The following is a 57,671-nucleotide window of genomic DNA, read 5'->3' as shown; positions in this document are numbered from 1 at the left end:
GTCACCCATGAGATGGGCTTTGCTCGCGAGGTTGCCGACCGGGTGATTTTTATCCATAAAGGCGAAATTACTGAGCAGGGCCACCCGGAAAAACTGTTCGATTCACCTCAACACGAACGCACGCAATCCTTCCTGGCGCGGGTACTCAAACATTAAATTGCCCCCCTTCCAAGCTATAAAAGACCCACCTATTCGCGCTGAATGACGCTTGTTTACTGGCCTGTCGACACGACAGGCCATTTTTTTGCCTGTGGATAACCTTTTTTTACATTGATCAGCTTTCGCTCTGTAACGCCTACCATAGGAGTCTCTTAGCGTTAGCTCCCCATCAAACGGTGGTTGTTCACAGCTGCGGTAACAACCCAGGTACTGGCCGGTGGATAAGCCGTGCTCAATGCCATCTGTGGATAAGGCACTATTCCATCCACAGGCTTATCACCCTTTCTGCCCAGGCACTCCCGCTTTCAAACATGTAGAAGTCAACAATATAAGCTACTGAAATAATTAAAAATAAATCACTTATGCACAGAAATTGTCCACACTAGTAATTACAACATCTACAGAACTTCTCTTATTTTATATTTATGTTGTTATTAATAGAGGCTGTTTGGTGAATTGAGGTGTGGAAAAACCTGACGGTTACCCACAGGGGGTTTATACTTGCCGCCTCATTGATCTAAGGTGGCTGGGTCTAAACCGACTGCACTGGCCACATCATCCGTGCCGAAGGGCACAAGACGAGGTGTCTCTTGAATTACCCCGACCGCTTTGACGTGATTGTCATCGGCGGTGGCCATGCGGGAACCGAAGCCGCACTGGCCTCTGCTCGCATGGGCTGTCAGACCCTGCTGCTCACCCACAACATCGAAACCCTGGGCCAAATGTCGTGTAACCCTGCGATTGGCGGGATTGGCAAAAGCCATTTGGTCAAGGAAATTGATGCCCTGGGCGGCGCCATGGGGCTTGCCACGGACTTGGGTGGCATCCAGTTTCGCGTGCTCAACGCCCGTAAAGGGCCTGCCGTTCGGGCCACCCGTGCCCAGGCTGACCGCATTCGTTACAAAGCGGCGATCCGCGGCCTGCTGGAAAACCAGCCCAACTTGACGATCTTCCAGCAGGCCGCTGGCGACCTGATTGTGGATAACGACACCGTACGAGGGGTCGTCACGGAAACCGGTATTCGCTTTCATGCCGACAGCGTCGTGCTGTGTACCGGCACGTTTTTGGGTGGCGTGATTCACATTGGTCTGGATCAAAGCAAGGGGGGGCGCGCCGGTGATCCGCCTTCCAATGCGCTGGCCGAACGGCTGCGCGCTCTGCCATTTCGCGTTGATCGTCTGAAAACCGGCACACCACCGCGGATTGATGCCAAAACAGTGGATTTTTCTCAGCTGGAAGAGCAGCCTGGTGATAGCCCTACGCCGGTGATGTCCTACCTGGGAACGCGGGAAATGCACCCTCAGCAGGTGAGTTGCCATATTGCTCACACCAATCAGCAGACTCATGATCTGATTCTGGCCAACCTTGACCGCTCGCCGATGTATTCCGGCGTCATCGAAGGAATCGGACCACGCTACTGCCCGTCGATTGAAGACAAGGTTCATCGCTTTGCCGATAAATCCAGCCACCAGGTGTTTATCGAACCCGAAGGCTTGGATACCCATGAGCTCTACCCCAACGGCATATCGACTTCGCTACCCTTTGACGTACAGATTCAGGTGGTGCGTTCCATTAAAGGCCTGGAAAACGCCCATATCACCCGGCCTGGCTACGCCATTGAGTACGACTTTTTTGATCCACGGGACTTAAAACACTCGCTGGAAACTAAATTTATCCACAACCTGTTTTTTGCTGGCCAGATCAACGGCACCACCGGCTACGAAGAAGCTGGTGCCCAAGGTTTGCTGGCAGGCCTGAACGCTGCACGTCGCTCTATGGAGCTCGATGCCTGGTATCCCCGCCGCGATGAAGCCTATCTCGGTGTGCTGGTCGATGACCTGATCACCATGGGCACCAAAGAGCCCTACCGGATGTTTACTTCTCGTGCGGAGTACCGCTTGCTGCTACGGGAAGACAATGCCGATCTGCGCTTGACCGAAACAGGTCGTGAGTTGGGCCTGGTTAACGACACTCGCTGGGCTGCGTTTAGCCAAAAACGTGAAGCCATTGAGCAAGAAACCGCGCGGCTGAGCACCCTGTGGATACAACCGGGAAGCCCAGCGGCGCAACAAGTGGCGGAAAAAACCGGTGCACCCCTTACCCGCGAGTATCGGTTGAGCGATCTGCTAAAACGTCCTGAACTGAATTACAGTGATCTGGCCAATCTACCCGGTATCGAGGGCACCCTGGTTAGCGATCCGGCCGTTGCCGAGCAAGTGCAGATTCAGGCTAAATATCAAGGCTATATCGATCGTCAGCAGGATGAGATCGATAAACTCAAACGCCACGAAGCTACGCCACTGCCTGCGGAGCTGGATTATTTAAAAGTGGAAGGTCTGTCTAACGAAATTCGCCAAAAGCTGGCTGAAGCACGGCCGGAAACCCTTGCTCATGCGGCGCGGATTTCAGGCGTTACCCCGGCAGCCGTCTCTATTTTGCTGGTGCATCTGAAAAAGCGCCGGTTGGTAGCAGCAGCTGAGGTAGTTAACGGATGAGTTCGTTGAACCCGCTGTTGAAGACGCTACCTGCAAGCGTTGCTCCTCGGCTCGATCAAGGGCTTAGCCAATTAGGTATTCCCGTTGACGACCATCAACGCCAACAGCTGCTAGGATTATTGGCACTGTTGCACAAGTGGAACCGGGCTTATAACCTCACAGCGGTACGCGACGTTGAAGACATGGTCTCGCGCCATGTGCTGGATAGCGCCGCTGTGTTGCCCTATGTGCAGGGGCCCCGGCTACTGGATGTAGGGGCGGGCCCTGGACTTCCTGGCATCGTGTTAGCGATATTAGCCCCCCAGCTTGATGTGACGCTGCTGGACAGTAATGGCAAAAAGGTGCGCTTTCAGCGCCAGGCGGTGATGGAACTGGGGCTTGAAAACGTTACCCCCGTCCAGGCACGGGTGGAACAGTTTGAGGCCGCCGCTTTCGATCAGGTAATTTCCCGGGCCTTTGCCAGTTTGGTCGACTTTGTCACCCTGACCCGCCAGTTACCCAGCGCCAACGGCCAGTGGTTAGCCATGAAAGGCCCGGGAGCGGATGATGAACTGCGCGACCTGCCTGCGGGAATTTGTTTACACCAGCGTCACCTATTGGAAGTACCCTTGAAGCGGCCCAGCGGCAGTTGCTGATCTTGGATGTTAAAAGCTAAATGCGAAAGCTGAACGTTGATTCTGACCCCAGAAGGAGTTGAGTAAGTGAGCCAGATCATTGCCCTGACCAACCAAAAAGGCGGCGTGGGCAAGACCACCTCAGCCGTTAACCTGGCGGCCAGTCTCGCTGCGCTCGACCGTCGCGTACTGCTGGTGGATCTTGATCCCCAAGGCCATGCCAGCATGGGCAGCGGCATCGATAAATACGAGCTCGATAAAAGCGTGCTTGATGTGCTACTGGGCGAAGCAACGGCCACTGATACCATTGTCAAAAAGCTGGCGGTCAAGTACGACGTGCTACCGGGAAACGGCGATCTCACCGCCGCTGAAGTCGAACTTTTAGACCGCGAAAAAAGTGAAAGCTGCTTAACCACTGCGCTTGCTTCGGTCTCAGATGCGTATGATGTCGTTCTGATCGATTGCCCGCCCTCTTTGAACATGCTGACCGTCAATGCGTTAACGGCGTCGGATAGCGTGCTGATCCCTCTACAGTGTGAGTTCTATGCACTGGAAGGGCTATCGGCACTGCTCGATACCGTTGAGCAGATTAAGCAAAATGTGAATCCTGATCTGGCGATTGCAGGCATTTTGCGCACCATGTACGACAAGCGCACCAGCCTAACCCGGGAAGTGGATAAGCAACTGCGTGACTATTTTGGCGATATGCTGTTAAAAACGACCATCCCGCGTAACGTGAAAGTTGCTGAAGCACCAAGCCATGGGCTGCCCGTGACGCAATATGCCCGGTTCTCCCGGGGTAGCCAGGCCTATCGTGTGTTGGCGAAAGAGATGATTCGTCGCCTAGCGTTATAAAATGAGGAAAAGCGAATGACGCGTAAACCCGCGCTGGGACGTGGCCTGGATGCCCTGATTGGTGCCGGTGCCCGTCGCCGTGACAGCTTAGAACTTGCCGGTAGCGGCACCCCGTTGGAGCTTACTGACGCCGCGCGTAGCGCCGCGACCGACGACGTTAGCGAAGATCGCCTTGAACGCCTGCCGCTAGGGCAATTAACCCGTGGTAAATACCAGCCGCGTCGGGATATTCAGCCCGAAGCGCTAGAAGAACTGGCGGACTCCATTCGCGCCCAGGGCGTTATGCAGCCCATAGTGGTGCGCCCCATCGGCGTCGATCGCTACGAAATTATTGCCGGTGAGCGCCGCTGGCGGGCAGCTCAACTCGCCGAGCTCGACGTTATCCCCGCGGTGATCCGCGAAGTCAGTGATGAAGTTGCTTTGGCGCTGGCGCTGATCGAAAACATTCAGCGTGAAAACCTCAATGCCATTGAAGAAGCCATGGCCCTAAAACGGCTGGGTGAAGAGTTTGAGCTTACCCAGCAGCAGATTGCGGATGCGGTGGGTAAGTCGCGCACCCAGGTGGCTAACCTTCTAAGGTTGCTGGCGCTGGATCCCGAAGTGCAAACCCTGCTTGAACGCGGTGACCTGGATATGGGCCACGCACGGGCGTTACTGACGCTGAACAGCACTCAACAGCGGCAAGTGGCTCACGAGGTGGTCAATAACGACATGACCGTGCGGGCCACCGAAGCGCTGGTGAAAAAAGTCCAAACCAGCCAAGCGCCGACTAAAACGCCTAGCCGGCAAATCAAACAGCCCGATGTGGCAAAGCTTGAAACCCACCTTGGCGAGCTGCTCGGGGCGCCTGTATCCATTGATCATGGGCAAAAAGGAAAAGGTAAATTAACGATACGTTATACAAGCCTTGAAGAATTGGATGGCATTTTAAATCATATTAAATAGCAAGCTATTCAATATCGCGTAAGAAGTTGGCATGTTTTCCCTCTTTGGTCGCAATTAGACCCTTTAACGGGCAAAAACGGTGCGAGTTCGGTTGAAGGTGTGATAGCGCTTCCCTATAATCGCGCAAGATTTGTGCAGCTTGCCTTGGTTTGTCGAGGTATTCGCTTGTCGAGCAGTGGGTTTTCATTAGTGAGGTTGGGGATTTTTCCCAAGAGCTATGCAGCGATACGAAACCCAGCGACGAAAAGCCTATATCATTCGACTCGCGATTGCGCAGCTGATCATTACCTTCGTAGGCATGCTGGCAGCCTACTTAGTCGCAGACGTTAAAGGCATGTCATCGGTATTCAAAGGCGCTTTGGTAGCCTTATTGCCCCACGCCTTTTTTATTCAGCGAATGGGGGTTTTTCACGCTAGACGCCGAACACGAGGAGCTATGCACCTGTTTCGTGCTGAAGCAGGCAAGTTTGGTTTGACGGTGGCACTGTTTGTTGCAGTATTTGTTGCAGCGCCTCCCTCAAACCCTGCTTTATTTTTTTACGCTTACGTCGCGGTTGTTCTAACGCATTGGCTCACGCCCTGGCTGATGCCTAGAGATCGCACAACTAATTGAGGTGACATGTCCATGGCCGCAGGAAACGAAGTCTCTTCGACTTACTATATCCAGCACCACTTGCAGAACCTGACCTTTGGTAACCACCCCGTCAATGGCTGGTCACTGGCTAACACTGCAGAAGAAGCACGCGAAATGGGCTTCTGGGCCATTCACTTGGATACCATGGGCTGGTCAATCGCCATGGGGTTGCTGTTTATTTGGGTATTCCGCAAGGCGGGAAAAATGGCGACCACGGGCGTACCCGGTGGGCTACAAAATGCGGTTGAGATGGTGGTCGAGTTTATCGAAAACTTGGTAAAGGCTACTTTCCATGGGCGTAACCCAAACATTGCTCCGCTGGCGCTAACGCTGTTTGTTTGGATTTTGCTGATGAACACGCTGAAGATTATTCCAGTGGATTATTTTCCGGTGTTGTTCGCCAAGCTTGGCGTCGACTATATGAAAATTGTCCCAACGACAGATCCTAATGCCACACTAGGCATGGCGTTAGGCGTGTTTGGCCTGATTATTTATTACAGTCTTAAGGTGAAAGGGGTAGGTGGTTTCGCCAAAGAGCTGTCACTAACCCCTTTCAATCACTGGGCGCTGATCCCTTTCAACCTAGTACTCGAAATTATTGGCTTGCTGGTGAAGCCGCTAGGTCTTGGTCTACGTCTTTTCGGTAACATGTTTGCCGGTGAAGTGATCTTTATTCTGATCGCCCTGCTGCCGTTCTGGGCTATCTGGCTATTGGATGTGCCGTGGGCCATCTTCCATATCTTGGTGGTCACTCTGCAGGCCTTCATTTTTACAACGCTATCGGTTGTCTATCTGAGCGCTGCTCACGAACACCATTAACCTAGCAATAACGTTTTCATTAACCCTCAACCCTTAACCAAAACTTAAACTCAGGAGCTTCATCATGGAAATGGTTTATCTATCAGCTGCCATCATCATCGGTCTGGGCGCACTGGCTACCGGCATTGGCTTCGCTCTATTGGGCGGCAAACTGCTTGAGTCAACTGCACGTCAGCCTGAACTGGGTGACCAACTGCAAACCAAAACCTTCATCATGGCCGGTCTGCTTGACGCCGTTCCGATGATCGGTGTTGGTATTGCGATGTACCTGATTTTCGTTGTTGCCGGTTAATGACAGCTTAGCCGAGCGGCTTCCCGCTCGGTTTTGTTTCACTCCGGTCGCCACGAACTTGTCAGAGGTACATTCCTGTGAATATCAACATGACGCTAATCGGGCAGACGATCGCCTTCGCGATCTTTGTCTGGTTTTGCATAAAGTATGTGTGGCCTCCGATCAGCAACGCGCTTCATGAGCGTCAGAAAAAAATTGCTGATGGCTTGGACGCAGCCAGCCGTGCTAACCGTGACCTTGAGCTTGCTCAAGAGCGCGCTGAGCAGACGCTGCGTGAAAGCAAGGAGCAAGCTTCTCAGATTCTTGAGCAGGCCAACAAACGCTCTGCCCAGATGATTGAAGAAGCCCGCGAGCAAGCCCGTGCCGAAGGCGAACGCCTAGTAGCCAGCGCACGTTCAGAGATCGAGCAAGAAGTGAATCGTGCAAAAGACGAACTTCGTGCCCAGGTCTCTTATCTCGCTGTTATGGGTGCCGAGCGTGTTCTTGAAGCTTCGGTCGACGAACAAGCCCATCGCAAGTTACTCGATGAGCTGGCTGCTGAACTGTAGGGAGGTGAATTATGGCGGAATTACTGACCGTCGCTCGTCCTTACGCTAAAGCAGCGTTTGAATACGCGCGTGATCATGAGGCGCTTGATCGCTGGTCACAGGCGCTGGGCTTTTTAAGCTTAGCCGTCGCTGACAGCGATGTTCGTCGTTTGCTGGGCAGTCCAAAACTCGAGAACGCACAAAAAGTATCGTTGTTGGCCGATATGACACCAGGCGAACAAGATGACGCTTTACAGCGTTTTTTAGATGTTTTGGCAGACCAAGGTCGGTTGATGTCACTTTCATCAATCGCTGCAGAGTTTGAGCACCTTCGTGCCGAACACGAGCAGCGTGTAGAAGTGAACGTCACCTCCGCTTACAAATTAGACAGTAAGCAGAAGACCAAGCTAGCGAACGCGCTCAAGAAACGTCTGAATCGCGAAATCTCCATTACTACTCAGGTGGACAAGTCGCTTATCGGCGGTGTCATCCTACGTGCTGGCGACACCGTTATTGACGGGTCGGTACGTGGTCGATTGAACCGCCTTTCCGAAGCGCTAACCGCTTGAGTCTGAGGGACATGGCATGCAGCAACTGAATCCTTCCGAGATCAGCGACATCATCAAGCAGCGAATTGAGAAGCTTGACGTCGCATCCGAAGCCCGTAATCAGGGCACCATCGTCACTGTTTCCGACGGTATCGTGAAAATTCACGGCCTCGAAGATGCGATGTTTGGTGAAATGATTGAATTCCCCAACAGTATTTTCGGCATGGTACTGAACCTGGAGCGCGACTCCGTAGGTGCCGTGGTACTAGGTGACTACCTGCAGCTTGAAGAGGGCATGACCGCCAAGTGTACCGGTCGTATTCTCGAAGTGCCGGTAGGACCTGAACTGATTGGTCGCGTTGTCGATGCGCTGGGTAACCCCATCGATGGTAAAGGCGAGATTAACGCTAAAATGACCGACGCCGTTGAGAAAGTGGCGCCGGGCGTTATTACCCGTCAATCCGTTGATGAGCCGATTCAAACCGGTCTTAAGTCTATCGACGCCATGGTGCCGATTGGCCGCGGTCAGCGTGAGCTGATCATTGGTGACCGCCAGATCGGTAAATCCGCCATTGCCATTGATGCCATCATCAACCAGAAAGGCAAAGGCGTTACCTGTGTCTACGTCGCCATTGGTCAGAAGCAGTCGACCATTGCCAACGTGGTGCGTAAGCTCGAAGAGCATGGCGCCATGGAGCACACCATCGTGGTTGCCGCTGGCGCTGCGGATCCGGCGCCGATGCAGTTCCTGGCTGCCTATTCTGGCTGCACCATGGGCGAGTACTTCCGCGACCGCGGCGAGAACTCTCTCATCGTGTATGATGATCTTTCCAAGCAGGCCGTTGCCTACCGTCAGGTATCGCTGCTGCTGCGTCGTCCGCCGGGCCGTGAAGCTTACCCCGGTGACGTCTTCTATCTCCACTCGCGTCTGCTGGAGCGTGCAGCACGGGTTAACGCCGACTACGTCGAGAAGTTCACCAACGGTGAAGTGAAAGGCAAAACAGGTTCCTTGACCGCGCTGCCGATCATCGAAACCCAGGGTGGAGACGTTTCTGCATTCGTTCCGACCAACGTCATCTCTATCACCGACGGTCAGATCTTCCTGGAAACCAACCTGTTTAACTCCGGTATTCGTCCGGCAATTAACGCAGGTCTGTCGGTTTCTCGTGTGGGTGGTTCGGCGCAGACCAAGATCATCAAGAAGCTCGGCGGTAGCGTACGTCTAGCCTTGGCTCAGTACCGTGAACTGGCAGCGTTCTCGCAGTTTGCCTCTGATCTTGATGAAGCCACGCGTAAGCAGCTGGAGCACGGTCAGCGTGTCACCGAGCTGATGAAGCAGAACCAGTACTCGCCGATGTCAATAGCCGAAATGGCGCTGTCGCTGTATGCCGCCAACGAAGGCTTCCTGGACGACGTTGAAGTGGACAAGGTGTTGGACTTCGAGCGTGCGCTGCACGACTACATGAAGTCTGAACACGCTGATCTGCTCGACAAGATCAACCAGACCGGCGACTACAACGGTGAGATTCAAGACAGCTTGAAGTCGGGTCTCGAGCAGTTCAAGGCGACTCAGAGCTGGTAATGTCTGGCCCGCCTGCGGGCGGGTTTGCATGCTTTCTGAGAGCCACGAACGAAGGGTAGATCGCTATGGCAGCTGCAAAAGAGATACGCACCCAGATCGGGAGCATTAAAAATACGCAGAAGATCACCAGCGCCATGGAAATGGTAGCTGCATCGAAAATGCGTAAAGCGCAAGATCTGATGAGAGCTAGTCAGCCTTACGCTAAGCAGATCCGTAATGTGGTCGGCCACATTGCCGACGCTAACCCCGAGTACAAGCACGACTATATGGTCGAGCGTAGCGAGGTTAAGCGCGTTGGTTATATCGTGGTTTCCACAGACCGTGGTCTGTGCGGTGGTTTAAACCACAACCTGTTCAAAGCCTTACTCAAACAGGCCAGCGAGTGGAAAAAACAGGGCGCTGAGCAGGATTTTTGCGCCTTGGGCGCTAAGGCCAGCACCTTTTTCCGCAACTACGGTGGCAATTTGGTGGCGGCGAAGAGTGGTTTAGGCGAAGCCCCGTCCGTTGAGGGGTTGATTGGCAGTATTAAGGTCATGCTCGAAGCGTACGATGAAGGACGTCTCGACCGGCTTTACGTGGTGCACAACGAGTTTGTTAACACCATGACGCAAAAGCCTGTGGTTCGTCAGCTTCTTCCACTGTCGCCTGACATGGGCGCAGACGCAGAGCAGGACGACGAAAACGCCCGTCCCGGAAGCTGGGACTACCTGTATGAACCGGATGCCAAGGCGTTGCTCGATAGCCTGCTGGTTCGTTTCATCGAATCGCAGGTGTATCAGGCGGTAGTGGAAAACGGCGCTTGTGAACAAGCTGCTCGAATGATCGCTATGAAAAGTGCCACTGACAACGCAGGCGGCCTGATCGACGATCTGGAGATGGTTTATAACAAGGCCCGTCAGGCCGCCATCACCCAGGAAATTTCTGAGATCGTCGGCGGCGCTGCTGCCGTATAACGCCTAGGGAGCCGACGCTATTAGCGGCTCCCGGCAGACAGGTTTCATTTGCAGGTTTTAGAGAGGAACCAAGATGAGCGGACGTATCGTACAAATCATCGGCGCGGTGATTGACGTAGAGTTTCCGCGGGACTCTGTGCCCAAGGTCTACGACGCGCTGAAGGTCTCCGATGTTGAGACCATCCTCGAAGTCCAGCAGCAGCTGGGCGACGGCGTGGTGCGCACCATCGCCATGGGCTCCACTGAGGGCTTGAAGCGTGGCATGGACGTGGCCAGCACGGGTGCCGCGATTTCCGTACCGGTAGGTAAGGAAACGCTGGGCCGTATTATGAACGTACTCGGCGAGCCGATTGACGAAGCGGGGCCGATCGGCGAGCAAGAACGTATGCCGATCCACCGCAAAGCGCCTGGCTATGCCGACCAAGCGGCCTCTAACGAGCTGCTGGAAACCGGTATCAAGGTGATCGACTTAGTCTGCCCGTTCGCTAAGGGTGGTAAGGTTGGTCTGTTCGGCGGTGCCGGTGTCGGTAAAACCGTTAACATGATGGAGCTTATCCGCAACATCGCCACCGAGCACAGCGGCTACTCTGTATTCGCTGGTGTCGGTGAGCGTACGCGTGAGGGTAACGACTTCTATCACGAAATGACTGAATCCAACGTTATCGATAAGGTATCGCTGGTTTATGGTCAGATGAACGAACCTCCGGGTAACCGTCTGCGCGTAGCACTAACTGGCCTGACCATTGCGGAGAAATTCCGTGATGAAGGCCGCGACGTTCTACTTTTCGTCGATAATATCTACCGTTACACCCTGGCCGGTACCGAAGTATCGGCACTGCTGGGTCGTATGCCGTCAGCGGTAGGTTATCAGCCGACACTGGCTGAAGAGATGGGCGTTCTGCAGGAGCGTATTACCTCGACGAAAACCGGTTCAATCACTTCCGTACAGGCCGTTTACGTACCCGCGGATGACTTGACTGACCCGTCGCCGGCAACCACCTTCTCACACCTTGACGCCACAGTGGTATTGGCGCGTTCTATCGCCGAACTGGGTATCTACCCGGCGATCGACCCGCTCGACTCCACTTCGCGTCAGTTGGATCCGTTGGTCGTTGGTGAAGAGCACTATGCTACCGCGCGCGGTGTGCAGAACGTTCTTCAGCGCTACAAAGAGCTTAAGGATATTATTGCCATTCTGGGTATGGACGAGCTGTCTGATGAAGACAAGCTGGCCGTATCACGGGCACGTAAAATCCAGCGCTTCTTGTCGCAGCCATTCTTCGTGGCAGAGGTATTCACCGGTTCACCCGGTAAGTATGTCTCACTGAAAGACACAATTAGTGGCTTCCAGGGCATTCTTGCTGGTGAATACGACGATATGCCGGAACAGGCCTTCTACATGGTCGGCTCCATCGACGAAGCCGTCGAGAAAGCCAACCAGATGAAGAAGTAATCCCGTCCATTAGGGGGATTCGCTATGGCGAATAGCTTTACTTGCAATATCGTCAGCGCTGAAGCATCCATTTTCTCAGGTACCGTTGAGCAGGTGATTGCTTCCGGGATGATGGGTGACCTGGGTATTCTACCCGGTCACGCTCCGCTGCTGACCGAGCTTCAGCCGGGGCCGGTTCGCGTGATTCACGATGATGGCAAGGAAGAGAACTTCTTTGTCTCAGGCGGATTCATGGAAGTCCAGCCGGATGTGGTGACGATACTAGCCGACGCCGCATCGCGTGCCAGTGACCTTAATGAAGCCGCTGCAGAAGAAGCGCGTCAGCAGGCGCTGAAAGCCTTTAACGAGAAGTCATCGGAGCTCGATTACACTCGGGCTGCCGCTGAACTTGCCGAAGCCGTTGCTCAGTTGCGAACGATTCAGCAACTGCGCAAAAAGGCGGGGAAAGGCTAACACCCACGCTCTTGGCGTGTGTCCAACGCTTAAACCCGCTATTAGGGTTTAAGGGGCGTTTTTTTATCTGGCAGTATGATAAGTAAGTATATGAAATTAGTAATCAAGTAGAATTAAGCTGGCAGCACGGCATCAGTCTGCGTGAATGGGGAGAGCTATGGCACTGAATGATGAAAGCCTACAGGAGTTAAAAGCCGAACTGCTCGACGAGTTGGTCAAGGAGGTACCGAGTAAAACGTTGCTCTCCTTGCGTTTGGCCGAAACCCGGTCAGCGGATATTGGCGAAATCCTCGAAGAGATGATTGAGGACGACGAAGAGCTGCCTGCGGCGCTCTCACTGCTGGATATCCTCTCTGCTGAGCGTGCCGCCAACGTATTGGGCTATCTCCCTGGTGAAACCCAGCTTGAGGTGGTTGGAAAACTGGATGATAGCCAGGTGCTCAAGCTGCTGGAAGAGATGGGCTCTGACGAACGTGCCGACCTGTTTAACCTGCTTAGTGAAGACCGCCGCGAAGCACTGCTTCGACGCATGGCCCATCGCGAGCGTGAAGACCTAAAGCGGCTTGCCAGCTACGAAGAGGGCACCGCAGGCGCCATCATGACCTCTGACTATGTCTCCATAGCCAGTGGCATGACGGTGTCACAAGCGATGATGCGGGTACGCCAAACCGCCCCGGACGCGGAAACGGTCTACCAGCTGTATATTCTGGATAGCGATGGCCAACTGATCGGTACCATGTCGCTGCGCCAACTGATGGTGGCGCGCCCTGGCGCCATTGTCGATGACATTATGATCAAAGATGTTATCAGCACCCGGGTCGATGATGCCCAGGAGGATGTGGCGCGTATTGTGGCGAAGTACGACCTGTTAGCCCTGCCAGTGATTGATGGCGATGACCGTATGGTTGGCATCGTGACCCACGATGATGCCATGGATGTGGCGGAATCTGAGGCCACTGAGGATTTCCACAAAGGGATGTCGATTGGTCAACTGGAGGATGGTGTTAGCCGTGTACGGCTGTGGAGCCTTTACCGTAAGCGGGTAACCTGGCTGGTACTGCTGGTCTTTGCCAATCTATTTTCAGGCGCCGGGATTGCCTACTTTGAGGAGACCATTGCCGCTCAAGTGGCACTAGTGTTCTTTTTACCGCTGCTAATCGGCAGCGGCGGTAATGCCGGGGCTCAGGCAGCCACGCTGATGGTGCGCGGTATGGCGACCGGGGATGTAGGTGTTAAAGATTGGGGGAAACTACTTGGCCGTGAGCTACTCGTGGCAGGCTCGTTGGGTATTACCATGGCGATTGCGGTAACGCCTATTGGTATCATGCGTGGGGGCGAGGCGCTAGCGATGGTGGTTGCCTTGAGTATGGTCACTATCGTGCTGTTTGGTAGCCTGTTGGGCATGTGCCTACCCTTTGTACTCGAGCGCTTTAAGGTCGACCCTGCCACAGCCTCGGCACCACTGGTGACTACGCTCATCGATGCCTCTGGGGTAGTGATCTACTTCAGTATTGCCACCCTTATGCTATCCGGTCTGTGAACAGGCGTTTAAACACCCTAGGCTTTGTTTGAAAAGTCGGCGAGCGAAGGCAAGACAAGGCAAAAATCGGCGAAAAGACGGATCGGACTCGCGCACGAGCCGATTTTTAACGCCGTATGGTCGAGCGCAGCCAGTTTTCAGACAAAGCCTAACGCATTGAGCTGCTTGCTGCGCGGGTAATAAACAGCACCTCTACGTGGCCAAGCCATTCAATATCGCTCGCCAGCGCTTTTAGCTGGCTGGCGAGGCACTGGGGCGGCTGATGCACCGCGTCATCAATGATGAGCGATACAGACACCTTATCCTCCAAGTAGTGCAACTGAAGCTCGTTCAGGGTGCGCCACACCGGGTGTTTGTACCAACGTGCATCCAGGGCTGCTTCGACTTCAGGGCGGAGAGGAAGGCCGGGAAGGCGGCTGGGATCACCCGCCCCGGCGTCGTCTTCCGGGTCAACGTGAAAGATCACATCGGTCAGCGCGGGGAACTCATGGCGTAGGCGGCGGCTCACTTCGTTGCCTATTTCGTGGGCTTCCGACACGGTTATTTTCGGCCCCACCACCACGTGCAGATCGACCATTACCCAGCCAGCCGATTGACGGGTGCGCAGGTCGTGGACGCTATCTACACCGGGTACGCTGCATGCTACGTCATGCATCTGATCCTGAACATCTTCCGGCAGCGCGGTATCGACTAGCTCGCGAGCCGACTCCCACAGTAAGTCCAAACCTACCTTGCCGACCAATAAACCCACGATAATAGCAGCCACGGCATCCAGCCAGCCTAAACCGAACTGGGCGCCTACCAGTGCCACCAGCACCACGGCGGTGGAGAGCGCATCGCTGCGGGAGTGCCAGGCGTTGGCCTCGAGTAACTTAGACTTTACCCGTTTGGCGACCCGCATGGTGTAGCGAAAAATCCACTCTTTGCTAAACAGCGCAATGACGGTAATCACGATTGCCAGCGCGCCTGGGGCATTAACGTCGGTACCGCTAAACAGACGATCCAGACTCGACCAGGCAATCGCGCCAGCCACGAAAATCAGCACGCTTCCCAGTAGTAGCGTCGTCAGGGTTTCAATTCGGCCATGGCCGTAGTGGTGGTCTTTATCGGGTTCCTGGCGCCCATAGTGAATGGCCGCCAGAACAAATCCATCGGTGACTAAATCAGACAAGGAGTGAATGCCATCGGCGATCAATGCCGCTGAACCGACCATAAAACCGACCGTGACTTTGACGATGCTTAACAGGCCATCCAGCCAGGCACCGATGTAGGTAACACGCTTGGCTTCCTGGCTAAGTTGCGCTTGATCGTGAACCACTGGCGTTTCGATGGTCTGAGTCATGGGTACCTTGCAAGGACGCACGCATTCAATAGACGCCTATTGTAGCGCACTCCTTATATTCGCTATAGCCTCCACTGCGTTCAAGCTGTGAAACGGCATGTTTGCGTGCCAGTGGCGGATAGTGTCAGTAAAAGCGTGTCAGCAAAGGCAATGGCGGACAACGAATAAACGGATGTGTATCCTTAAGCGCCATTGCAAACCATCAAATTGTTTTTATACACAGGATTTTTTATGGATTGGCTCCAGGTGGTGGTGTTAGCGATTGTTCAGGGCATTTCAGAATTTTTACCCGTTTCAAGCTCTGCCCACCTGATTTTGGTGCCCGTTCTGACAGATTGGCAAGACCAAGGCTTAGCCTTTGATGTGGCACTACACTTAGGTAGCCTCTCCGCGGTGATTATCTATTTCCGCCAGGAAATTTGGCAAATGGTAGTGAGCAGCCTCGCTGCGATCAGCGGTAAAGGGGTGAACGAAGACGCGCGACTGGCCTTATGGGTGACATTGGCCACTATCCCAGTGGGTATTATTGGCTTACTGCTGCACGATGTTATTTCTCACTATATGCGCTCTACGTTGATTATCGGCTTCAGTTTAATTGGTTTCGGTCTATTGTTGGGATATGCCGACTGGCGTAAGCAGGGTACGCGAAGCGAGTACCAGTTGCGTTTAAAGGATGTGCTGATTATTGGCGGTGCCCAGGCGTTGGCGCTGATCCCCGGCACGTCACGCTCGGGGATTACTATTACAGCGGCGCTAATGGTGGGCATGAGCCGGGAAGGCGCTGCGCGTTTCTCTTTCTTGTTGTCGATTCCGGTGATTGTGTTGGCGGGTGGTTTGGAAGCCATCGGTCTTGTTAATGCGGCGCACTCTATCGATTGGGCCGCCATGCTAGTGGGTACGCTACTATCAGGAGTAAGCGCTTACTTGTGCATCCACTACTTCCTGGTAATTATAAAAAAATTGGGAATGCAGCCCTTTGTGATTTACCGCGTGCTGTTCGGCGCCTGGCTGCTGTGGTTCTTTCATTTTTAAGGGCTTCATTTTTAGGCAATGCAACGATGAAAAAAATTAAACAGGAATTGTGTGTTGAACGCAGTACAAGATGGCGACGCGCAGTGACCGTGATGGGCCTTCTATTGGGCTTAGTGGTCAGCGTGGCCGGTTGCTCAGAGAGCGATCGCCCGCTGGAACCACCGGTACGCTTTGAGGGCAATATTTTTGGCACCTTCTATCAGGTGACCATTATGGATCCGCTTACTCAGGGCGAATCTCTTGAGCTGGAAGCGGGCTTCAAAGCCGAGCTGGAGAGCGTTGACCAGGCGATGTCCACTTACCGTGATGATGCCGAACTGATTGCGTTTAACGAGGCCCCGTTGGAGGAGTGGCAGCCGCTCTCTAATGAGCTGATTGAGGTGTTGGCGATCAGTCAGTCAGTGGCTGAAGCCAGCCATGGCGCTTTTGATATTACTGTAGGCGACCTGGTTAATCTTTGGAGCTTTGGCCCTGGCGCAAGGCCTGAAGAGGTGCCCGCTGATGATGTCCTGGCTGAGCGACTTGCCCAGGTAGGTTTTGATGCGGTGGAGGTCGATACACAAAATATGCAGGCACGGCGTACTCGCGATGTGTTTGTCGACTTGTCTGGCGTTGCGAAAGGCCATGCTACCGACCGGGTAGCCGCTTACCTGAATCAGCAGGGCATCGAGCACTATCTGGTTAATTTAGGCGGTGATCTGATTGCACGTGGAGTGCGTGATGAAGACGAACAGACGCCTTGGCGAATTGGCATTGAGGTACCCGAGGATGGTCAGCAGCGAGCCCAGCATATTATTCCACTAGAGAGTATGTCAGTGGCCACCTCCGGTGATTACCGCAACTATTTTGAAGTCGACGGCCAGCGCTTCTCGCACACTATTGATTCGCGCACGGGGCGGCCGGTGACCCACCAGCTTGCCTCGGTGTCGGTTTTTCATCCCTCCAATGCCTGGGCGGACGCCTGGGCGACGGCGCTATTAGTGGTTGGCGAACAGGAGGCGATGCAACTTGCCATTGAGAACAATCTCAAAGTACTCCTGCTGGTGCGCGATGGCGAGCAGTGGCGCAGTATTGCCAGTCCTGAATTTGGTAACTACTTCGGTGAAACATTGGTCGATGAGCTGGGCATTGAGCAATTTTCAGTTGCTCCATTAACAGCCACCAGCCCCGACGGCCAACCGGTAACAGGTGAATAATATGCAAGAACTGGATATCGTCATTCTCGCCGCGGGAAAAGGCACGCGGATGCATTCACAAATACCTAAAGTACTTCACACCCTGGCGGGTAAGCCTATGGTGCAGCACGTGCTGGATACCGCTTTAGGGTTGCAACCGGATCGCACCCATGTGGTGATTGGCCATGGCGCTGACCAACTGCGCGAAGCGCTGGCAGAAAATACTGTGCAGTTTGCCGTGCAGGCCGAACAGAAGGGCACCGGGCACGCGGTGGCCCAAGCACTTGAGCAGTTAGGTAGCGGTAAGGTATTAATCCTTTACGGCGATGTTCCTTTGCTGCAGCGGGAGTCCCTGAACGAGCTGTTGGCCTATGTGGATGAACATCACATGGGGCTGTTGACGGTAACGCTAGCTGACCCTACCGGCTATGGACGAATTGTGCGCGACGACGCAGGTGATGCCGTAGCGATTGTTGAGCAAAAAGATGCCAGTAGCGCCGAGCTTGCCATCACCGAATGCAATACCGGCATTATGGCCATGACCAGCGCCCAGCTTAAACGCTGGTTGCCACAGCTCTCAGACAATAATGCCCAGGGCGAGTACTACCTAACCGATGTGATTGCCCTGGCCGCAGCCGAAGGCATCAAGGTATGCACCGCCCAACCGGCTACCGCCGTTGAAGTGGAAGGGGTTAACAACCGAGCTCAAATGGCCCGCTTGGAGCGCGTTTATCAACGCCAGTTGGCTGATAAGTTAATGGCCAAGGGGGTAGCCCTCGCCGACCCTGAACGGCTCGATGTGCGCGGGCGTTTAACCTGTGGACACGATGTGTTTATTGATGTGGGCTGCGTATTTGAAGGCGAGGTTGAGCTAGGTGAAGGCGTGCGGGTTGGCCCTTACTGCGTGATTAAAAATAGCACCATTGGTGCGCAAAGCGTGATAGATACCCATAGCGTGATAGATGGCACCGTGGCAGCGGGCTTAAATCAGATCGGCCCCTTTGCGCGGCTACGCCCCGGTACACGCATGGCGGTAAAAGCCAAGGTCGGTAATTTCGTAGAAACCAAAAACGCCGACGTTGGTGAAGGTAGCAAAATCAATCACCTAAGCTACGTTGGTGATGCTCGCTTAGGGCGTGACGTGAATGTGGGCGCAGGTACCATTACCTGCAACTACGACGGGGCTAACAAGCACCTCACAGAAATTGGTGATAATGCCTTTATCGGTTCTAACACTGCTTTGGTCGCGCCTGTTTCGGTAGGCAAAGGGGCCACTATTGGCGCGGGTTCCACGATTGCCAAAGATGTCACCGACTACGCTTTGGCCGTCACCCGTGGCCGCCAGTTAGAAAAAATTGACTGGCTGCGCCCCAGCAAACGTATAGAGCCATAGCTCTAAAAAACATATCTTTAAAAAAATATAGTGCTAAGAATCATTAAAAAGCCGTATTCCTATCTTACCGCCTGGGTAATACCGTTTAGGCGTTTTATAGGTTGGTAAAAACTCAGGAGAGTCGTTATGTGTGGCATTGTGGCCGCCGTTGCCCAGCGCAACGTCCAAGAAATTCTATTAGAAGGACTAAAACGCCTGGAGTATCGCGGCTACGATTCGGCCGGTATGACGGTGTTGAGTGAGGGAGTATTAACCCGTCATCGTGCGCTTGGTAAAGTGGCGGCGCTTGCTGCACGGTTGGATACGGCCTCACTACCGGGTTTTTCGGGCATTGCCCACACTCGCTGGGCAACCCACGGTAAACCCTCTGAGGCCAATGCACATCCGCATCACAGCAGTGATCAGGTTGCCGTGGTGCACAACGGTATTATTGAGAATTACGAGCCGATAAAAGAAGGCTTGCAGCGTAGTGGCTATGTGTTTAGCTCTGAAACTGATACCGAAGTGATTGCTCACTTACTCTCCGAAAAACTGGCTGACGGCCTAACGCTGTTCGATGCTACCCAGCAGATCGTTAACCGCTTAGGCGGTGCCTACGCACTGGGCGTCATGTGTGCTCAACAGCCGAGCGTGGTGGTTGGCGCGCGCCAGGGTAGCCCGCTAGTGGTCGGTGTAGGCATTAATGAGGCCTTTTTAGCCTCTGACCCACTGGCGTTGCTGCCGGTGACGGATCGCTTTATTTACCTTGAAGAGGGTGATCTGGTTGAGCTTCGCGATCAGGGGGCCATTCGCATCGTGGATCGCCAGGGTAACGACGTTGAGCGTCCTATCCATACCTTTGAGCACGGCGATGGTGCGTCCAGTAAGGGCGACTACCGCCACTATATGCTCAAGGAGATTTTCGAGCAGCCAGCGGTGATTGAGGCGGCATTAGAGGGACGGCTAAGTGCTCAAAGTGTGTTAGTGGAGAGCTTTGGCCCGGATGCGCTGGGGCTTTTCCAGCGCACTCGCCACGTCCATATCATTGCCTGTGGAACCAGCTACCATGCGGGGCTGGTGGCGCGCTACTGGTTAGAGCGCTACGCGGGGGTGCCGGTGCAGGTCGAAGTGGCCTCCGAGTATCGCTATCGCCACCCAGTGGTGCCTGACGGTACGCTGTTTGTCACCCTCTCCCAGTCCGGCGAAACCGCCGATACGCTGGCCGCGCTACGCTTTGCTAAAACCCTCAACTACATTGGCTCGCTGGCGATCTGCAACGTGCCCGGTAGTTCGCTAGTACGTGAGTCTGACATTACTCTAATGACCCGTGCAGGCCCTGAAATTGGCGTGGCCTCCACTAAAGCCTTTACCACTCAGCTTATCGCGCTAATGCTGCTGACGCTTTCGGTCAGTAAAGCTAAAGACCAGGCCGAATACCCGGATATTATCGCGGCACTGCGCACGCTGCCCGAGGTGTGTCAGCGGGTGTTGGCGCTGGATGGCAACATCGAAGCGCTTTCCCAGGCGTTTGCGGAAAAACAGCACGCCCTGTTTCTTGGACGTGGGGCTCACTATCCGATTGCCCTGGAAGGGGCATTAAAGCTTAAAGAGATCTCCTATATCCATGCCGAGGCGTATCCCGCCGGGGAGTTAAAGCATGGCCCGCTGGCGCTGGTGGACAGCGAAATGCCGGTGATCTCGGTCGCCCCCAACGACGACTTGCTTGAAAAGCTAAAATCCAACCTTCAGGAAGTCCGTGCTCGCGGGGGGCAGCTGTTTGTATTTGCCGATGAGAGCGTGGGTATCGATACTCAGGAAGATGTTCGCGTATTGACTCTGCCGCATGTTCACGAAGCGCTTGCGCCGCTGCTGTATACCCTGCCGCTACAGCTATTGAGTTACCATGTGGCCGTGCTCAAAGGCACCGATGTAGACCAGCCCCGTAACCTGGCCAAGAGTGTAACGGTAGAGTGATTTAGGCATCAGTCTTTATATCGAGTTAAGCCCATAAAAATACTTTACAAGATGCGGCAATACGTCGCATCTTATGCGCAACCGTTGCGTTGCAGCATGTGGTTAGGGTGCTTATTATCGTGGCGGTCTTTCTCCCTCCTGATTGGATAACACTGCCATGAAACCACCAAACGTCCTCGTAACCCGGCATTATGCTAGCCGGGTCGCTTGGCTGTTGCTCGCCTGCACGCTTTTTGTCTTTCCTTCTCTCTCTTATGCCGCCGCCGGGCCCCTTGATCTTACTCTTTCGCTTGCCGGTATCTCTTCTGTCGTGATCTTCGTGCTCGCCTATGCGTTGGTGATGAGTGAAGAGCTACTGCATATGCGTAAGTCTAAGCCGGTGCTGGTGGCGGCGGGGCTTATCTGGGCGCTAGTGGCCTGGGTCTACGTACAAGCGGGGATGCCGGAAGAGGCGGAAACCGCCTTCCGTGAAACGCTGCTTGAGTACGCTGAGCTGCTGCTGTTTTTGTTGGTGGCGATGACCTATATCAACGCCATGGAAGAGCGCCGCGTATTTGATGCGCTACGCTCCTGGCTGGTGCGCAAAGGCTTTAGCTATCGCACTCTGTTCTGGATTACCGGTGTCATGGCATTCGGTATTTCAGCAATCGCCAACAATATGACCACTGCCATGCTGATGTGCGCTGTAGTGCTCAAAGTGGCTGAGGGTGATAATAAGTTCATTGGGATTTGCTGTGTCAACGTCGTGGTGGCTTCCAACGCAGGGGGCGCCTTTAGCCCGTTTGGTGATATCACCACGCTGATGGTATGGCAGGCGGGGCAAGTACCGTTTGAAGGTTTCTTCGCGCTGCTGATTCCCGCGATCGTTAATTTCATGGTGCCTGCGGTGATCATGAACTTCTTTATTGTTAACCGTCAGCCTGCCTCCCTTAAGGAAAACGTCTGGCTCAAGCGGGGTGCCCGGCGCATTATCGTGCTGTTTTTGATCACCGTAGCGATCTCGGTGCTGTGTCACTCGATTCTCTACCTACCGCCTGCCATGGGCATGATGTTTGGTTTAGGCCTGCTGCAGTTCTTTGGTTACTACCTGCGCCGCAGTCTGCCACGCTCCCTTGAACGCAAGCGGGAGCGCTACTCCCGCCGGGGCGATTGGAAGAAGCTGGAGCAGTTGGGTAGCGTGGTACCCTTCGATATTTTCAGCCGTATCGCCCGCTCCGAGTGGGATACGTTGCTGTTCTTCTACGGGGTTGTCATGTGTGTCGGTGGCCTGGGTTTTATGGGCTATCTCAGCCTGCTCTCCGAAACGCTTTACGGTAGTTGGAACCCGGTGTGGGCCAACGTGGTGCTGGGGCTTATCTCGGCGGTGGTGGACAACATCCCGGTGATGTTCGCGGTACTCTCCATGGCCCCGGATATGAGCGAGGGTAACTGGCTGCTAATAACGTTAACCGCAGGTGTGGGGGGAAGTTTGCTCTCCATGGGTTCTGCTGCTGGTGTTGCCCTTATGGGCCAGGCGCGGGGAATTTATACCTTTGCCGTTCACCTTCGTTGGGTACCCGCGATATTGTTGGGCTATGTCGCTAGCATTGCCACACATCTTTGGATCAATGCTGCGTTGTTCTAGGCGATCTGTTTCCAAGAAATAGTGGTGCGTTAACACCTCAAACGCCCTTCACCGAGAAATCGGTGAAGGGCGTTGGCATTTTATGGATTCAGGATTTAAAAAGCGTTAGCGGTGAGACGTTAGAGGTCGTGGCCGGTAATGACTTGGCAAATGTCGGCGAAACTTTTCGCCATAGGCACTGGGTTAATCTCTTTACCCACCGCATTTTGGATATCGCTTGCTGAAATAATGCCGCGAATTCTGAGTTCGTGGTGATCATTTTGCTCAGTGATTAACAGGTGCTGATCGGTCACCGCTTCCATCGACAGTACCAGATCCTCAATGGTGAGCGAAGCCAACTGGGCGACAGGCATGGCGCTAAGCTTGTGCCACGGCGTCATAATCATTTCGGCAGTCACCTCGTTGCGGGTAAGGTTACGCTGCTGCATAGCGATGTTAATACGCCGGGTACCAATCACTTCTTTCGAGGTGATGATGCCGATACAGTGCGCGTGATGATCCATCACGAACAGCAGTCTTACGCCGCTATACCGCATCTTCAGGTGTGCTTCGTCGATGGGGGTATCGGCATCGACGGATTGAGGCATTACTTGGGAAAAGTCGGTCAGCACGGTCATGGCTGGGCTAGTAGGCTGTAGCCGACGCGCCGCAGGTTTGGCGAGTAGCGGCGCTGAACCGAGTTGAATTAAGGGTTTCGGTGAAAAGGTAACTTGGTTCATCAGGGGAACCTCCATAGGGAGAAAAGAGGGAGCCGTGGGTATCTGGCTCACCGTGCATCTCCACAGTTGCACGCAATTCTTATCGCAACCTTAAGGGAGGCGTAAACTACCCCTGAGTACACAAAGAAAGTGTTAGGGCCTGTTGACGTTTCATCGCGAACCGCGCTGGAGATAAATTCGTACGCGCAAGCCTCTACTAGGAGCGTCTTCAAGCTGAAGGGTGCCGCCGTGACGTGTCACCAATCGCTCAACGATGGAAAGCCCTAACCCTGAGCCCGCGCTGGAGCCCGCTCGCTGGAAGCGCTCAACCACTTTTTTACGTTCATTGCTGGGGATGCCGGGGCCTTGATCGTCGACTATTAATTGAAAACCCTGTGGCGTCGTTGATAGCGTGACACTGATAGTGCCCTGTCTAGGCGAGTGCTGGATGGCATTACCGACTAAATTCTGTACCAGCGTTTCAATGGCGCCTGGTTCTTCTAATATTGTCCAGTCCGCCTGGTCATCTGCATTTAGCAGTAGCTGTTGTTCGCGTTTAGCGGCCAGCGGTGAAATCTTGGCCAAGGTTTCACGCACTTCACTTAGCAGGTGGCTGGTGCGGTACTCTGGCTGTGACTCCTCTTCAGGCTCCAGGCGAGCCAGGGTTAAGAGCTGGGTGACCAAACGCGTTGAGCGTGCGACGCCACCGCGCAGGTGATTGAGTGCTTCCTGACGATCTTCAAGATTATCGGCCGTCAGGGCATTTTGAGCGTGTAGATCCAGTACCGCTAAGGGGGTGCGTAATTCATGGGCGGCATCGGCAATAAAACGATTTTCACGTACGCGCATTATGCGAATTCGTTCTAACAAACGGTTGAGTGCTCCGGCAATAGTGTCTAACTCTTGAGGCAGAGGGCTAAGCGTCAAAGGCTGCAAATTGTGCGGATCTCGACTGCGAATCTGCTCAGCCATGCGTGACAGCGGTGCCAAGCCCCAGCCAATTGACCACCATAGCAGAGCTGTGAGGAGCGGAAGGCCTATTAAGTCGGGCAGCAGGGTACGTAGCGCTACCGCCCTGATCAGTTCGCCACGTACGTCTTCGCGCTCGCTAACGACAATTCGCTGGTCAGAGTTACTGACATCAAGCACATAAATACGCCATTCGACCTCATCAATAGAGTGACTATTAAAGCCAGCGGGAAGGGTCGCCAGCGGCGCCTCGGGGGCATTGGCTGAGCGCAGCAAGAGGCGGTTCTCTTCCCATAGCTGAAAGCCCATTTGGCTGTCCGTCCGGTGTCCTGCAAAGCGGCGATCGGATCTCGCCGCATTTCCCAAGGCCTTTTCTAGACTGCCAAGCAGCCCGTCGCGAGCCTCCTTCGGTAGGGGAGCTTGCAGTAGACCTTCTAATAAGCGTGCGTCCTGTTCGAGGCTGGCGTCGTACAGTGCTTCAATTTCATGGGCAGCATAGCGATAACTGATAAAACCAATCACCAGCATGCTAATGCCAAATACCAGCAGCGCCAGTCCCAGAGTGCGTTGGCGAATAGAGCTCATGAGTGCTCATCCTGATCCGCTTTATCCATGACGTAACCAATGCCGCGCAGCGTGCGAATCAAGTGAGGAAAGAATTTTCGCCTAAGGTGATGCACATGGACTTCAATGGCGTTGCTCTCTACGTCTTCATCCCAGCCATAAACCAGGCGCGTTAGCGTGTCGCGAGTAAATACACGCCCAGGGTGGCTCATAAACTCTTGCAGTAAGGTTAGCTCACGGCGCGATAACGCCACGAGTTTCCCCTGGTAGCTAACCTGCATGGTCAAAGGGTCTAGGCGAATACCTCGGCACTCCAAAGCACTGTTTACCTGGTCGCTGCTACGGCGCAACAGGGCGCGTAGGCGTGCTTTTAACTCAGCGACTTCAAACGGTTTGGTTAAATAGTCATCGGCACCCGCATCCAGTCCTGCGATGCGTTCATCGACGGCATCACGAGCGGTTAACACTAAAATGGGGACGCGGTTGCCCTGTCGTCGAACGGCTTCCAGTACCTGCATACCATCCATGCGCGGCAGCCCCAGGTCGAGAATAACCACATCAAAGGGCTCACCCTCCTTTAATGCGGCTAAGGCAGTAACGCCATCGCTAAGGTGATCCACTGTGAAGTTCTCGGGCTTTAAAGCCAAGCGAATACCCGAGGCTAAGCTTGGGTCGTCTTCTACCAGCAATATGCGCATGGCGGAACGGTTACTCCTTCAAAATAAGTCGCCACCCTATAAACCTTGAAATAAGTATTGATAAGGGTGGTGTACAAAGGCTTAGGCAGTCAGGATGAGGTTATAAATTGTAGGCTAATAACGTAGCACGCTTTATGACTCCTTCGGAGCTTCTGCACTTGATTGATCAACCATGATGTCTCAGTACCCTTCAAGCACCTTAAACGTAGTTCCCTGCCCGCCAGAGAAGCGACGCGAGGCACTGCTAATGCTTGCTGCTGCCCATGACCCCGCCCAGCAATCGGCCCTGAGCGCTGCTGTAAAGACAATGTACAATCAGTCAGATACTCAGTGGGAAGGGCTATGGGTAATACTTGAGGCGGGGCAGGTAACGGCCGCTCTCTGGGTACAACGTCTGCCCATGAATATGGCGCAGCTATGGCTACCAAAAGCAGGGCTACCGCAAAAAGCGGCAGATCCCGCACCTTTACTGTTAGATACGGCTCGCCAGTGGGTGAAAACGCAAAATATTCGTCTATGTCATCTGGAGCTTTCTTCCGAAGCCGCCAAAACAGAAGGGCTGTTGGTTAAACACGGTATGCAGCGGTTAGTCTGCTTGGAGTATTTAATCGGTAGCACTCACCGCCGGTTAGCGATGAATGAAGCATTGCCGCTGTCCCTGCAGCCCTTTGGGGAGCTTTCTCAGGCGGAACAACTGAGTCTGTTAGCCGAAGTGGGAGAGGGGTCGCTGGATAGCCGCCCCCTTCGCGACATACTTTCAATTAAAGAGTTATTAGCCGGGTTTTATCAACAGGATCCCCAAGCGCCACAGCACTGGTACGTCGTCGGCTTTCAAAATGTCGTAGTAGGCGTGCTACTACTGGCGCCACGCCCGGCGTTAGGCCGCTGGGAGTTAATGTTAATGGGCCTAACACCGACATGGCGTGGCAAAGGCTTGGGGCGTTCGCTGTTAAATAAAGCCCTGGCGCTCGCCCAACAGGCCGGTGTACAGGAAGTGGCGCTGGGCGTTGATGACGTTAATTTCCCGGCCAAACGGCTTTACCTGCAGGCGGGTTTTAGAGGCTATGCACAGCAGCGTTTATTAGCGTGGAAAGGGGGTGGCGAGAGGGGCGAAGCGCCCAAATAAAGGCTTGATAGCGACTATTGGATACATCAGCGCGCTTAGTAGCATTTTCTTGCGCTTTACGTTGCCGGTATACTAGTTCTATACGCACGTCTTGGCGTCTCGGCGGTGCATCATCGATGTTGGCGTTACCGCACATAGGGTTTGAGACAGCAGTTGAGACAGAGATTGATAAAAAACGTTTTATGACAATACTCAAGAGGTGGTGAGAGTGAAAGCTAAGCTGATCATGAGCGGGCTGGCGGCCCTCGGCTTCATGGCGGGCACATCCAGTGTTTATGCCCAAGATGACGCCGCACGTGATGCGATTGCCGAGCGTTTGGCGCCGGTGGGTCAACTCTGTTTACAAGGCCAAGACTGCGGCACCGCAGCGGCACCTCCTAGCGATAGCAGCAGTGGCGGTGATATCGACGGTGAGGGCATTTACGGTAATGTGTGTAGCGCTTGTCACGAATCGGGCGCGGCTGGTGCGCCTATCCGTGGTGATGAAGAGGCCTGGGCTGAGCGCACTGAGCAAGGCTTTGCCACGCTGCTAGAGCACTCTATCAATGGTATTGGTGCCATGCCTGCTCGTGGTGGTAATCCCAACCTCTCAGATGAAGAGATGGAAGCAGCCACTGCCTATATGGTTGAGCCGGTTATGGAAGTGCCCGAGTTGAGTAGCGGTGACGAAGCTGCTGCAGACGACGAAGCGTCTAGCGGCGAAGGTGCCGCCGATGAGGCTGGTAGCGAAGAGACCGCTGCTGCTGACGGTGAAGAAGCGCCAGCAGAAGAAGCAACGGCTGCTAACGACGACGCAGCGAGTGAAGAAGGCGCGGCGGCAAGTGAAGAAGAGAGCGGCGGTAGTGATTTGGATGGTGCGGCGCTTTACGCAAGCTCTGGCTGTGCAGCATGTCATGACAGCGGCGTTGCCGGTGCACCGGCGGTGGGCGATGCAGATGCATGGTCTGAGCGTCTAGACAAAGGTAGCGACGAGCTATATGCCAGCGCTATTAATGGTATTGGCGCAATGCCGGCCAAAGGCGGCAACCCGAACCTTTCTGATGAAGAAGTGATGGCCGTTGTCGATTATTTAATGGCTGAAGCGCAGTAGCAGTAAGTCGTTCCGTTAAGCAGCACTGATTTAGCTTGGTAAATTTATCCACAGGGTGTTTTAGTCGCCGCCCTGTGGATATTCTTGTTTCAAAGGCCTCGTTTTAAAGTCCCAGTTTTATAACTCCCGCTGTATCAGCCTAGCAGCGAACGCAGCCCGGCAATGGCGTCTTTGCCGCGGGCCTGTTTCTTATCCGGATCCTCTTTATCCGCGCGACCTTCCCACTCTAGATCTTCCCCAGGCAACTCGTCTAAAAAGCGGCTGGGCGCACAGTCCATTAGTTCACCGTAGGCTTTACGCTGGCGGGCAAGGGTCAAGGTTAGCGTGCGCCGCGCCCGGGTGATGCCTACGTAGGCGAGTCGCCGCTCCTCTTCTACGGTACCTACTTCGATGGCGTTGCGGTGGGGCAGCAGATCCTCCTCTAAGCCCATCAAATAGACATGGGGGAATTCCAACCCTTTAGAGGCGTGCATGGTGAGTAGTTGCACGCGATCGGAGTCATCCTCTTCCGCCTGCTGCTCCAGAATATCGCGCAGCACCAGGCGCGAAATAGCTGCTTCCACGCCGTCGGTTTCGGTCTCTGTGGCGTCGGCACTCTCTTCAGGGTCGCGGTTAAGCGATTTCTCTAACTGGTCGATCAAAATCCATACATTAGCCATGCGCCGTTCGGCAACGGTGGGCGCGCTGGCGTTTTGATATAACCACGCTTCGTAATCCATATCCCGCAGCATGTCGCGTATGGCGGCAATGGCATCGCCCTGATCCATGCGTTTACGCACGCTGTCGAGAAAGTGGGTAAAGCGCGACAGCCGCTCCACGGCTCGGGTCGGTAATACCTGCTCCAATCCCAGTTCATGGCAGGCAGCAAACAGCGAAATCGAGCGCTCGGTGGCGTAGTTGGCAAGCTTCTCTACGGTGCCTGGGCCCACTTCACGCCGCGGCACGTTCACGATGCGCAAAAAAGCATTGTCGTCGGCGGGGTTTATTAGCAGGCGCAGGTAAGCCATGGTGTCCTTGATCTCGTTGCGCGAGAAAAACGACGTGCCGCCGGAGAGCTTGTAAGGAATCTGGTAGTGCTGCAGCTTTAGCTCTAGCAAACGGGCCTGGAAATTACCGCGATAAAGCACCGCAAAGTCCCGCCATTCGGCCTTCTCTTTGATGCGCCGGGTAAGCATTTCGCTGGCGACTCGCTCAGACTCGGCCTCTTCATGGCGATTGACGATGACCCGAATAGGCGCGCCGTCGCCCATATCTGACCACAGCGTCTTCTCATAAACGTGGGGGTTATTGGCGATCAGCGTGTTGGCGGCGCGCAGTATCGTGGCGGTAGAGCGGTAGTTCTGCTCCAGTTTGATGACTTTCAAGCGCGGGAAATCTTCACCCAGGGTAATCAGGTTTTCAGGCCGGGCGCCACGCCAAGCGTAAATCGACTGGTCATCATCGCCTACCACGGTAAAGGTGGCGCGTTCGGCCATCAGTAGTTTCACCAGCAGATACTGGGAAACGTTGGTGTCCTGGTACTCATCCACTAGCATGTAGTGGATTTTGCGCCGCCAGCGCTCTAACGCCTCAGTATCGTTTTGTAGCAATACCACTGGCAGCAGAATCAGATCGTCAAAATCCACTGCGTTGTAAGCTTTAAGGTGGCGCACGTAGGCTTCGTACACCCGGGCGGCGAAGTGCTCATCATCATCTGAGGCAAACGAAAGCGCATCGCTGGGCAGCACTAAATCGTTCTTCCAGGTGGAGATTTTGCTCTGTACGGCGTTGATCTGTTCGGCGTCCACCTGGGCGTCTTTGTTCATTAAATCGCGCAGCAGTGCCTTGGCGTCTTCCGGGTCGAAGAGTGAAAAGCCCGGTTTGTAGCCCAGGGTTTTCAGCTCGCCGCGAATAATGTTCAGCCCCAGGGTGTGGAAGGTGGAGACCGTTAGCCCGTGGCCCTCTTTGCCGTGAAGCATCTGACCCACACGCTCTTTCATCTCCCGGGCGGCTTTGTTGGTAAAGGTCACCGCGGCGATTCTGCGCGCGCTCATCCCGCATTCTTGAACCAGGTAGGCAATTTTGGTGGTGATCACGCTGGTTTTACCGGAACCTGCACCCGCCAGCACCAGGCAGGGGCCATCGATATAACGCACCGCTTCCTGCTGGCGCGGGTTCAGCCCTTTAATCCGGCTAAGAATGCTCTTGGGCGTTGCAGGCGTCATGGCGTGGGTGATCCTCTGCGAGAGTTGCTGGGCGATTTCGATTACAATCGGCGGCGCTTGGTCAATGCATAATGGGCGAACAATAGGCAGGTGGCGATGTTTGAAGTAGCGCTTTTTGAACCGCGCATGGCGCCCAATACGGGCAATATCATGCGCTTGGTGGCCAATAATGGCTGCCGGTTACACCTGATTGAGCCGCTGGGCTTCGACCTGGAGGAGAAGAAGCTGCGCCGCGCCGGGCTGGATTACCGCGACCTGGCTAACGTCACTCGCCACGCGGATTTTAACGCCTTTCAAGCAGCGATGCAGGGGCGGCGCATCTGGGCGATCACTACCAAAGGTACGCGCCGCTACAGCGATGCCGACTTTGCTCCAGGCGATGTACTGCTGTTCGGCTCGGAAACCGGCGGGCTTTCATCCCAGGTGCACGAAGCGCTAGACGCTGAGCACAAGCTGCGTCTGCCCATGCAGCCCAACAACCGTAGCCTGAACCTCTCCAACGCCGTGGCTATTGTGAGCTACGAGGCGTGGCGCCAGCAAGGTTTTGCTGGCGCAGGGCAAGCCTAATCAGTGAGTAATGCCGTAGCGGTCGCGATACGCTCTGATCGCTTCGGCGTAGGCAAGCATTTCAGCACCAGCGTGCTCTTCAAGGTAAGTGAGTACTTGCTCTAAGGTGACGATACTCACTACCGGCATGGCGTACTGAGCCTGCACTTCCTGAATCGCGCTCTGCTCGCCTTGACCGCGCTCCTGGCGATCAAGCGCGATGATAACGCCAGCAGCGCGGGCACCGCTCTGCTCAATCAGCGTCATCACTTCGCGAATCGCGGTGCCTGCGGTAATCACATCATCAATGATTAAAATATCGCCTGCTAAAGGTGCGCCAACGATATTGCCCCCTTCTCCGTGGGTTTTGGCCTCTTTACGGTTAAATGAGTAGGGCATATCCAGATCGTGATGATCGGCCAAGGCCGCCGCTGTAACGGCTGCGAGCGGTATACCCTTATAGGCCGGGCCAAACAGTACATCGGCGTTTAAATCGCTATCGACAATCGCCTGGGCGTAAAAACGCCCCAGCTTGGCCAGCGCACGGCCGGTCTGAAACAAGCCGGCGTTGAAAAAGTAGGGGCTAATGCGGCCGGATTTAAGCGTAAACTCGCCAAACTTAAGCACGCCCTGCTCAATGGCAAAGGCAATGAAATCGCGCTGGTAGGGTTGTAGAGTGGTAGCCACGGTATTCCTCACTAGGCGGTAGGTTTAAATCGGCACGAAAGCAACAATAAAAGTAGGGTAAATGGCAAGTTTTAGCTGCTGCCTTTACCCAAACGTCTAAACGTCGGGTATCATACAGCAGCGACGCAAAAGGGACGATTTATGAAAATTGCCAGCATCAATGTCAATGGTATTCGTGATGCCGTCGATCGTGGCTTCCTGGACTGGCTGGCTCAGCAGGATGTCGACGTGGTCTGCGTGCAGAACATCAAGGCAAAAAGTTTTGAACTGGGTGACCACATTCTCTATCCGGAAGGCTATGAAGGCTACTTCCTGGATGCCGAAGAGGACGGTTTCTCCGGTGTGGCACTCTATTGCCGCAAAATTCCCAAGGCGATTATGTATGGCCTTGGGTTTCCACAGTGTGATCATGAAGGACGTTTTCTGCAGGCGGATTATGAACGCTTCAGTATCGTCTCTTTCCTGATGCCTGATGGAAGTGACCAAAAAGCCAAACAGTCATTTATGGATCAGTACCAAGAGTACCTGACGAAGATGTCGCGCAAACGTCGCGAATACATCCTCTGCGGTACTTGGCATATTGCCCATAAAACCGTCGATTTGGCCAACTGGTCGGACAATCAGCTCACTTCGGGTTTTCGCCCGGAAGAGCGCGCCTGGATGGATCAGGTGCTTGGCCCCACCGGGTTTATCGACACCTTCCGCGAAATTAACCGCGATGCAGGTGAGTACACCTGGTGGCCGAAGCTTGACCAAGATGTGCCCCGTGAGCGCCAGGAAGGCTGGCGGATCGACTATCAGTTAGTCGGCCCCAACTTCCGCCGCCATGTGGTCGACGCGTGGATCGATTACGATGCGACCTTCTCAGAGTTCGCACCGCTGATCGTTGAGTACGACCTGGCGCTTTAAGCGCTAGACAACGCACTTTTCCCGCGTCGCAGTCTGTCAGTAGTGGTAATAAGCAACAAGCCGACCCTTGGGTCGGCTTGTTGCGTTGTGCCTAGGAAAGAATCTAAATAACCATTAGTTACTGATCTTTAAAATAATCGTTATAAATTTTGTCGAATGTTCCATCTTCTTTAATTTCTTGCATCGCCTTATCAAAAGCTTCTATCAGCGCTTCATCTCGTGGGCGGAAAGCAGCACCAATACCGGGGCCATAAATCGACTCAGGGCCGGTAATTAAATCCCCAGTTTGTATAAAACGCTCGTCTTGAAGCATCGTTTCTTGAGCAAGAGAATAGGCAGTGAAAACAAGGTCAAGGCGCTCCGCATGCATGTCGGTAACTACAGAGCCTGAATCACTATATCGATGAATATCCGCATCAGGATAGTAGGTAGTAACATATTCATCTTGAATAGTGGCTTGCTGCACACCGATTGCTACATCTGCCAAGTCACCTTCTAGATCGTACTCGTTATTTATGTTTTTAACCCAAACGGATGGTACTTGGTAGTAGGGAGCCGAGAAGCTAACTTGCCGTGAACGCTCTTCCGTGATGTTCATTGCTGACGCTATAAGGTCGTATTTGCGGGCCATTAACCCAGGAATAATTCCATCCCAACCTTGTTCTACCCATTCGCATTCGCGCTGCATGTGTTCACAAGCAGCATTGACTAATTCAACTTCAAACCCTGTGATGGTGCCATCAGGCTCTTTATATTGATAAGGCGCATAGGGAACATCGACCCCAATACGTAGTGGTTTACTATCAGCATGGGCGAGACCGCCGATTAATACTGTCGTGAAAAGTAAGCAGCAGGTGGCTTGACGCATTTCGTATTCCTCTTGGTTTTATCGATGGTTGTGTGAGGCGTCGTACTCTCGGTATAAAGTTTTTGTTAGTTAATTTTGCTAAAGCGCGCGCTGGAAAATTCGCTAAATTCATGGCTCAATCGGTCATGCAGCAAGGCTTGAGCCAGCTCTTCGGCGTGGAAAGCAGCTAAACTAATTCCGCTATGACAATTGATGTTATAGGCACCTGGGTAGGCTTTGGACGATTCATACAGTGGAAACCCATCAGGTGTCATTACTCGTAATGCACCCCAAGCACGCACTATGTTGGCGTTCTTCAGGTGCGGGTAAATACGCACCCCACGAGCTGCTAATTTCGCCATGATGCTGGTAGTCGCATCCCGGTTTAGACCTGCATGTTCATGGGTGTCACCGATCAAGTAGCTACCGTTACCGGTTTGCCTTATCTGAGGTGTAGGAAGTTGCGATATCAGAGGCATTTTTTCCGTTACGAGGATCTGCCCTCGCAAGGGAAACACTTCTCCGCTCAGGCCCAACATGGGGGAGAGGTGCTTCGCTCCTAGGCCTGCAGCTACGATAATACGCTCGGCTGAAAAGTTACCGCCTAGAGTATTGGCAGTGAAGCCAACGATATTTGATTCGAGGCGCTGAACCGAGCAGCCTGGGTGATAGCTAAGACCCATCTTAAGGCTGGCTGTTAATAGTGCTCGCAAAAGCAATAGCGGATTACAATGACCATCATGGGGAGACCAAGTGCCCCCGTGAATGCTTTCGCCCAAGCCAGGGAGATGGGTTAACAGAGCCTGTCTATCTAAGTATTCCCATTGAAAATAGCGTGCGAGATAGGGGGATGAAGCCTGAAGTTTACGATAGTTGGCCACACGTGCTTCGGCTTCCTGAACGTCAAAGCAAATATCAATACCGCCCTGGCGAGAGTATTCAAGTAGTACACCACTGCGCTCGCTAAGCTCACTAGCAAAGAAAGGCCATGCATTGCTCGACTGTAGACTCAACTCGGCATAACGAGGCATGCCTATACCTTTTCCTTGTACCCACGTTAGTCCGGCATTACCTCGTGATGCGCGTAAAACATCATCTCCTTCGTCTAGCATGATAACTTTTTGACCTCTGCGCAGTAGGCCATAGGCAACAGCCATGCCTACTACGCCACCACCAATAATTAAGAAGTCAAATTGCATGCCGCTAGCTCAATCTAGTTTAAGTAAGCTCGACTATAGGTAGGGATAGGCTATACGATCCAATACCAATAATTGTCCACTTCATGCGTAAAAGTTATGACTATGCCCTCTCTTCATTTGCGCGACCGCCAGATCCTTGCTTTTAAGCATGTCATGGAGATCGGTACTGTTTCCGGTGCCGCCAGGCGTATGCTGATTGCACAACCGGGCGTCACGCGCCTGCTCAAGCAACTGGAACATGACGTAGGGTTCACGCTATTCGAGCGTGTTCGGGGGCGTCTGGTGCCGACACCGGAGGCGCGCCTATTTCATCGCGAGGTACAGAAGGTATGGAGCGGTATGGAGCACTTGCGCAGTACCGCACGGCGGATCAGCGAGCGTGAAGTCGGGGGGCTGCGTATCAGTGCCATGCCTTTGCTGGGAATGACCTTCCTGCCCGATGTATTGGCGGACTTCGCGCCTGGCCATCCCGATGCCAGGATTGAGCTGGCCACTTTCCGCTCAGACCAGGTAGTAGAAGACGTACTCACCCAGCGCTGTGACTTAGGCTTTGCTATTGTTTCTGCAATTGATGACCGCATGAACAGCGACGTATTTCATCTCGACAGCCTATGCGCGCTACCCTCTGGCCATCCCCTTGCGGAACGTGACACGGTGGAAGTGGATGATCTTGCCAATGAGACCCTGATCTGCTTCGAGCCGCAGGATCCCTTGCGCCTCGACCTGGAGCGGTTGATGGAAGCAAGACAGTTACTCCCCAGACGGCGCTTAGAAGTCTCGCTGGCCCTGCAAGCGATCCGGCTAGTCGGCCGAGGAGTGGGCATCGCGATCCTCGACCCCATCAGCGCTAGAGCTTTCAGCGACATGAACTTGGTATTACGGCCTTTTTCTCCCTTGTTAGGAGAGGATTTTGCTTTGCTAACGCCACGTGACCAACCCGTATCTCAGCTCGCCCAGGAGTTTATCAGCGTGTTTCGCCAACGCTTCTCAAAAGCCACCCGACTGACATGGGATCGTCAGAAAAATGATTAATCTTCGCCAGATAGAAGCCTTTCGGGCGGTAATGATCCACAAGACAGTGACGCGTGCCGCTCAGACACTGCATGTTTCCCAGCCTGCCGTCAGTCGTTTGGTCGGGGATCTAGAATTCCATGTGGGATTTGCGCTTTTCCAACGCCACAAGGGTAGATTAATTCCCACGCCGGAAGCGTTAGCCCTCTATGAAGACGTGGAGCGCGCCTTTGTCGGCCTGGATAAAATTACCGATACGGCTCGCGAAATTCGTGAATTTCGTACCGGCCGATTGCTGCTAAGCTGCATGCCCGCTTTGGCGTTGAATGCCCTGCCGGCGATGGTTAACACTTTCTCTGAACGACATCCCGGCATCACTATTTCCCTACAGGTGCATAGCTCCCAGCGGGTGCTGGAGTGGGTGGCGACACAACAGTGCGATGCCGGCCTGATAGGCATGCAACTGGTCGACCCCTCCGTCACCATTCGCCCGATTGCCAGTGGTGCGTTGCGGCTAGTGATGCTGCCCAATCACCCCCTTGCCAACCAGCCTGTTGTGCACATTGATGATCTCGAGGGGGAGTCTTTTGTCTCTCTCGGGCAAACTCAGGATGTCAGGCCGCTTATTGACCAGGTCTTCCAGCAGGCGGGCATCAAACGCCGAATGCGTATAGAGACCCAATTGTCGAGTGTGGCTTGCGAGCTGATCCTGGCGGGAGCTGGGGTATCGTTGATCGACCCGATCACCGCGGATAGCTACCTTTCGCGCGGCTTGGTGTCGCGTCCCTTTACCCCCGAAATTCCCTTTCATTACAGTGCTGTACTTCCTGCTTTCCGACCACCGTCACGATTGGTGCTGGAGTTTCTCGATGAGTTGAAACGATATCTTACCGATCAGCTTTCCGCGTCGTCCACGCCATTAACCCATAACATTAGCGAATAGGATGGCTAACAAAAGGCATTAGCCCTGATGACAAAAGCGATGCTAGCTTAAATTCCAGGTCGCACTGCCCACGCCTTCTGACCGTTTTCTAGCAATAACAGAAGCGGTGGCGGCCATTGATAACAACAAGCAAAACATCGACATCAATGACAGGACACTGCAAGCATGAAAAAAATGACTAGCCAAACGACTGCTATGGCGGGACTGCTGTTTCTCGGCATCAATACCGCTTTCGCTGAACCGCTTTATGTCGGCTCCTACGGGGGCTCTACCGAGCAAGCCATGCGCGATGGGATCATTCCAGCGTTTCTCGAAGAGCATGACGCGGAAATCATCTACGTGGCAGGTAACTCCACCGATACCCTGGCCAAGCTACAAGCCCAGCGTGGTGACCAGGAGCTGGATGTGGTGCTGATGGACGATGGCCCCATGTACCAAGCCGTCAACCTGGGTTTCTGCTCGCCGATGCAAGATACCGCCATGCTCGATGACGTCTACGACATCGCGCGTTTCCCCGATGACAAGGCCGTCGGGGTTGGTCTGGTCGCTTCCGGGTTTGCCTACAATGCCGACATGTTCGAGCGTAATGGCTGGGAGCCGCCCTCCTCATGGAAAGACTTGGCCGATGAAAAATTCGCCGGCAAGCTGGTCGTTCCTTCCATCAGTAACACCTATGGTGTACATGCCCTGGTAATGGCGGCGCGTCTCAACGGGGGAAGCGAAAGCGATATCGACCCCGGTTTCGAATTCATGCAAGAGCAAGTCGCGCCTAACATCCTCTCTTTCGAGCCTTCGGCGGGCAAGATGTCCGAGCTGTTCCAGAATGAAGAAATCGCTCTGTCGGTCTGGGGCAGCGGGCGCTTGCGTGCGCTGGCCAGCACAGGCTTCCCGGGCGCCTTCGCTTACCCCGAAGAGGGGGCGGTCGCCTTGATGGTGGCTGCCTGTGTCATCGAAGGCAGCGAGGAGCGTGAACTGGCCGAGGCCTTTATCGAACACCTGCTGGCACCGGAATCACAGGAGCTGCTGGCCGACACCCAGGGTTGGGGCCCCGCACAGCGGCATGCCCAGTTATCCGACGAATTGGCAAGCGTGCTTCCCTATGGTGAAAAGGTCGACCAACTAGTGGCCGTGGACTGGGATGTCATCAATCCTAACCGTCTCGAGTGGACCAATCGTTGGAACCGTCAGGTTGAGCGCTAGACACGCGTCAACCCCGTTCCTTCGTTGATATCCACTAAAGACACCACACCCTTGCCTCCTTAGATGGGCAAGGGTGTGGAGGAGTTCTGCCATGAGTTTCCTTCGTTTAGAGTCGTTGACCAAGTGCTTCGGCAGCAATACTGCCGTGCAAGACATCACCCTCGATATCGACCAGGGCGAGTTCGTCTCGCTACTCGGTCCGTCGGGTTGCGGCAAGACGACCACCCTGCAAATGATTGCCGGCTTCGTTGAGCCCACTCGCGGACGTATCCTGATGAAGGGTGAGGACATTACGTCCTGCAAGCCCAATCAACGAGGCATCGGTATCGTGTTCCAGAGCTATGCCCTGTTTCCCCACATGACCGTGGCGGAAAACGTTCGTTTCGGCCTGGAAATGCGCAAGATCCCTGCCGGTGAAAGCCGCCAGCAGGTCAGTGAAGCACTGGAGCTGGTGCGTCTCGATCACCTCGAAGATCGTTATCCTCGCGAGCTGTCGGGTGGCCAACGCCAGCGGGTGGCCCTGGCCCGAGCGCTGGTCATTCGGCCACCGTTGCTACTGCTTGATGAGCCGCTTTCCAACCTCGATGCACAACTGAGAGAAAACATGCAGATCGAGCTGCGTAATATCCAGCAGCAGGTCGGCACCACGACCCTGATGGTAACCCATGATCAATCGGAGGCGCTTTCGCTCAGTGATCGTGTCGTAGTGATGAATCAGGGCAAGGTGGTACAGGTGGACGAACCCTTTGCAGCCTACGAGAACCCGAGAGACAACTTCGTTTCTTCGTTTGTCGGCAAGACCAACCTGTTTGACTGCCACATAGACCAGCGTGAAGGCAGCCAGGCCCACGTCACGCTCGGCGACTGCCGGCTCGAGATCGCTGTGCCCGATGAGATCAAGGGGAACAAGATTCAGCTGTCGATTCGCCCGGAAAAGCTGGAGTTGACTCAGCACACGGCCGGCCAGTTACAGGGGCGTGTGCGGACACGACTGTTCCTGGGCAACCACTGGCTGTATCAAGTCGACAGTAGTGCCGGCGAGCTGTTGATCACTCAGCCGAACCTGGGTGCCCAAGGGGCGGCGGTAGGCGATGATGTCGGTATTTGCTGGCAAGACGGGGCGGTACGTGTCCTGGGGGAGCAAGCAAATGGCTGAGCTTGTTTCCCATCTTCCCTCTTCGACACCCCGGGCCCGCTCGCTTAATCCGGTGCCGTGGTTGTTGAGCGCCCCAGGTGCCGTTTTCTTTCTCGCCCTGCTGGGCATGCCGCTGATCATGACGCTGATACTCAGTTTCAACAGTTTTGATTATTCGGTCGGCATCGTCTCGTCATTCGGCCTCGAAAACTATATCGAGGTTCTGCAAGACAGTTATTTTCACGAGATATTTCTGCGCACCTACGGCATCAGCATTGCGGTAGTGGTGCTGTGTATCTTGATCGGCGTGCCGGAGGCCTACATTCTTTCGCGCATGCGCAGTCCATGGCGCTCGCTGTTTCTTGTCATCACCCTGGCGCCGCTATTGATTTCAGTGGTCGTGCGAACGCTTGGCTGGGTTCTGTTGATCGGTGGCAACGGCTTGCTTGGCAAGTTTCTGGAAGGAAGCGGTATTGCCGAGTCCAGTGCCGGTAACTTGATGTATACCCACACGGGAGTGATTCTCGCGCTGGTTCATGTGCTGGTACCGCTGATGGTGATTTCGGTATGGGCCGCCCTGCAGAAGCTCGATCCTGCCGTCGAACATGCCGGCCTTTCTTTGGGCGCTAGCCATGCCACCGTCTTTCGTCGAGTGGTCATACCCCAGGTACTGCCCGGAATCCTCTCCGGCAGCTTGATCGTCTTTGCCTTGTCCGCCAGCGCCTTCGCCACGCCGGCCATTATCGGTGGGCGGCGTCTCAAGGTGGCGGCCACCGCTGCTTACGACGAATATCTCAGCACCATGAATTGGCCGCTCGGGGCGGCGATCGCCATCGTGCTGCTGGTGGCCAATGTCGTCGTGGTGATGAGCTACAACCGCATGATGGAGCGGCGTTTCCGCCGTACCCTGGGCTAGGAGTCATCACGATGCTACGTAATAGTAAACTCGCCCTGGCGTTTCACACGCTATTCGTCATTTTCCTGCTGGCCCCACTGGTGGTGGTAATGCTGGTGGCCTTCACGCCGCATGGCTATCTCTCCTACCCCACGGACGGGTTCTCGCTGCGCTGGTTCACGGCAATCTTCGAGCACCACGACTTCATCCGTGCTTTCTGGAATAGCCTATATCTCGGCATTGCTGCCGCCAGTTTCTCGGCCTTGCTGGCGGTGCCCGCGGCGCTGGCCATTGTTCGTTACCGGTTCCGTGGCCGTGACGCGTTGGTTGGTTTATTCCTGTCGCCGCTGATGATCCCCCATGTCGTTCTCGGGGTGGCGTTTTTGAGCTTTTTCTCCCAGATAGGCATTTACGGTAGCTTCTGGGCATTGATTGCGGCCCATGTGATTATCGTCATGCCCTACACCATGCGCTTGGTGATGGCATCGGTATTCGGCATGGATCGTAGCGCTGAAAAGGCCGCCTTGTCGCTGGGGGCTTCCCAATGGACGACGTTTCGACGTATCACCATGCCGATGATTCTTCCTGGCGTCGCAGGGGGCTGGATATTGGCGTTCACCACCAGCTTCGATGAATTGTCCATGACCATTTTCGTGGCCTCGCCCAGCACGACCACGCTACCTGTACAGATGTATAACCATATCGCTCACACCGTCGATCCGCTGATCGCCTCGGTCTCTACCGTGCTGATCGTGCTGACGGTGCTGTTCATGGTGCTGCTCGACCGGTTCTACGGAATCGACAAAGTTCTCATCGGCAAGGGTTAAGGAGCCAGCTATGCAGCAGTGTGATTTCGCCGTGATCGGCGGGGGACTAGTAGGCAGTGCGATTGCCTATGGGCTGGCCAGCCAAGGCCATCAGGTCAGCGTCCTGGATGAAGGCGATGTAGCCTATCGTGCCTCGCGCGGCAATTTCGGGTTGGTATGGGTGCAAGGCAAGGGGCAGGAGATCCCTCTCTATTCGCGATGGAGCATGCGCTCGGCTTCCCTGTGGGCGGCACTTTCCCAGGAGCTCTTTGAGCTGACGGGAGTCGCCACCCAGCATCACAACCCCGGCGGCGTCCATCTCTGCTATAGCCAAGCGGAGCTGGCGAATCGCGAGGTGGAACTCAATGCGCTAGCCCAGGCGACCGGTCGTCAGTTCACGTTCGACATGCTGGATCACGACCAGCTACGCGACTTGATCCCCGAGATCGGCGAAAGCGTTACCGGTGCTTCATGGTCAAGCTGGGATGGCCACGCCAATCCTCTCTATCTGTTGCGTGCCCTGCATAATGGGATTCGTCACTACGGCGGGGAGTTCGTGCCCGGCAGTAAAGTCAATCGTATTCGGCGCAATGGCGGAAGCTTCGTGATCGAACGTGATCACCAGACCCTCACCGTTGGACGAGTCATTTTGGCAGCCGGGCTCGGCAATCGAGAGCTGGCCCCGCAAGTCGGGCTCGATGCACCGCTTGTACCCAATCGAGGCGAAATCCTGGTCACCGAACGCATGCGACCGTTGCTTGACCTGCCCACCACGTATCTGCGCCAGACCGGTGAGGGCTCGATACTGATGGGCGATTCCCATGAAGATGTCGGCTTCGATGATGGCACCGAAACGCCGGTGCTGGCTCAAATCGCCCAGCGTGCCGTACGCGCATTGCCGGCACTTGCCAATACCCGAGTTGTTCGCAGCTGGGGAGCGTTACGGGTCATGACACCCGATGGCTACCCGCTTTATCAAGCATCCGAAAGCCACCCCGGGGCCTTTGTCGCCTGTTGCCATAGCGGCGTGACGCTGGCCGCCGCTCATGCGAAATGTCTGGCGCCCTGGTTCGCAGGCGCTGAAGCACCTTCTGAGATTACCCCTTTTACTGCGGAGAGATTCCATGTTCAAACGTCTATCCCCGCCTGAAGCCACTAACGAAGCGGTAGTAACTTTCCGCTTTGATGAGCAGACCGTGACGGCTCGCCCTGGCGATACAGTCGCTGCGGCATTACTCACTTCGGGTATTAGTATCTGCCGGAGTACGCCGGTTAGTAATGCCCCTCGTGCTCCTTACTGCATGATGGGTGTGTGCTTTGAATGTTTGGTGGAAGTTGATGGCAATCCCAATGTTCAGGCCTGCCAAGCGGAAGTTCGCGATGGGATGCATGTCCATACACAGCAGGGTGCCAGGAGATTAACTTCATGATTACGCATGACCTAGTTATTCTCGGTACCGGCCCAGCAGGTATGGCCGCAGCAACTACTGCCCTCGAACATGGCATTACGCCGGTGGTAATAGATGAGCAGCCTGCGGCGGGTGGTCAAATTTATCGTGCATTGGAACGTACACCTGTGCTCGATCGGCGGATTCTTGGCGAGGATTACTGGTCTGGTGAGTCTCTAATCAAGGGGCTTAAAGACCCTCAAATTGACTACCGCCCTGCATCCACCGTGTGGCAATTGACCCGGCAGCGCGAAATAGGGCTATTGCATGATGACAAGGCAGAAATGATCTGTGCGCGACATATCATTCTTGCTACAGGAGCCATGGAGCGGCCTATGCCAATAGCTGGTTGGACATTGCCAGGGGTCATGACAGCAGGAAGTGGTCAAATATTGCTCAAGAGTGCCGGGGCTGTGCCCCAGGCACCAGTCGTACTAGCCGGCTGTGGCCCCTTATTATTGCTGCTGGCCACTCAGTATCTTCGCGCAGGTGTCGAGATAGCGGCCATTCTTGATACAACGCCACGGGATCGCTATCGCGCCGCTCTCAAGCATGTTCCCGGTGCGTTACGTAATGTCAGCACTTTATTAAAAGGGGTGGGACTATTACGTGAACTACGTCGTGCAGGTGTTCGCCACATTAGAGGTGTAAGCGCTCTGCGTGCCGAAGGTAGTGGTCAGTTGGAGCGCGTTTTATGGAAGCAACAGGGCGATGATAATTGGCAGACACTTGAAACGCCTACCTTGCTGCTTCATCAAGGCGTTATCCCCAATACCCAAATCACTCGGGCGGTGGATTGCCACCATGAGTGGGATGAGCAGCAATTAGCTTGGCGACCACGTCTGGATGAGTGGCTGGGCACTGATATCCCAGGTATTGCCGTAGCGGGTGATGGAGGCGGTATCGTAGGAGCCAAGGCCGCGGCCATGCAAGGTCAATTAGCGGGGCTGGGGGCTGCCCTGGCGCTAGGTAAATTAACCTTGGAGAACAGTACTGAACGCGCCCAACCAATTCGTAAAGCACTCGCGCGTGACACCGCTATTAGGCCTTTTCTCGATGTGTTGTATAGACCTGCAAAACAATGGCGCTTACCCGATGACGATACGCTAGCCTGCCGATGCGAAGAGGTAACCGGCGGAGAAATCCGGCGTATGGCTGACATGGGCTGCCGGGGGCCCAACCAAACTAAGTCATTCACTCGTTGTGGCATGGGGCCGTGTCAAGGCCGTATGTGCGGTATTACCGTGAGCGAACTGCTAGCAGATGCCAATCAGCAGAGTGTTGAAGAAACCGGCTATTACAGACTGCGACCACCTTTCAAACCGATCACCCTCGGACAGCTTGCAAAGGCGGCGGAGGAAGGCTGATGGCTCGGCGCGTAGTTATTGTGGGCGCTGGCTTTCATGGCTGCAGTGCCGCGCTGCGGTTAAGTCTCCAAGGGTACGAAGTCACTGTCATCGACAAGGCCTATGCAGGCCGTCACGCCTCGGGCGTCAATGCAGGTGGTGTGAGGCGTTTAGGCCGACACCCTGCAGAGATCCCGTTGGCAGTAGCAGCTTGGGAGCGCTGGCAGTGCATGACCGACATCGTCGGTGACGACTGCGGATTTCGCCCCGTCGGGCAGGTCAAGGTGGCCGAAAACGATAAGGACATGGCCATCCTTGCCGACCGCGAGCGCCAGGTACGTGACCTGGGGTTTCACCATGAAGTCCTGATCGGCCGTGACGAGTTACACCGTCGGTTGCCAGCATTGGCCGACCACTGCCCGGGAGCGCTGGCGTGCGATGGCGATGGTTTTGCCAACCCCTATCGCACCGTTACCGCCTGGCGTCGAGAGGCCGAACGCCAGGGAGTCCGATTCCGTGAAGGTATCGAGATAACCGCCATTGAGTCCAAGGGAAACGGCTGGCGGCTGAGCGGCGGCGGTGAGCATTTCGATGCCGACTTGCTTGTCAATTGTGCTGGCGCTTGGGCAGGAGAGCTTTGCAAATGGTTAGGAGAGCCGGTTCCTCTCACTGCTGAAGCTCCCATGTTAATGATCACTGAGCGACTATCGCCATTTTTAGGAACAGTAGTGGGTGCCACTTCGCGGCCATTATCTTTTAAGCAGTTTGAGAACGGTACTGTTTTGATTGGAGGAGGGGTGCGCGGTGACGTAGATTCTGTTCGCCATGTGGCCGAAACCCGCTTGGATGGGCTGGCGGAGAATGCCGATACCGTCGTCAGCCTGTTTCCGTTCATGAAAGAGGCACGCATCATGCGAACCTGGGCAGGCGTTGAGGCAGTCATGAAGGATCACATTCCTGTCATCGGTCTCAGCAGTCAACACGATAATGTTATTCACGCTTTTGGGTTCTCAGCTCACGGCTATCAGTTAGGCCCCATTACTGGAGAAATAGTCGCCGACCTTGCCATGGAGCGAGAGCCCAAGCTCCCCATCACTCCTTTCTCTATTCAAAGATTTCAAACACCTTGTCCTGAATAGGACGAGTTAACGTACGCCAATTAAGGCAAACTGGAGAGTATTATGATTAAACGACATATCCAAACACCTATTATGCACCGCGCTGTAGAAGCGAATGGCTTTGTTTTCTTTGGTGGAATAATTGCTGATGATCTTACGCTTGATATGGCAGGTCAAACACGCCAAGTGCTTGATAAATTAGAAAGCTATCTAGCCGAAGCAGGTACAGATAATAAGCGAATCGTTACCGCAACTGCCTATGTCTCTGACTTGAACCTTAAGAAAGGTATGAACGATGTGTGGACTCAATGGTTTGAGGCTGACCATCTACCAGCCCGAGCGACATTAGGTGTTGCTGACCTTGGCGAGAATGTACTTTTAGAATTAGTAGTGACTGCGGTTAAGTAATTGCGTAACACTATTGCTGGCGAATTTTTACGCCAGCAATAGTGCTTGATTGCTCTACCTACTAACCACGAATACCCAGCGCTTCACGCTGATGGTCACGTAACGCATCGCCTGCCTTCTCGGCCAAGTCGAGCATGCCGTTTAGCTCGGCGCGGGTGAACGCACCCGCCTCGGCGGTGCCCTGTACTTCGATCAGCTCGCCGCTTTCGGTCATTACTACGTTTAGATCGGTATCGGCTTTACTGTCTTCCGGGTAGTCCAGATCCAGCACCGGCACACCTTTATAAATGCCCACGGAGATTGCGCTCACCAACTGCTTGAAAGGATCGCTTTTGATCTTCTTCTCGCGCTGCAGGTAGCGGATCGCATCGATCAGCGCTACGCAGCCACCGGTGATCGCCGCGGTGCGGGTGCCGCCGTCGGCCTGGATCACATCGCAATCCACGGTGATGGTGAACTCACCCAGCTTTTTCAAATTGACCGCTGCGCGCAGGCTGCGGCCAATCAAGCGCTGAATTTCCAGCGTGCGGCCGCCCTGCTTACCCTGGGTCGCTTCGCGGTTGCTGCGCGAATGCGTCGCGCGGGGCAGCATACCGTACTCAGCCGTTACCCAACCCTGATTCTTACCGCGCAGCCAACGCGGTACAGTGGCTTCTACGCTGGCGTTACACAGCACCTTGGTATCACCAAACTCCACCAGTACAGAACCTTCCGCATGGCGGGTGTAGTCGCGGGTCAGGCGAATGTCGCGGAGCTGGTCGGCCTCGCGGCCGCTGGGGCGCACTACATCAGGACGCTTAGCACTGCTCACAAATAGTACCTCTCAATAAACGCACAACTAGGAAAAGCCCTCCATTGTACACGTCTGAGGGTGCGCTGATTGGCTTAACGTCCAGCTAGCGTCATGAAGTAGGTTGGTTAGGTCAGTCGAGACGCCCTTCGTAAAGTTTCTTGAAAGCGGTATAACGCGCAGTGTGCAGTGCTTGCATTGCCAGGTCAGGCTCTAATGTTTGTTCGCCTGGGGTGAGGCCATTGGCAACGCTGAGCATCTCACCGTTGGCTTGGGCAGCCAGGGCCGCCACGGCTACTCCAAGTAGTACGGGTTCCGGCGCATCCGCCAGCACAACCCGGCAACCGGTACCGTCGGCATAGAGCTTGCGCAGCAGTGTTGAACGTCCATGCCCTCCGCTGAGGTGCAGGGTATCGATGGCATAACCATGGGCATTCATACGCTCTATGATGGCGCGGGTGCCGTAAACCAGCGAGGTGGCTGCCGCCCAATAGACCTTGATAAAGCTCTCGCGAGGCGTATCGAGGGTCAATCCAGTGATGGCGCCGCGAATTTCCGGATCGGCCAAGGGTGAGCGGTTGCCAATGAAGTCAGGACACACATGGATGTCAGGGGCAGGGTCACCGGTTGCCAAGCGCTCGAGTAGAAGGTCTGATAACGCGCCGTGAAGATCGTCGCCGAATTCACTGCTTGCTGAAAATAGGGCTGCCAGGTGATCTAGAAGGGCACCGGTAATGCTTTGCCCCCCTTCGTTGGCGACAAAACCGTCGCATAGCGCCCCCGGATAGGGGCCCCACACGCCGGGCACTTCTCGCCGCACGGGCTGGGCGCCGATATGACAAGTGGAAGTGCCGCCAATCACGGCAAGCCGGCGCTCGGGAGTGTCAGCGAGGCTTCTGCCTAGTGTGCCCAGCGCACCCGCATAAGCATCAATCATGCCCACTGCGAAGGTACACCGAGTCGTCAGTCCCAAGTCGTCAGCGGCTTCTTCGGTCAACTGCCCAAGCGCTACGCCCACGGGGAGAGCTTGTTCGGGCAGGCGGGCGCACTCGAGTACATCCTGCATATCGATCTGGTTTAGAAAGTCATGATCCCAGCCATGTCCAGGGCGCGGGTCAAATGTCCACTTGCAGGCGAGCATGCAGACCGAGCGTTCAAGCGAGCCGGTGCATTTAAAGCCCAGCCAATCGCCTAGGTCACCCGCATAGCCGATCTCTGCATAGAGCTCGGGTCGGTGCCGCTTCAACCACATGAGCTTAGGCATCTGCATCTCGGGAGACATGATGCCCCCCAGATTGCGCAGTGGCGCTGCCTGGGTAGCCGTGCACTCAGCGGCTTCTGCGGTTGCCCGATGATCCATCCACACAATGATATTCCACGCTTCATCACCCGGTGAGAGCGCTAGCGGCTTATCCTGCTTATCAAGGAGCACCAACGAGCAGGTGGCGCTCACCGACATACTGGTGATGGAATCGGACGTCACGTTGGCAGCCTCGCGGGCGCGCTGGGTCGCGCTGCATACCGCGCGCCAGATATCCGTTGAGCTTTGCTCCACGTGGTGCTCGGCAGGGCGATGCATTGCAATCGGTGTTTTCGCTTCGGCTAGCATCACGCCATCCGGCGTGAAAATGCCTGCTCGGGCGCTGCCAGTGCCGATATCGATGCCTAGAACATGTGCTTGATGACTCATGGGAAAACCTTACTCACGACTGTTTAATAAATGGCATACGCAGTGCCATTACAATAATTAGAAAAGCCCCCCATACCGCAGTGGCCAGATGCTGGCTGGCGCCCATCAGGTTCATGCCGGAAGCGATGACCTGCAGGCTCATCAAGCCCAACACCAGGGGCAGTACGCGGCCAAAGCCACCAAAGGGGTTTGCCCCGGCCAGAAAACAGGCCAAAACCGTAATCAGTAGGTAGCTCTCGCCGTGGCCTACGCGTACCGAGTTAAAGCGGGCGAGCATCACCATGCCCGCCAACCCTGCCAAAATGCCGGAAATTGTGTAGACGGTGATTAGCACGCGCTTGACGTTAATGCCCGAGTACTCCGTCGCGCGGGGGTTGGAGCCCAGCATATAAATCGAGAAGCCAGTGCGGGTGAAATGCATGATATAGATCAACCCTGCAGCAGCCGCGAGAAAGATCAGCATGGGGATGGGGATGCCCAGAACACTGCCGCTACCGAGGGTTTGAAATACCTCCGGCATGCCTGAAATACCGCCACCGCGGGTTAAAAATTCACCTGCCCCCTGGAGAAAAATCATCGCGCCCAGCGATACTAAAATGGGGTGGGCGCCCACATAGGCAACGATAACGCCAATCAAAAAGCCTGCGGCAGCGCCAACGGCAAGCCCGGCGATAATCGCCATGGGAACGCTTAGCAGGCCCATGCCGGCCAGTAGCCCCTGTACCAGCCAGGCGGTCATCAGCCCTGCGATATTGGCGGTAAAGGTAACCGAGAGGTTCAGGCCACCGGAAATGATGGGCAGCAGCATCGCCAGTGAGAGTAACCCCAACTCCGGCAACTGCATCGACATCGAGCCAAAATTAGTGGCGGTCAGAAAGCCCGGTGCCAGTAGCGAGAAGAGGCCAATACTGCCGATAAGCAGAGCCGTCATGGCGGCCACTTCAATGGTATCGCCACCCAGGCGGAGTCCGGTCGTAGAGGGCTGTTTATTCATACGTTCCTCGCCTTGGTGGTGCGGGGCAACAGGTTGCCTAGGTTGCTGGTGGTGATCGCAATCAAGATGATCAGCCCGACAATCATGCGGAAGGCGTAAGGAGTGACGCCCAGCAGATTCAGGCCGTTTTGGACGACGGCGAGAAGCAGCACGCCCAGTACGGCGCCGAGTACTGAGCCGCGCCCGCCTCCCAGGGTGGCGCCGCCTAGCACGACAGCCGCCAGAATTGGCAACTCCTGGCCTATCAAGGCGTTGGGCACGACCTCTTGTACGATATGTGCCTGCATCAGGCCTGCCATCCCCGCGCATAGCCCCAGCCAGCCGTAGGCAAAGGCATGGATCTTCCAGACACTAACGCCAGAGCGGCGAGCTGACTCGGGACTTGATCCGAAACCGTAGATCGCGCGACCAAAACCGGTACGGGCCAGAATGAACCAAGTGAGTATGACCATCACCACCATGACGGCAGCGGGTAAATAGAGCGTGGCTGATCCGCGTTCGGCGGGTAGGTCAAGCAGCGGAACGGAGTAGTAGAGCCAATCGGGAATATCGTAGATGGAGACTCCCCTGGTGAAGTACATCAAGAGGCCGAAAAACAGGTTAAATGTGCCGATGGTGACGATGATCGAAACGATTCGAAAGCGATGGATCAGCAGCGCATTGAAGAGCCCCAGTAGCATGCCAACCAGCATCGAAAGCAGGATGCCAAGCAACCAGTTGCCCCCACCCAGGTAATTCATCAGCAGTGACAGCACCACGTACTGCACCACGGACGCCGCCACTGCGAAGGAAATATCTATTCCACCCGCGATCAAAACAACGACCAGGCCCACTGCAAAGATGATATTAACCGACTGATTGTTAAGCAGGTCGAACAGGTTTTGTAAGGTTAGAAAGCTGTTGGTCGCTAGTGCCAACACCACGCACAGCAACATGAGGATACAAAAGAGAGTACCTTCAGTGCCGATCCTTCTGTTTAGCCGTCGTTTATGCATTGATGATCGCCTCCAGCGCCTCTTCCGTGGTCTCCACAGGTATCACCTCGGAGTAGATGCGCCCCTCGCGCAATACGAGCGCGCGATCTGCGTTCATCCAGATTTCTCCTGCCTCATCCGAAATCAGAATGATGGCCATGCCCTGGTCGGCAAGATTCCTGATGATGTCAAAAATACCGGCTTTAGCGCCTACATCGACGCCAATCGTCGGGCAGTCAAGAATGAGAACGTCGGGTTCAGTGGCTAGCCATTTGGCGAGTGCAATGCGTTGTTGATTGCCGCCAGATAATGAGGAGACCGCAAGCTCGGCGTCACTCACCTTGGTTTTAAGCTGCTCAATCCAGTGGGCGGTCAGCGCCTTGATGCGCTTAGGGGAGAGAAAGAAACGCGGTTTTTCCAGTTTTGGTAGTACTGTCACTGCGGTATTCATATTGATGGATTGGTTTTGCACCAGGCCAAGGTTGAGTCGGTCTTCAGAGAGGTAGGCAATGCGATGGCGCACGGCATCGCGGTTGGAGCGAAGCGTCAGCGGCTGCCCCTCTTTTAGCAACTGCCCTGAAGTGGGCTGGGTCATCCCAAAAATCGTGTGGGCTATTTCGGTACGCCCTGCGCCCAGCAAGCCCGTCAGGCCAAGAATTTCACCGCGATGCAGAGTGAAAGAGACATTTTCGAATTCCCCTTCACGACTTAAGTTTTTAAGCTCCAGTACCGGGGCGCCTTGGTGTGTTTCAGCACGAGGGGTGAACTCAAGTTCCAGCCCGGTCATCAGGGTTGAAAGTCGTGCCTGGGTCATCCCCTCGGTGGGATAGGTGCCGACCAACTTCCCGTTGCGGAGCACGGTGACGCGTTGGCACACCTCCAGCACTTCCACCAGCCGGTGGCTGACCAAGACAATGGAAATGCCTTTCGCCGCCAGTGAACGGGTAATGCCCAGCAGCGTTTGCACCTCTTTGTAGGTAAGCGAGGCGGTGGGCTCATCCATAAAAATGATACTGGCCCCTGCACGCAGCACGCGGCAAATGGCAACGAGTTGACGATGAGCAATCGAAAGGTCTTCAACACGGGCCATCGGATCCAGATCGAGGTCAAACTGCTGAATGATCTCGCGGGATTGCGTCAGCGCCTCTTTATAGGAAATTGGCCGCCATGGTTGGGCAACGTAGTCATCAAAGACGATATTTTCCGCGACGGTCAGGTGCGGGAACAGCGCGAGGTCTTGCCAGATAACGTGGATACCCCGGCTGCGTGCCTCTTTCGGGCTAATGGCAGAGAGGGTTTCATCGCCAAACGTGAACTCAACGCCTGGTTCAGGCTTGTAAACACCGTTGATAATTTTAATGAGGGTGCTTTTGCCGCAGCCGTTTTCACCCGCTAGGCAAAGCACCTCACCCCGGCGAAGTTCGAATTCGACATTATCGAGGACTCGGCTTTGTCCGAACACTTTGCTGACGTGGCGCGCTCGAATTGCGATATCGCCCATTGGAGGCTCCTTTCTTAACATCACTGCCGCACTCCTCAGGAGCGCGGCAGTCTCTGCACGATCAATAAGCGCGGTTTTAAAGGCCGAGTTCTGCCAGCTCATCCACGGTATCTTTGCTCAGCTTGAGTGGCTGTGAGGCAAAGATCGTTTTGCCATCCAGGGTGATTTCACCCAGTACCGGCAAGTCAGCGCCATCACTAATTTCTTCGCCGTTATAGAGCATCTCACCCAGGGCAACGAACGCTTTGCCCGCCTCCAAAGGGCTCCACTGGAAACCACCGGTAATAACACCTTCGTGCACCAGACGGCGCCCCTGGCCCGGAGAGAACAGGCCCATAACGGCTACGTCCCCTTCCATACCACGCTCTTTCACAGCCCGAGCAGCGCCGATGGTTCCCTGGCTACCAAACGACATGATGCCGGCCAAGTCTTCGTGGGCCCGCAGCAAGTCCAGGGTGGTGTTGCGGCTGTCATCGACGCTTTCGGCAACGCCGAAACGATCAGCGGCTTGAGTCAAGCCCGAGCAGTTATCATCGAGCCAGTTCACGGCAGCATCGGCCCAAGCGTTATGAGCGGGCACGCTGAGGCCGCCCACGTATACGGCATAAGAGCCTTCGCAGCCGGTGGTGTCAGCCAATAGCTTGGCGTGCTCTTCACCTAACTGCTGCGCTGAAATCATTTCAAAGTCGTAGTCGATGTTGACCGATTCAGGGCTTTCGTGTGTCAGCACGATAATTCCCTGATCACGTGCCCGCTCCAATACCGGCTCAAGAACCTCGCGATCGTTTGGAACGACACCAATGACATCAACGCCACGGCTGATCAGATCCTCTATCGCACGCACCTGCAGGGCGGGGTCAGCACTGGTGGGGCCCACCATATAGGCTTCTACTCCAAGCTCTTCACCCATTTGTTCGATGCCCATTTCCATGGCATTGAACCAGGGGATGCCACCCACTTTGGCGACCACGGCAATCGTAGGAGACTCCTGCGCCATTGCGCCAGTGCTGCCGATAATGCCTGTTAGCGTAGCTGCGGTAAGAAGTGCTTTGTATTTCATTGTGATTTCCTGCTTGCTGTTGGCTGACCCAGTCAGTGGAATAGCGTGCATTGAAGCGTTTTAATAGTGCTGCTGTACGTTGCGTCATGGTCAAATGAAATGGCGCAGACGCTTCCGAGCCTCACAATGCATAGGAATTTAATGCATAAGAACTTAATGCATAGGAACTTTACACAGTGCTGGATACGTTGAGTGGTACTTAAGCGATGCGTCATCGCTATCGTTATTGTCATTTTATCAAGTATGCACAATCGGTTGTGCATAACGTAGGATTGATCTATTACAGCATCACGTCAATGCTACTTTTATCTAATCCCAAGGAGCTGCCACGTGGTTAGCGACTCTTCATCCAAGCGGCTGACTATTTACGACCTGGCGAGGTTGGCAGAAACATCGCCCAGTACCGTCAGTGCCGTGCTCAACGGCACTTGGCAGCGCCGTCGCATCAGCAAGAAACTGGCCAGTAAAATTCTGTCGCTCGCCCAGTCGGAAGGCTATTCGGCCAACATGCAGGCCCGTGCCTTGCGGCGCGAGCGCTCAGGTATCATCGGCATGATCCTGCCGCTGTACGACAACCGCTATTTCAGTTCGATAGCCCAACACTTCGAATCAGAAGCACGTCGACGGGGGCTGTTTGCGATTGTTTCGTGTACGAATCGAGATCCCAAGCAAGAGTGTGAAGCTGCCCGTATGATGCTTGCTTACCGTGTCGAGTGCCTGGTATGCACCGGCGCAACGGATCCCGATACGATTGCGCAGATGTGTGCAGAGAGCAGCGTGCAAAGCATTAATCTCGACCTTCCTGGCAGTAAGGCCCCGTCGGTGATTTCCAATAACCGTGAGGGCGCGCGGCAGCTCACCCATGCCATCCTCAACCGCCTGGCTGAAGAGAAGCGCAGTGACGACCCTGTGCTATTTATTGGCGGCCGTGATGAAGATCACAATACCCGCGAGCGTATAGCCGGCTTCAAGCAAGCGAGAAAGGAAGTGGGATTGGCGACGGCGGAAGAGAATATCCTCCCCTGTGATTATGCTGCTGATAAGGCTCAGGCTGCACTTGAAAGGTATATGCTTAAGCGGTCTACCCCGCCCAGCGCTATGTTCGTCAACTCGACGATTTCTCTTGAAGGCATCGTTCGCGGGTTACAGCTAAATGGCTATTATCTAGATGACATTATTTTTGGTTGTTTTGACTGGGATCCCCTGGCCGCTGCCTTTCATCCGCGCTTGATGATGGTGCGGCAAAATGTAATCGAGATGATCGACCGCGTCTTCGAACTGATTGATACGCCACCGCAGGATCCGCATCTGCTCATAGAGGTTCAGCCAGAAATAATGGGTGTTTGATGCGCTCTTTTGCAAAGCATTTACTGAATCGAATGAATAGGCTAGCCATTTAGATTCGACTGTTGGCAATGCTTTATACACCTTTATTCACTACCAGGATGAAACATGGCCACTTCCAGCCGCGTACACAGCATGACCGCCTTTGCCCGCACCGAGCAGGCTGCCCCGTTTGGCACGCTGCAGGTGGAAATTCGCTCAGTGAATCAGCGCTATTTAGAGCCTCACTTCCGCCTGCACGAAAGCCTGCGTGACTTAGAGCCAGTGCTGCGTGAAGCGCTGCGCACCCGTTTAGCCCGTGGCAAAGTCGAGTGCAGTGTTCGCTTTGAGAGCGCCGAAACCGCCCAAGCCCCCGCCGTTAACAGCGTCCGCCTAGCCGCCATTGCGGATGCGCTAACCGCCATTCAGCAGCAAGTGCCCAGCGCCGTGCCGCCCACCACGCTGGCGCTACTCAACCAGCCCGGCGTGATGGAAACCCAGCACCTTGACCAAGACGCCATCAAGACCGCCGCCAAAGCGCTGTTTGATCAAGCACTGAATGAGCTGATCGACGCCCGTGCCCGTGAAGGCGAAAAGCTCGCCGAGATGATCACCACCCGCCTGGCGGCGGTAAGCGAGCAAGTGACCACCGTGCGTAGCTTATTGCCACAGATTCTAGAGCGCCAACGCGCCCAACTGCTGGAGCGTTTAGAAATCGCCAAGACCGAACTCGACCCCCAGCGCCTGGAGGCCGAACTGGTATTGGTGGCGCAAAAAGCTGATGTGGACGAAGAACTAGATCGCCTGACCGCGCATATCGAAGAAGTAAGCCACCAGCTCGCCCAGAAAGGCCCCAAAGGCCGCCGCCTGGACTTCCTGATGCAGGAGCTTAACCGCGAAGCCAACACGCTCTCGTCAAAATCGGTAGTGGCTGAGACGACCCGCTGCGCGGTTGAGCTGAAGGTGTTGATCGAGCAGATGCGGGAGCAGATTCAGAATATTGAGTGAAACAGTTGAGCAAAGTAGCTGTAACAGGATGCGGAGCAGTTTGTTAACACCCTTTCCCAACCCGCTCCCTTACAGCCCCAGCAACTCTCTAACCGGCAAGTGGCTTGTCGCCTTCATTTCTCGCAGGGAAATATTGGAACGGATGCTCGATACCCCAGGCAGTTGGCGTAGCACCTGCTCTACGAAGTGGCTGTAATCATCGAGGTCGCGGGCGATAACCTGTAGCAGGAAGTCCGCTTCGCCGGTGGTGTTATGGCAACTGAGTACCCGGGAGCTGGCCTGGATAATGCGCTCGAACTCCGCGGTGGCCGCTTCGCTGTGCTGGGTGCAGGTGATCTGTACAAATGCCAGCACATTACCGCCAAGCTTTTGCCGGTTCAGCGTGGCTTGGTAGCCTTCGATCACGCCCAACTCCTCCAGACGTTTATGGCGTCGCCAACAGGTGGCTTCGCTCATCCCCAGCCGCTCGGCCAGCTTGGCGATGGATAGCCGACCATCGGCTTGAAGGCTATCGACTATTTGGGCGTCTACTTTATCCAGCTGGCTCATTTGAAGAACTCTTTCATATTTATGTGATTAGTGGAAAGAGTGCTTCAAAATCAGTCTATTTGTCCATTTATCAGAAAAGTAATTTCAGGCGTGGTTGGTTATATTGAATCAACTAAAAGCACCTAGGAGTTACTCATGAAAGCGGTTGTTTTTGAGCAATTTTCCGCTCCACCCCAGATTCAACACCTGCCTGACCCTACGCCTGAGTCGCATGGCGTGGTGGTGAAGGTAATGGCCAATGGAGTGTGCCGCAGCGACTGGCATGGCTGGGTGGGGCACGATAGCGATATCCAGCTACCCCATGTGCCAGGGCACGAGCTGGCAGGCGTAGTCGAAGCCGTGGGTAAAGACGTACAGAAATGGCGCATTGGCGACCGCGTCACGGTGCCGTTCGTGGGTGGGTGCGGCACTTGCCCAGAGTGCCACTCCGGCAATCATCAGGTGTGCGATAGCCAGTTTCAGCCCGGTTTTACACACTGGGGCTCCTTTGCAGAGTATGTGAGTATTCACTACGCTGACGTTAATTTAGTCGCATTACCCGAGACGCTCGATTTTGCAACGGCCGCCAGCTTGGGCTGTCGCTTCGTTACTTCATTTCGGGCGGTGGTCGATCAGGGGAAAACATCGGCCGGGCAGTGGGTGGCGGTTCATGGCTGCGGTGGTGTGGGTCTTTCTGCCGTGATGATTGCCAATGCTATCGGCGCTAACGTGGTTGCCATCGATATTTCAGAAGATGCGCTTAATCTAGCCCGTCAATTAGGTGCCGTTGCCACGGTGAATGCCGCCAAGGTCGCCAATGTGGTGGAAGCGGTGGCCGAAATCACCCGGGGAGGCGCTCATGTATCCCTGGATGCGCTAGGCCACCCGACGACCTGTTTTAACTCCATCAGCAACCTGCGTAAACGGGGCAAGCATATTCAGGTTGGGCTGATGTTGGCTGAGAACAGCACCCCCGCTATTCCCATGAGCAAGGTGATCGCCAATGAGCTTGAAATACTCGGCAGCCATGGCATGCAGGCACACCGTTATGACGCCATGCTGGCGATGATTCAATCTGGCAAGCTGGCGCCGGAAAAGCTGATTGGCAAGCGGATTACGCTTGAACAGTCGATTGATGCGCTGATGAATATGGATAAGTTTGAAGGGGCGGGTGTAACGGTGGTGACCGAGTTTTGAAATCATGGTTTGGCGTTTAGCCCTATAGGATGGCGGCGTTTTTTTCCAAACTCAGGCCGGGCGATCACCATCAACCGCAAAGCCACCAGCATATCTTTAGTCCCTACTATTAACGGCCTAAACACCTGGGAGCAGGCGATTAGGCCTGCTGGCTCACTAACAGGCGCTCACCTCTACGCTTCTGCTTGGCATGCTGGGCTTTCAGGGGCGCACAGGAATGTGTGGTAATACCTTTTTAGTCGATGCTGCGGCAAAGATCCCTCGCAGCCATTTGGCCACTGACTCAAGGGCAGCGTGGTCGCCGAAACGTGCATGCCGAACCAACTGATAGCGCAGCCCGGGCAGGTTTGGCCCGAAAGGCACCTCCAGTACGCTGCGCTCGAGTTCCGCCTTTACCAGGGTCAGGCTAAGTAATGCCACACCCTGGCCAGCGATAGCGGCCTGGATGGCATGGCTCTCGTCGGAAAAGATCAGGCTGGGCCCTAGGTCGGTAATAGTGCCGCCCGCGGCCTGGCACCAGTGCTGCCACGACGGTAGACCCAGCGTAGCGCAGTACCAGTCGAAAACGATATGGCGAACCGTTTTCAAATCTTCGTATCCGCTTAGATTCAACTGCGGGCTAGCTACCAGGGCAAAAGTGTCTTCGGCCAATACGTCCACCTCATGCTCCGGGTAAGGGCCCATGCCGTAGCGAATCGCCAGCGCAGCACCACGTGAAAGATCCAGGGGGGCTTCGCTAGCGTGAATGCGCAAGTCGATCTCGGGGTTCTGGGCATGGAAGTCGGTCAGCCGAGGCAACAGCCACTGGCTGGCGAAAGCCGGAGTGCAGGAGAGCGTGACACTGCCGCCATTACCCTGCTCACGCAGTGCCTCCAGGGCGTCGCTGAAGGTATCGAAGCCACGTTGTAACACCGGGAACAAGTGCTCCGCCGCTGGCGTTGGCACCACCCTGCGTATGCGGCGCTCGAACAAGGCTACGCCCAGCAGCGCTTCCAGTTCGCGCACCTGATGGCTGATGGCCGCCGGTGTAACGGCCAGCTCTTCGGCAGCCTGCTTGAAGCTACGATGACGCGCCGCCGCCTCGAAGGCGCGCAGTTGGGAGAGTGGCAGTCGGCGTCGATGCATATGGGCCCTTTGTGTAAATGTTTTATAGACAAATTCAGCTTGTCTATCTTTCAAGAATAGATCGTTTGTCGAACCGCTGTCATGTGGAGGATCCTGTTATCCACGCAACACCATAGATGAATTTAACTGACAGGAGACTCCTTCATGGCTAATCTACTTCACTTAGATGCCAGCGCGCGCCCCGGCCGTTCTGGTGTCGATTCTCACGGTTCCCACTCCCGGCGCCTCAGTGCCCATTTCGTCGAACAATGGCAGCAGGCGCGCCCTGGTGACCGCATCCTCTATCGCGACCTAGGTCAGCACCCGCCGCGGCCCGTTAGCGGCGACTGGATTCATGCTGCATTCACCAAGCCGGAGGCACGCGAGCCCTGGATGCTCGATGCCCTGTCTGAGAGCGATACTCTGGTCGATGAGCTGCTGGAAGCCGATGTGATTGTCGCCGGTGTGCCAATGTATAACTTCGGCGTTCCCGCCGGATTCAAGGCTTATATCGATAATATCGTGCGGGTCGGGCGCACCTTCGGTTTCGACCGCTCGCGCCAGGGGCTGCCCTACTGGCCTATGCTGACCGACATGCACAAACAGATGGTAGTGCTGGGTTCCCGGGGTGACTACGGCTACGAACCAGGCGAACGCATGGCCCATGCTAACCACGTCGAACCGCATATTCGTACTGTGTTCGGCTACCTAGGCATAGATAAAGTGCACGGTATTGCAGTGGAGTATGACGAATTTGGTGATGAACGCCTGCAGAAGTCGCTGGCTCAAGCTGAGAGGAATATAAAGGCACTGGTGGCGGAACTAGGTAGATCTCTTACATAGAAGCCGATGAGTGAGCTAAGGCAAGCAGGACACGTCGTGTGTGAACCTGCTTATCGTTGCGGTGGGCCCAGAGGGTGCGAATTTCAACGGGTGAGGCGGTTACGTATTAGTAAGTAGATGTATGTTGGCAAAGCAATTACCCATCAATTTCCTGCAACGAAGCGAGGCAAATTATTCGCTCCTCATCATCGGGCTGAGGTTTTACGCTGGGCGATATTGATAAGGAGTAAGTTATGCCAGCAAACACTAACCAAGCCGTGCGCCGTGTCATCGCCCAGCACCCGGCCAAGCGCGATGATATTGGCGATTTAACCACTCGTCGGCCGCTGCCGGGGCCAGGGCTGGATCAGCTTGATCCGTTTCTGTTTCTCAACCACCACGGCCCGCAGACGTACCCGGCTAATAACCATGGGCTGCCCTTTGG

General features: G+C 54.9%; 55 protein-coding genes and 1 pseudogene (2 of these 56 cut by a window edge). 40 read left to right on the top strand and 16 right to left on the bottom strand.

From position 1 onward, the window contains the following. From OM794_RS23100 to mgtE, 15 genes and pseudogenes are all read left to right on the top strand, one after another. Positions 1-156: the 3' portion of an amino acid ABC transporter ATP-binding protein gene (locus tag OM794_RS23100; RefSeq protein WP_264167823.1), read on the top strand. It extends 615 nt beyond the left edge of the window; 156 of the gene's 771 nt are visible here — the last part of the coding sequence; its start codon lies beyond the left edge, outside the window; the stop codon is at positions 154-156. Between the two features lie 593 nt (positions 157-749). After that, the gene (gene mnmG / locus OM794_RS23095) at positions 750-2,654 is read left to right on the top strand and encodes a tRNA uridine-5-carboxymethylaminomethyl(34) synthesis enzyme MnmG (protein WP_226248955.1); all 1,905 of its coding nucleotides are present in this window, start codon (positions 750-752) and stop codon (positions 2,652-2,654) included. After that, positions 2,651-3,309: pseudogene (gene rsmG, locus OM794_RS23090) on the top strand (16S rRNA (guanine(527)-N(7))-methyltransferase RsmG). Before mnmG ends, rsmG begins: the two are co-directional and overlap by 4 nt. 46 nt (positions 3,310-3,355) lie before the next feature. Beyond that, positions 3,356-4,123, top strand: coding sequence for a ParA family protein (locus OM794_RS23085; RefSeq protein ID WP_226248965.1), 768 nt, complete (start codon positions 3,356-3,358; stop codon positions 4,121-4,123). Between the two features lie 15 nt (positions 4,124-4,138). Beyond that, positions 4,139-5,068, top strand: coding sequence for a ParB/RepB/Spo0J family partition protein (locus tag OM794_RS23080; RefSeq protein WP_226248967.1), 930 nt, complete (start codon positions 4,139-4,141; stop codon positions 5,066-5,068). Positions 5,069-5,285: 217 nt separating this feature from the next. Next, the gene (locus OM794_RS23075; protein ID WP_226248972.1) at positions 5,286-5,681 is read left to right on the top strand and encodes an ATP synthase subunit I; all 396 of its coding nucleotides are present in this window, start codon (positions 5,286-5,288) and stop codon (positions 5,679-5,681) included. 12 nt (positions 5,682-5,693) lie between these two features. After that, positions 5,694-6,521 (top strand): F0F1 ATP synthase subunit A, encoded by an 828-nt coding sequence (gene atpB / locus OM794_RS23070; protein ID WP_226248973.1) that lies wholly within the window; start codon positions 5,694-5,696, stop codon positions 6,519-6,521. A 64-nt stretch (positions 6,522-6,585) separates the two neighbouring features. Next, positions 6,586-6,813: a F0F1 ATP synthase subunit C gene (atpE, locus tag OM794_RS23065; protein ID WP_007112217.1), complete on the top strand. Its 228-nt coding sequence runs from the start codon at positions 6,586-6,588 to the stop codon at positions 6,811-6,813. 77 nt (positions 6,814-6,890) lie between these two features. Then, positions 6,891-7,361 carry a F0F1 ATP synthase subunit B gene (locus OM794_RS23060; RefSeq protein ID WP_064232398.1) on the top strand — a complete coding sequence of 157 codons (471 nt, stop codon included), beginning with the start codon at positions 6,891-6,893 and terminating at the stop codon, positions 7,359-7,361. 11 nt (positions 7,362-7,372) lie between these two features. Continuing rightward, on the top strand, positions 7,373-7,909 hold the full coding sequence (locus OM794_RS23055; RefSeq protein ID WP_226248975.1) for a F0F1 ATP synthase subunit delta: 537 nt from the start codon (positions 7,373-7,375) through the stop codon (positions 7,907-7,909). 16 nt (positions 7,910-7,925) lie between these two features. Beyond that, positions 7,926-9,470 carry a F0F1 ATP synthase subunit alpha gene (atpA, locus tag OM794_RS23050; RefSeq protein WP_226248980.1) on the top strand — a complete coding sequence of 515 codons (1,545 nt, stop codon included), beginning with the start codon at positions 7,926-7,928 and terminating at the stop codon, positions 9,468-9,470. Between the two features lie 65 nt (positions 9,471-9,535). Further along, the gene (gene atpG, locus OM794_RS23045; RefSeq protein ID WP_007112221.1) at positions 9,536-10,423 is read left to right on the top strand and encodes a F0F1 ATP synthase subunit gamma; all 888 of its coding nucleotides are present in this window, start codon (positions 9,536-9,538) and stop codon (positions 10,421-10,423) included. Positions 10,424-10,496: 73 nt separating this feature from the next. Then, positions 10,497-11,876 carry a F0F1 ATP synthase subunit beta gene (gene atpD / locus OM794_RS23040; protein ID WP_226248982.1) on the top strand — a complete coding sequence of 460 codons (1,380 nt, stop codon included), beginning with the start codon at positions 10,497-10,499 and terminating at the stop codon, positions 11,874-11,876. Positions 11,877-11,900: 24 nt separating this feature from the next. Beyond that, positions 11,901-12,329: a F0F1 ATP synthase subunit epsilon gene (locus OM794_RS23035; protein WP_226248983.1), complete on the top strand. Its 429-nt coding sequence runs from the start codon at positions 11,901-11,903 to the stop codon at positions 12,327-12,329. Positions 12,330-12,486: 157 nt separating this feature from the next. Then, positions 12,487-13,869, top strand: a complete 1,383-nt coding sequence (gene mgtE, locus OM794_RS23030) for a magnesium transporter (RefSeq protein ID WP_226248985.1) — start codon at positions 12,487-12,489, stop codon at positions 13,867-13,869. Between the two features lie 148 nt (positions 13,870-14,017). Here the strand turns inward: mgtE and OM794_RS23025 are convergent, their stop codons facing one another. After that, complete coding sequence (locus OM794_RS23025) at positions 14,018-15,211, bottom strand: cation diffusion facilitator family transporter (protein WP_226248987.1); 1,194 nt, start codon at positions 15,209-15,211, stop codon at positions 14,018-14,020. 231 nt (positions 15,212-15,442) lie between these two features. Between OM794_RS23025 and OM794_RS23020 the strand changes: the two genes are divergently transcribed. The 5 genes from OM794_RS23020 to nhaD all read left to right on the top strand — a co-directional run bounded on the left by OM794_RS23020 (position 15,443) and on the right by nhaD (position 22,388). Next, positions 15,443-16,243: an undecaprenyl-diphosphate phosphatase gene (locus OM794_RS23020; protein ID WP_226248990.1), complete on the top strand. Its 801-nt coding sequence runs from the start codon at positions 15,443-15,445 to the stop codon at positions 16,241-16,243. Between the two features lie 26 nt (positions 16,244-16,269). Continuing rightward, a complete protein-coding gene (locus OM794_RS23015) occupies positions 16,270-17,439 on the top strand; it encodes an FAD:protein FMN transferase (protein WP_413229651.1) in 1,170 nt (389 codons plus the stop codon). A 1-nt stretch (position 17,440) separates the two neighbouring features. Further along, positions 17,441-18,811 (top strand): bifunctional UDP-N-acetylglucosamine diphosphorylase/glucosamine-1-phosphate N-acetyltransferase GlmU, encoded by a 1,371-nt coding sequence (gene glmU, locus OM794_RS23010; RefSeq protein WP_226248992.1) that lies wholly within the window; start codon positions 17,441-17,443, stop codon positions 18,809-18,811. A 126-nt stretch (positions 18,812-18,937) separates the two neighbouring features. Beyond that, entirely contained in the window at positions 18,938-20,764 is a 1,827-nt protein-coding gene (gene glmS / locus OM794_RS23005) for a glutamine--fructose-6-phosphate transaminase (isomerizing) (protein ID WP_226248994.1), read from the top strand. A gap of 157 nt (positions 20,765-20,921) precedes the next feature. Continuing rightward, a complete protein-coding gene (gene nhaD / locus OM794_RS23000; protein ID WP_226249001.1) occupies positions 20,922-22,388 on the top strand; it encodes a sodium:proton antiporter NhaD in 1,467 nt (488 codons plus the stop codon). Positions 22,389-22,507: 119 nt separating this feature from the next. Here nhaD and OM794_RS22995 read toward each other — a convergent pair whose 3' ends face one another. The 3 genes from OM794_RS22995 to OM794_RS22985 all read right to left on the bottom strand — a co-directional run bounded on the left by OM794_RS22995 (position 22,508) and on the right by OM794_RS22985 (position 25,317). Further along, positions 22,508-23,107, bottom strand: coding sequence for a CBS domain-containing protein (locus tag OM794_RS22995; protein WP_226249011.1), 600 nt, complete (start codon positions 23,105-23,107; stop codon positions 22,508-22,510). Between the two features lie 150 nt (positions 23,108-23,257). After that, on the bottom strand, positions 23,258-24,640 hold the full coding sequence (locus tag OM794_RS22990) for an ATP-binding protein (RefSeq protein WP_226249013.1): 1,383 nt from the start codon (positions 24,638-24,640) through the stop codon (positions 23,258-23,260). Then, entirely contained in the window at positions 24,637-25,317 is a 681-nt protein-coding gene (locus OM794_RS22985; protein ID WP_226249014.1) for a response regulator transcription factor, read from the bottom strand. Before OM794_RS22985 ends, OM794_RS22990 begins: the two co-directional genes overlap by 4 nt. A gap of 172 nt (positions 25,318-25,489) precedes the next feature. Between OM794_RS22985 and OM794_RS22980 the strand changes: the two genes are divergently transcribed. Together OM794_RS22980 and OM794_RS22975 are read left to right on the top strand one after the other, a co-directional pair. Further along, positions 25,490-26,443 (top strand): GNAT family N-acetyltransferase, encoded by a 954-nt coding sequence (locus OM794_RS22980; RefSeq protein WP_226249016.1) that lies wholly within the window; start codon positions 25,490-25,492, stop codon positions 26,441-26,443. Between the two features lie 208 nt (positions 26,444-26,651). Then, on the top strand, positions 26,652-27,533 hold the full coding sequence (locus OM794_RS22975; protein WP_226249018.1) for a c-type cytochrome: 882 nt from the start codon (positions 26,652-26,654) through the stop codon (positions 27,531-27,533). A gap of 134 nt (positions 27,534-27,667) precedes the next feature. On the opposite strand, the gene rep is transcribed toward OM794_RS22975, so the two are convergent. Further along, entirely contained in the window at positions 27,668-29,737 is a 2,070-nt protein-coding gene (gene rep, locus OM794_RS22970) for a DNA helicase Rep (RefSeq protein WP_226249020.1), read from the bottom strand. A 96-nt stretch (positions 29,738-29,833) separates the two neighbouring features. Between rep and OM794_RS22965 the strand changes: the two genes are divergently transcribed. Beyond that, on the top strand, positions 29,834-30,304 hold the full coding sequence (locus OM794_RS22965; RefSeq protein WP_226249022.1) for a tRNA (cytidine(34)-2'-O)-methyltransferase: 471 nt from the start codon (positions 29,834-29,836) through the stop codon (positions 30,302-30,304). Here OM794_RS22965 and pyrE read toward each other — a convergent pair whose 3' ends face one another. After that, entirely contained in the window at positions 30,305-30,970 is a 666-nt protein-coding gene (gene pyrE, locus OM794_RS22960; RefSeq protein ID WP_226249024.1) for an orotate phosphoribosyltransferase, read from the bottom strand. A 141-nt stretch (positions 30,971-31,111) separates the two neighbouring features. On the opposite strand from pyrE, the gene OM794_RS22955 reads away from it, so the two are divergent. After that, a complete protein-coding gene (locus OM794_RS22955; RefSeq protein WP_226249025.1) occupies positions 31,112-31,879 on the top strand; it encodes an exodeoxyribonuclease III in 768 nt (255 codons plus the stop codon). A gap of 118 nt (positions 31,880-31,997) precedes the next feature. Here the strand turns inward: OM794_RS22955 and OM794_RS22950 are convergent, their stop codons facing one another. Further along, entirely contained in the window at positions 31,998-32,747 is a 750-nt protein-coding gene (locus OM794_RS22950) for a transporter substrate-binding domain-containing protein (protein ID WP_226249031.1), read from the bottom strand. 65 nt (positions 32,748-32,812) lie between these two features. After that, the gene (locus tag OM794_RS22945; protein ID WP_226249033.1) at positions 32,813-33,925 is read right to left on the bottom strand and encodes an NAD(P)/FAD-dependent oxidoreductase; all 1,113 of its coding nucleotides are present in this window, start codon (positions 33,923-33,925) and stop codon (positions 32,813-32,815) included. Between the two features lie 96 nt (positions 33,926-34,021). On the opposite strand from OM794_RS22945, the gene OM794_RS22940 reads away from it, so the two are divergent. The 11 genes from OM794_RS22940 to OM794_RS22890 all read left to right on the top strand — a co-directional run bounded on the left by OM794_RS22940 (position 34,022) and on the right by OM794_RS22890 (position 44,235). Then, complete coding sequence (locus OM794_RS22940; protein WP_226249035.1) at positions 34,022-34,957, top strand: LysR family transcriptional regulator; 936 nt, start codon at positions 34,022-34,024, stop codon at positions 34,955-34,957. After that, positions 34,950-35,879: a LysR substrate-binding domain-containing protein gene (locus tag OM794_RS22935; protein WP_226249044.1), complete on the top strand. Its 930-nt coding sequence runs from the start codon at positions 34,950-34,952 to the stop codon at positions 35,877-35,879. Before OM794_RS22940 ends, OM794_RS22935 begins: the two co-directional genes overlap by 8 nt. A 165-nt stretch (positions 35,880-36,044) precedes the next feature. Next, a complete protein-coding gene (locus OM794_RS22930) occupies positions 36,045-37,079 on the top strand; it encodes an ABC transporter substrate-binding protein (RefSeq protein ID WP_226249047.1) in 1,035 nt (344 codons plus the stop codon). Positions 37,080-37,170: 91 nt separating this feature from the next. Then, on the top strand, positions 37,171-38,235 hold the full coding sequence (locus tag OM794_RS22925) for an ABC transporter ATP-binding protein (RefSeq protein WP_226249049.1): 1,065 nt from the start codon (positions 37,171-37,173) through the stop codon (positions 38,233-38,235). Next, positions 38,207-39,130, top strand: coding sequence for an ABC transporter permease (locus tag OM794_RS22920; RefSeq protein ID WP_226249052.1), 924 nt, complete (start codon positions 38,207-38,209; stop codon positions 39,128-39,130). The genes OM794_RS22925 and OM794_RS22920 overlap by 29 nt, the downstream gene beginning before the upstream one ends. 11 nt (positions 39,131-39,141) lie before the next feature. Next, entirely contained in the window at positions 39,142-39,936 is a 795-nt protein-coding gene (locus tag OM794_RS22915) for an ABC transporter permease (RefSeq protein ID WP_159177844.1), read from the top strand. Positions 39,937-39,946: 10 nt separating this feature from the next. Next, a complete protein-coding gene (locus OM794_RS22910; RefSeq protein ID WP_226249053.1) occupies positions 39,947-41,065 on the top strand; it encodes an NAD(P)/FAD-dependent oxidoreductase in 1,119 nt (372 codons plus the stop codon). Then, the gene (locus OM794_RS22905; protein WP_159177842.1) at positions 41,040-41,345 is read left to right on the top strand and encodes a (2Fe-2S)-binding protein; all 306 of its coding nucleotides are present in this window, start codon (positions 41,040-41,042) and stop codon (positions 41,343-41,345) included. Before OM794_RS22910 ends, OM794_RS22905 begins: the two co-directional genes overlap by 26 nt. After that, positions 41,342-42,730: an NAD(P)/FAD-dependent oxidoreductase gene (locus tag OM794_RS22900; RefSeq protein WP_159177841.1), complete on the top strand. Its 1,389-nt coding sequence runs from the start codon at positions 41,342-41,344 to the stop codon at positions 42,728-42,730. The genes OM794_RS22905 and OM794_RS22900 overlap by 4 nt, the downstream gene beginning before the upstream one ends. Next, entirely contained in the window at positions 42,730-43,848 is a 1,119-nt protein-coding gene (locus OM794_RS22895) for an NAD(P)/FAD-dependent oxidoreductase (protein WP_226249054.1), read from the top strand. Before OM794_RS22900 ends, OM794_RS22895 begins: the two co-directional genes overlap by 1 nt. A gap of 42 nt (positions 43,849-43,890) precedes the next feature. Continuing rightward, positions 43,891-44,235 (top strand): RidA family protein, encoded by a 345-nt coding sequence (locus OM794_RS22890; RefSeq protein WP_159177839.1) that lies wholly within the window; start codon positions 43,891-43,893, stop codon positions 44,233-44,235. 61 nt (positions 44,236-44,296) lie between these two features. On the opposite strand, the gene rph is transcribed toward OM794_RS22890, so the two are convergent. The 6 genes from rph to OM794_RS22860 all read right to left on the bottom strand — a co-directional run bounded on the left by rph (position 44,297) and on the right by OM794_RS22860 (position 51,244). Next, on the bottom strand, positions 44,297-45,019 hold the full coding sequence (gene rph, locus OM794_RS22885) for a ribonuclease PH (protein WP_226249365.1): 723 nt from the start codon (positions 45,017-45,019) through the stop codon (positions 44,297-44,299). A 139-nt stretch (positions 45,020-45,158) separates the two neighbouring features. Beyond that, the gene (locus tag OM794_RS22880; protein WP_226249055.1) at positions 45,159-46,715 is read right to left on the bottom strand and encodes an FGGY family pentulose kinase; all 1,557 of its coding nucleotides are present in this window, start codon (positions 46,713-46,715) and stop codon (positions 45,159-45,161) included. 13 nt (positions 46,716-46,728) lie between these two features. Beyond that, complete coding sequence (locus OM794_RS22875; protein WP_226249056.1) at positions 46,729-47,709, bottom strand: ABC transporter permease; 981 nt, start codon at positions 47,707-47,709, stop codon at positions 46,729-46,731. Continuing rightward, the gene (locus OM794_RS22870) at positions 47,706-48,704 is read right to left on the bottom strand and encodes an ABC transporter permease (protein ID WP_226249057.1); all 999 of its coding nucleotides are present in this window, start codon (positions 48,702-48,704) and stop codon (positions 47,706-47,708) included. The genes OM794_RS22875 and OM794_RS22870 overlap by 4 nt, the downstream gene beginning before the upstream one ends. Then, positions 48,697-50,184: a sugar ABC transporter ATP-binding protein gene (locus OM794_RS22865; RefSeq protein ID WP_226249058.1), complete on the bottom strand. Its 1,488-nt coding sequence runs from the start codon at positions 50,182-50,184 to the stop codon at positions 48,697-48,699. The genes OM794_RS22870 and OM794_RS22865 overlap by 8 nt, the downstream gene beginning before the upstream one ends. 76 nt (positions 50,185-50,260) lie before the next feature. Continuing rightward, entirely contained in the window at positions 50,261-51,244 is a 984-nt protein-coding gene (locus OM794_RS22860) for a substrate-binding domain-containing protein (RefSeq protein ID WP_226249059.1), read from the bottom strand. Between the two features lie 330 nt (positions 51,245-51,574). Here OM794_RS22860 and OM794_RS22855 point away from each other — a divergent pair, with 330 nt between their 5' ends. Continuing rightward, a complete protein-coding gene (locus tag OM794_RS22855; RefSeq protein WP_226249060.1) occupies positions 51,575-52,591 on the top strand; it encodes a substrate-binding domain-containing protein in 1,017 nt (338 codons plus the stop codon). Between the two features lie 105 nt (positions 52,592-52,696). Then, positions 52,697-53,575 (top strand): YicC/YloC family endoribonuclease, encoded by an 879-nt coding sequence (locus OM794_RS22850; RefSeq protein WP_226249061.1) that lies wholly within the window; start codon positions 52,697-52,699, stop codon positions 53,573-53,575. Positions 53,576-53,644: 69 nt separating this feature from the next. Here the strand turns inward: OM794_RS22850 and OM794_RS22845 are convergent, their stop codons facing one another. Continuing rightward, positions 53,645-54,124 (bottom strand): Lrp/AsnC family transcriptional regulator, encoded by a 480-nt coding sequence (locus tag OM794_RS22845; RefSeq protein WP_226249062.1) that lies wholly within the window; start codon positions 54,122-54,124, stop codon positions 53,645-53,647. Positions 54,125-54,259: 135 nt separating this feature from the next. On the opposite strand from OM794_RS22845, the gene OM794_RS22840 reads away from it, so the two are divergent. After that, a complete protein-coding gene (locus OM794_RS22840; protein ID WP_226249063.1) occupies positions 54,260-55,300 on the top strand; it encodes a zinc-dependent alcohol dehydrogenase family protein in 1,041 nt (346 codons plus the stop codon). A 201-nt stretch (positions 55,301-55,501) separates the two neighbouring features. On the opposite strand, the gene OM794_RS22835 is transcribed toward OM794_RS22840, so the two are convergent. Beyond that, entirely contained in the window at positions 55,502-56,425 is a 924-nt protein-coding gene (locus OM794_RS22835) for a LysR substrate-binding domain-containing protein (protein WP_226249064.1), read from the bottom strand. A 144-nt stretch (positions 56,426-56,569) separates the two neighbouring features. Between OM794_RS22835 and OM794_RS22830 the strand changes: the two genes are divergently transcribed. Both OM794_RS22830 and OM794_RS22825 read left to right on the top strand, forming a co-directional pair. Then, a complete protein-coding gene (locus OM794_RS22830) occupies positions 56,570-57,247 on the top strand; it encodes an FMN-dependent NADH-azoreductase (protein WP_226249065.1) in 678 nt (225 codons plus the stop codon). A 233-nt stretch (positions 57,248-57,480) separates the two neighbouring features. Beyond that, positions 57,481-57,671 carry the start of a pirin family protein gene (locus tag OM794_RS22825; protein WP_226249066.1) on the top strand. 685 nt of this gene lie beyond the right edge of the window, so only the first 191 of its 876 coding nucleotides appear in the window; it begins with the start codon at positions 57,481-57,483; its stop codon lies off the right edge, out of view.

It is taken from the genome of Halomonas sp. BDJS001 (genome assembly GCF_026104355.1).
Taxonomy (GTDB): domain Bacteria; phylum Pseudomonadota; class Gammaproteobacteria; order Pseudomonadales; family Halomonadaceae; genus Vreelandella.
This window is presented reverse-complemented; position numbering and strand designations above follow the sequence as displayed.

Coding starts and splice junctions, on each gene's coding strand:
- OM794_RS23080 (WP_226248967.1), top strand. CDS start 4,139: ATGACGCGTAAACCCGCGCTGGGACGTGGCCTGGATGCCCTGATTGGT.
- OM794_RS23075 (WP_226248972.1), top strand. CDS start 5,286: ATGCAGCGATACGAAACCCAGCGACGAAAAGCCTATATCATTCGACTC.
- atpB (WP_226248973.1), top strand. CDS start 5,694: ATGGCCGCAGGAAACGAAGTCTCTTCGACTTACTATATCCAGCACCAC.
- atpE (WP_007112217.1), top strand. CDS start 6,586: ATGGAAATGGTTTATCTATCAGCTGCCATCATCATCGGTCTGGGCGCA.
- OM794_RS23055 (WP_226248975.1), top strand. CDS start 7,373: ATGGCGGAATTACTGACCGTCGCTCGTCCTTACGCTAAAGCAGCGTTT.
- atpA (WP_226248980.1), top strand. CDS start 7,926: ATGCAGCAACTGAATCCTTCCGAGATCAGCGACATCATCAAGCAGCGA.
- atpG (WP_007112221.1), top strand. CDS start 9,536: ATGGCAGCTGCAAAAGAGATACGCACCCAGATCGGGAGCATTAAAAAT.
- atpD (WP_226248982.1), top strand. CDS start 10,497: ATGAGCGGACGTATCGTACAAATCATCGGCGCGGTGATTGACGTAGAG.
- OM794_RS23035 (WP_226248983.1), top strand. CDS start 11,901: ATGGCGAATAGCTTTACTTGCAATATCGTCAGCGCTGAAGCATCCATT.
- mgtE (WP_226248985.1), top strand. CDS start 12,487: ATGGCACTGAATGATGAAAGCCTACAGGAGTTAAAAGCCGAACTGCTC.
- OM794_RS23025 (WP_226248987.1), bottom strand. CDS start 15,211: ATGACTCAGACCATCGAAACGCCAGTGGTTCACGATCAAGCGCAACTT.
- OM794_RS23020 (WP_226248990.1), top strand. CDS start 15,443: ATGGATTGGCTCCAGGTGGTGGTGTTAGCGATTGTTCAGGGCATTTCA.
- OM794_RS23015 (WP_413229651.1), top strand. CDS start 16,270: ATGAAAAAAATTAAACAGGAATTGTGTGTTGAACGCAGTACAAGATGG.
- glmU (WP_226248992.1), top strand. CDS start 17,441: ATGCAAGAACTGGATATCGTCATTCTCGCCGCGGGAAAAGGCACGCGG.
- glmS (WP_226248994.1), top strand. CDS start 18,938: ATGTGTGGCATTGTGGCCGCCGTTGCCCAGCGCAACGTCCAAGAAATT.
- nhaD (WP_226249001.1), top strand. CDS start 20,922: ATGAAACCACCAAACGTCCTCGTAACCCGGCATTATGCTAGCCGGGTC.
- OM794_RS22995 (WP_226249011.1), bottom strand. CDS start 23,107: ATGAACCAAGTTACCTTTTCACCGAAACCCTTAATTCAACTCGGTTCA.
- OM794_RS22990 (WP_226249013.1), bottom strand. CDS start 24,640: ATGAGCTCTATTCGCCAACGCACTCTGGGACTGGCGCTGCTGGTATTT.
- OM794_RS22985 (WP_226249014.1), bottom strand. CDS start 25,317: ATGCGCATATTGCTGGTAGAAGACGACCCAAGCTTAGCCTCGGGTATT.
- OM794_RS22980 (WP_226249016.1), top strand. CDS start 25,490: ATGATGTCTCAGTACCCTTCAAGCACCTTAAACGTAGTTCCCTGCCCG.
- rep (WP_226249020.1), bottom strand. CDS start 29,737: ATGACGCCTGCAACGCCCAAGAGCATTCTTAGCCGGATTAAAGGGCTG.
- OM794_RS22965 (WP_226249022.1), top strand. CDS start 29,834: ATGTTTGAAGTAGCGCTTTTTGAACCGCGCATGGCGCCCAATACGGGC.
- OM794_RS22955 (WP_226249025.1), top strand. CDS start 31,112: ATGAAAATTGCCAGCATCAATGTCAATGGTATTCGTGATGCCGTCGAT.
- OM794_RS22950 (WP_226249031.1), bottom strand. CDS start 32,747: ATGCGTCAAGCCACCTGCTGCTTACTTTTCACGACAGTATTAATCGGC.
- OM794_RS22945 (WP_226249033.1), bottom strand. CDS start 33,925: ATGCAATTTGACTTCTTAATTATTGGTGGTGGCGTAGTAGGCATGGCT.
- OM794_RS22940 (WP_226249035.1), top strand. CDS start 34,022: ATGACTATGCCCTCTCTTCATTTGCGCGACCGCCAGATCCTTGCTTTT.
- OM794_RS22935 (WP_226249044.1), top strand. CDS start 34,950: ATGATTAATCTTCGCCAGATAGAAGCCTTTCGGGCGGTAATGATCCAC.
- OM794_RS22930 (WP_226249047.1), top strand. CDS start 36,045: ATGAAAAAAATGACTAGCCAAACGACTGCTATGGCGGGACTGCTGTTT.
- OM794_RS22925 (WP_226249049.1), top strand. CDS start 37,171: ATGAGTTTCCTTCGTTTAGAGTCGTTGACCAAGTGCTTCGGCAGCAAT.
- OM794_RS22915 (WP_159177844.1), top strand. CDS start 39,142: ATGCTACGTAATAGTAAACTCGCCCTGGCGTTTCACACGCTATTCGTC.
- OM794_RS22910 (WP_226249053.1), top strand. CDS start 39,947: ATGCAGCAGTGTGATTTCGCCGTGATCGGCGGGGGACTAGTAGGCAGT.
- OM794_RS22905 (WP_159177842.1), top strand. CDS start 41,040: ATGTTCAAACGTCTATCCCCGCCTGAAGCCACTAACGAAGCGGTAGTA.
- OM794_RS22900 (WP_159177841.1), top strand. CDS start 41,342: ATGATTACGCATGACCTAGTTATTCTCGGTACCGGCCCAGCAGGTATG.
- OM794_RS22895 (WP_226249054.1), top strand. CDS start 42,730: ATGGCTCGGCGCGTAGTTATTGTGGGCGCTGGCTTTCATGGCTGCAGT.
- OM794_RS22890 (WP_159177839.1), top strand. CDS start 43,891: ATGATTAAACGACATATCCAAACACCTATTATGCACCGCGCTGTAGAA.
- OM794_RS22880 (WP_226249055.1), bottom strand. CDS start 46,715: ATGAGTCATCAAGCACATGTTCTAGGCATCGATATCGGCACTGGCAGC.
- OM794_RS22875 (WP_226249056.1), bottom strand. CDS start 47,709: ATGAATAAACAGCCCTCTACGACCGGACTCCGCCTGGGTGGCGATACC.
- OM794_RS22870 (WP_226249057.1), bottom strand. CDS start 48,704: ATGCATAAACGACGGCTAAACAGAAGGATCGGCACTGAAGGTACTCTC.
- OM794_RS22865 (WP_226249058.1), bottom strand. CDS start 50,184: ATGGGCGATATCGCAATTCGAGCGCGCCACGTCAGCAAAGTGTTCGGA.
- OM794_RS22860 (WP_226249059.1), bottom strand. CDS start 51,244: ATGAAATACAAAGCACTTCTTACCGCAGCTACGCTAACAGGCATTATC.
- OM794_RS22850 (WP_226249061.1), top strand. CDS start 52,697: ATGGCCACTTCCAGCCGCGTACACAGCATGACCGCCTTTGCCCGCACC.
- OM794_RS22845 (WP_226249062.1), bottom strand. CDS start 54,124: ATGAGCCAGCTGGATAAAGTAGACGCCCAAATAGTCGATAGCCTTCAA.
- OM794_RS22840 (WP_226249063.1), top strand. CDS start 54,260: ATGAAAGCGGTTGTTTTTGAGCAATTTTCCGCTCCACCCCAGATTCAA.
- OM794_RS22835 (WP_226249064.1), bottom strand. CDS start 56,425: ATGCATCGACGCCGACTGCCACTCTCCCAACTGCGCGCCTTCGAGGCG.
- OM794_RS22830 (WP_226249065.1), top strand. CDS start 56,570: ATGGCTAATCTACTTCACTTAGATGCCAGCGCGCGCCCCGGCCGTTCT.